Source organism: Pseudomonas sp. NA-150, assembly GCF_044336365.1.
Taxonomy (GTDB): Bacteria; Pseudomonadota; Gammaproteobacteria; order Pseudomonadales; family Pseudomonadaceae; genus Aquipseudomonas.
In genome coordinates this window covers 4739609-4796275 of the sequence record NZ_CP172305.1, presented here as the reverse complement: position 1 = coordinate 4796275, position 56667 = coordinate 4739609, and the positions used below count along the sequence as shown (strand labels likewise).

The 56667-nt window shown below is 59.3% G+C and carries 56 protein-coding genes and 2 pseudogenes (2 of these 58 only partly in view); 50 read left to right on the top strand and 8 right to left on the bottom strand.

Annotation, left to right across the window (positions count from 1 at the left end; genetic code table 11):
• From fliD to ACF0H7_RS22465, 39 genes are all read left to right on the top strand, one after another.
• Nucleotides 1-262, top strand: the 3' end of a protein-coding gene (gene fliD / locus ACF0H7_RS22655; protein WP_397449089.1) for a flagellar filament capping protein FliD. It extends 1166 nt beyond the left edge of the window; only the last 262 of its 1428 coding nucleotides appear in the window; its start codon lies off the left edge, out of view; it ends in the stop codon at nucleotides 260-262.
• Between the two features lie 129 nt (nucleotides 263-391).
• On the top strand, nucleotides 392-772 hold the full coding sequence (gene fliS, locus ACF0H7_RS22650; protein ID WP_397449088.1) for a flagellar export chaperone FliS: 381 nt from the start codon (nucleotides 392-394) through the stop codon (nucleotides 770-772).
• A 26-nt stretch (nucleotides 773-798) separates the two neighbouring features.
• Nucleotides 799-1095, top strand: a complete 297-nt coding sequence (locus tag ACF0H7_RS22645; RefSeq protein ID WP_397449087.1) for a flagellar protein FliT — start codon at nucleotides 799-801, stop codon at nucleotides 1093-1095.
• A gap of 169 nt (nucleotides 1096-1264) precedes the next feature.
• Entirely contained in the window at nucleotides 1265-2740 is a 1476-nt protein-coding gene (gene fleQ, locus ACF0H7_RS22640) for a transcriptional regulator FleQ (protein ID WP_397449086.1), read from the top strand.
• Between the two features lie 121 nt (nucleotides 2741-2861).
• The gene (locus tag ACF0H7_RS22635) at nucleotides 2862-4094 is read left to right on the top strand and encodes a sensor histidine kinase (protein ID WP_397449085.1); all 1233 of its coding nucleotides are present in this window, start codon (nucleotides 2862-2864) and stop codon (nucleotides 4092-4094) included.
• Nucleotides 4094-5515, top strand: a complete 1422-nt coding sequence (locus tag ACF0H7_RS22630) for a sigma-54-dependent transcriptional regulator (protein WP_397449084.1) — start codon at nucleotides 4094-4096, stop codon at nucleotides 5513-5515. The genes ACF0H7_RS22635 and ACF0H7_RS22630 overlap by 1 nt, the downstream gene beginning before the upstream one ends.
• Nucleotides 5516-5869: 354 nt before the next feature.
• A complete protein-coding gene (gene fliE / locus ACF0H7_RS22625) occupies nucleotides 5870-6199 on the top strand; it encodes a flagellar hook-basal body complex protein FliE (RefSeq protein ID WP_397449083.1) in 330 nt (109 codons plus the stop codon).
• Nucleotides 6200-6213: 14 nt separating this feature from the next.
• Entirely contained in the window at nucleotides 6214-7998 is a 1785-nt protein-coding gene (gene fliF / locus ACF0H7_RS22620; protein WP_397449082.1) for a flagellar basal-body MS-ring/collar protein FliF, read from the top strand.
• Nucleotides 7991-9010, top strand: a complete 1020-nt coding sequence (fliG, locus tag ACF0H7_RS22615) for a flagellar motor switch protein FliG (protein ID WP_397449081.1) — start codon at nucleotides 7991-7993, stop codon at nucleotides 9008-9010. The genes fliF and fliG overlap by 8 nt, the downstream gene beginning before the upstream one ends.
• Nucleotides 9011-9020: 10 nt before the next feature.
• The gene (fliH, locus tag ACF0H7_RS22610) at nucleotides 9021-9860 is read left to right on the top strand and encodes a flagellar assembly protein FliH (protein ID WP_397449080.1); all 840 of its coding nucleotides are present in this window, start codon (nucleotides 9021-9023) and stop codon (nucleotides 9858-9860) included.
• Nucleotides 9850-11211 carry a flagellar protein export ATPase FliI gene (gene fliI / locus ACF0H7_RS22605; RefSeq protein WP_397449079.1) on the top strand — a complete coding sequence of 454 codons (1362 nt, stop codon included), beginning with the start codon at nucleotides 9850-9852 and terminating at the stop codon, nucleotides 11209-11211. The genes fliH and fliI overlap by 11 nt, the downstream gene beginning before the upstream one ends.
• A 6-nt stretch (nucleotides 11212-11217) precedes the next feature.
• A complete protein-coding gene (gene fliJ, locus ACF0H7_RS22600; RefSeq protein WP_397449078.1) occupies nucleotides 11218-11667 on the top strand; it encodes a flagellar export protein FliJ in 450 nt (149 codons plus the stop codon).
• 214 nt (nucleotides 11668-11881) lie between these two features.
• Nucleotides 11882-12187 carry an STAS domain-containing protein gene (locus ACF0H7_RS22595; protein ID WP_397449077.1) on the top strand — a complete coding sequence of 102 codons (306 nt, stop codon included), beginning with the start codon at nucleotides 11882-11884 and terminating at the stop codon, nucleotides 12185-12187.
• Nucleotides 12188-12199: 12 nt separating this feature from the next.
• Nucleotides 12200-13897 (top strand): SpoIIE family protein phosphatase, encoded by a 1698-nt coding sequence (locus ACF0H7_RS22590; RefSeq protein ID WP_397449076.1) that lies wholly within the window; start codon nucleotides 12200-12202, stop codon nucleotides 13895-13897.
• A gap of 81 nt (nucleotides 13898-13978) precedes the next feature.
• The gene (locus tag ACF0H7_RS22585; RefSeq protein WP_397453987.1) at nucleotides 13979-14287 is read left to right on the top strand and encodes an Hpt domain-containing protein; all 309 of its coding nucleotides are present in this window, start codon (nucleotides 13979-13981) and stop codon (nucleotides 14285-14287) included.
• Between the two features lie 71 nt (nucleotides 14288-14358).
• On the top strand, nucleotides 14359-15804 hold the full coding sequence (locus ACF0H7_RS22580; protein ID WP_397449075.1) for a flagellar hook-length control protein FliK: 1446 nt from the start codon (nucleotides 14359-14361) through the stop codon (nucleotides 15802-15804).
• 215 nt (nucleotides 15805-16019) lie between these two features.
• Complete coding sequence (gene fliL / locus ACF0H7_RS22575; protein WP_397449074.1) at nucleotides 16020-16514, top strand: flagellar basal body-associated protein FliL; 495 nt, start codon at nucleotides 16020-16022, stop codon at nucleotides 16512-16514.
• A 9-nt stretch (nucleotides 16515-16523) separates the two neighbouring features.
• Nucleotides 16524-17492, top strand: a complete 969-nt coding sequence (gene fliM, locus ACF0H7_RS22570) for a flagellar motor switch protein FliM (protein WP_397449073.1) — start codon at nucleotides 16524-16526, stop codon at nucleotides 17490-17492.
• Between the two features lie 60 nt (nucleotides 17493-17552).
• A complete protein-coding gene (gene fliN, locus ACF0H7_RS22565; RefSeq protein WP_397449072.1) occupies nucleotides 17553-18017 on the top strand; it encodes a flagellar motor switch protein FliN in 465 nt (154 codons plus the stop codon).
• Nucleotides 18018-18479: a flagellar biosynthetic protein FliO gene (gene fliO, locus ACF0H7_RS22560; protein WP_397449071.1), complete on the top strand. Its 462-nt coding sequence runs from the start codon at nucleotides 18018-18020 to the stop codon at nucleotides 18477-18479.
• Nucleotides 18479-19237: a flagellar type III secretion system pore protein FliP gene (fliP, locus tag ACF0H7_RS22555; protein ID WP_397449070.1), complete on the top strand. Its 759-nt coding sequence runs from the start codon at nucleotides 18479-18481 to the stop codon at nucleotides 19235-19237. The genes fliO and fliP overlap by 1 nt, the downstream gene beginning before the upstream one ends.
• A 19-nt stretch (nucleotides 19238-19256) precedes the next feature.
• A complete protein-coding gene (fliQ, locus tag ACF0H7_RS22550) occupies nucleotides 19257-19526 on the top strand; it encodes a flagellar biosynthesis protein FliQ (RefSeq protein ID WP_397449069.1) in 270 nt (89 codons plus the stop codon).
• Between the two features lie 4 nt (nucleotides 19527-19530).
• A complete protein-coding gene (gene fliR, locus ACF0H7_RS22545) occupies nucleotides 19531-20316 on the top strand; it encodes a flagellar biosynthetic protein FliR (RefSeq protein WP_397449068.1) in 786 nt (261 codons plus the stop codon).
• A gap of 1 nt (nucleotide 20317) precedes the next feature.
• Nucleotides 20318-21457 (top strand): flagellar biosynthesis protein FlhB, encoded by a 1140-nt coding sequence (gene flhB / locus ACF0H7_RS22540; RefSeq protein WP_397449067.1) that lies wholly within the window; start codon nucleotides 20318-20320, stop codon nucleotides 21455-21457.
• 148 nt (nucleotides 21458-21605) lie between these two features.
• Nucleotides 21606-22865, top strand: a complete 1260-nt coding sequence (locus tag ACF0H7_RS22535; RefSeq protein ID WP_397449066.1) for an IS256 family transposase — start codon at nucleotides 21606-21608, stop codon at nucleotides 22863-22865.
• A gap of 637 nt (nucleotides 22866-23502) precedes the next feature.
• Nucleotides 23503-25632, top strand: a complete 2130-nt coding sequence (flhA, locus tag ACF0H7_RS22530) for a flagellar biosynthesis protein FlhA (RefSeq protein WP_397449065.1) — start codon at nucleotides 23503-23505, stop codon at nucleotides 25630-25632.
• A gap of 11 nt (nucleotides 25633-25643) precedes the next feature.
• Entirely contained in the window at nucleotides 25644-26975 is a 1332-nt protein-coding gene (flhF, locus tag ACF0H7_RS22525; RefSeq protein WP_397449064.1) for a flagellar biosynthesis protein FlhF, read from the top strand.
• A 115-nt stretch (nucleotides 26976-27090) separates the two neighbouring features.
• Nucleotides 27091-27924 (top strand): flagellar synthesis regulator FleN, encoded by an 834-nt coding sequence (gene fleN, locus ACF0H7_RS22520; RefSeq protein ID WP_397449063.1) that lies wholly within the window; start codon nucleotides 27091-27093, stop codon nucleotides 27922-27924.
• Nucleotides 27918-28661: an RNA polymerase sigma factor FliA gene (gene fliA, locus ACF0H7_RS22515; protein ID WP_397453985.1), complete on the top strand. Its 744-nt coding sequence runs from the start codon at nucleotides 27918-27920 to the stop codon at nucleotides 28659-28661. The genes fleN and fliA overlap by 7 nt, the downstream gene beginning before the upstream one ends.
• 256 nt (nucleotides 28662-28917) lie before the next feature.
• Entirely contained in the window at nucleotides 28918-29292 is a 375-nt protein-coding gene (locus ACF0H7_RS22510; protein WP_219060460.1) for a chemotaxis response regulator CheY, read from the top strand.
• A gap of 19 nt (nucleotides 29293-29311) precedes the next feature.
• On the top strand, nucleotides 29312-30100 hold the full coding sequence (locus tag ACF0H7_RS22505; protein ID WP_397449062.1) for a protein phosphatase CheZ: 789 nt from the start codon (nucleotides 29312-29314) through the stop codon (nucleotides 30098-30100).
• A gap of 29 nt (nucleotides 30101-30129) precedes the next feature.
• A complete protein-coding gene (locus ACF0H7_RS22500; RefSeq protein ID WP_397449061.1) occupies nucleotides 30130-32394 on the top strand; it encodes a chemotaxis protein CheA in 2265 nt (754 codons plus the stop codon).
• 51 nt (nucleotides 32395-32445) lie between these two features.
• Entirely contained in the window at nucleotides 32446-33588 is a 1143-nt protein-coding gene (locus ACF0H7_RS22495; RefSeq protein WP_397449060.1) for a chemotaxis response regulator protein-glutamate methylesterase, read from the top strand.
• A complete protein-coding gene (locus tag ACF0H7_RS22490; protein WP_397449059.1) occupies nucleotides 33588-34328 on the top strand; it encodes a flagellar motor protein in 741 nt (246 codons plus the stop codon). Before ACF0H7_RS22495 ends, ACF0H7_RS22490 begins: the two co-directional genes overlap by 1 nt.
• Before the next feature lie 10 nt (nucleotides 34329-34338).
• On the top strand, nucleotides 34339-35226 hold the full coding sequence (gene motD / locus ACF0H7_RS22485) for a flagellar motor protein MotD (protein WP_397449058.1): 888 nt from the start codon (nucleotides 34339-34341) through the stop codon (nucleotides 35224-35226).
• Nucleotides 35227-35271: 45 nt separating this feature from the next.
• Entirely contained in the window at nucleotides 35272-36060 is a 789-nt protein-coding gene (locus tag ACF0H7_RS22480) for a ParA family protein (RefSeq protein WP_397449057.1), read from the top strand.
• Between the two features lie 87 nt (nucleotides 36061-36147).
• Nucleotides 36148-37038 (top strand): CheW domain-containing protein, encoded by an 891-nt coding sequence (locus ACF0H7_RS22475; protein ID WP_397449056.1) that lies wholly within the window; start codon nucleotides 36148-36150, stop codon nucleotides 37036-37038.
• Between the two features lie 55 nt (nucleotides 37039-37093).
• On the top strand, nucleotides 37094-37573 hold the full coding sequence (locus ACF0H7_RS22470; protein WP_397449055.1) for a chemotaxis protein CheW: 480 nt from the start codon (nucleotides 37094-37096) through the stop codon (nucleotides 37571-37573).
• A 1-nt stretch (nucleotide 37574) separates the two neighbouring features.
• Nucleotides 37575-37976, top strand: a complete 402-nt coding sequence (locus ACF0H7_RS22465) for a DUF2802 domain-containing protein (RefSeq protein WP_397449054.1) — start codon at nucleotides 37575-37577, stop codon at nucleotides 37974-37976.
• A 574-nt stretch (nucleotides 37977-38550) separates the two neighbouring features.
• Here the strand turns inward: ACF0H7_RS22465 and ACF0H7_RS22460 are convergent.
• Nucleotides 38551-38871: an EscU/YscU/HrcU family type III secretion system export apparatus switch protein gene (locus tag ACF0H7_RS22460; RefSeq protein ID WP_397449053.1), complete on the bottom strand. Its 321-nt coding sequence runs from the start codon at nucleotides 38869-38871 to the stop codon at nucleotides 38551-38553.
• Nucleotides 38871-40444, bottom strand: a pseudogene (locus tag ACF0H7_RS22455) (flagellar hook-length control protein FliK). Before ACF0H7_RS22455 ends, ACF0H7_RS22460 begins: the two are co-directional and overlap by 1 nt.
• Nucleotides 40445-40608: 164 nt before the next feature.
• On the opposite strand from ACF0H7_RS22455, the gene ccmA reads away from it, so the two are divergent.
• The 11 genes from ccmA (at nucleotide 40609) to ACF0H7_RS22400 (ending at nucleotide 50558) form a co-directional block, all read left to right on the top strand.
• Nucleotides 40609-41244, top strand: a complete 636-nt coding sequence (ccmA, locus tag ACF0H7_RS22450; RefSeq protein WP_397449052.1) for a cytochrome c biogenesis heme-transporting ATPase CcmA — start codon at nucleotides 40609-40611, stop codon at nucleotides 41242-41244.
• Nucleotides 41241-41912 carry a heme exporter protein CcmB gene (ccmB, locus tag ACF0H7_RS22445; RefSeq protein WP_397449051.1) on the top strand — a complete coding sequence of 224 codons (672 nt, stop codon included), beginning with the start codon at nucleotides 41241-41243 and terminating at the stop codon, nucleotides 41910-41912. The genes ccmA and ccmB overlap by 4 nt, the downstream gene beginning before the upstream one ends.
• A 63-nt stretch (nucleotides 41913-41975) precedes the next feature.
• Entirely contained in the window at nucleotides 41976-42776 is an 801-nt protein-coding gene (locus ACF0H7_RS22440) for a heme ABC transporter permease (RefSeq protein WP_397449050.1), read from the top strand.
• The gene (ccmD, locus tag ACF0H7_RS22435; protein ID WP_397449049.1) at nucleotides 42773-42949 is read left to right on the top strand and encodes a heme exporter protein CcmD; all 177 of its coding nucleotides are present in this window, start codon (nucleotides 42773-42775) and stop codon (nucleotides 42947-42949) included. Before ACF0H7_RS22440 ends, ccmD begins: the two co-directional genes overlap by 4 nt.
• Nucleotides 42946-43422, top strand: a complete 477-nt coding sequence (gene ccmE / locus ACF0H7_RS22430) for a cytochrome c maturation protein CcmE (protein ID WP_397449048.1) — start codon at nucleotides 42946-42948, stop codon at nucleotides 43420-43422. Before ccmD ends, ccmE begins: the two co-directional genes overlap by 4 nt.
• Before the next feature lie 3 nt (nucleotides 43423-43425).
• Nucleotides 43426-45399 carry a heme lyase CcmF/NrfE family subunit gene (locus ACF0H7_RS22425; RefSeq protein ID WP_397449047.1) on the top strand — a complete coding sequence of 658 codons (1974 nt, stop codon included), beginning with the start codon at nucleotides 43426-43428 and terminating at the stop codon, nucleotides 45397-45399.
• Nucleotides 45396-45932: a DsbE family thiol:disulfide interchange protein gene (locus tag ACF0H7_RS22420; RefSeq protein WP_397449046.1), complete on the top strand. Its 537-nt coding sequence runs from the start codon at nucleotides 45396-45398 to the stop codon at nucleotides 45930-45932. The genes ACF0H7_RS22425 and ACF0H7_RS22420 overlap by 4 nt, the downstream gene beginning before the upstream one ends.
• Complete coding sequence (locus ACF0H7_RS22415) at nucleotides 45929-46399, top strand: cytochrome c-type biogenesis protein (RefSeq protein ID WP_397449045.1); 471 nt, start codon at nucleotides 45929-45931, stop codon at nucleotides 46397-46399. Before ACF0H7_RS22420 ends, ACF0H7_RS22415 begins: the two co-directional genes overlap by 4 nt.
• On the top strand, nucleotides 46396-47640 hold the full coding sequence (gene ccmI, locus ACF0H7_RS22410; RefSeq protein ID WP_397449044.1) for a c-type cytochrome biogenesis protein CcmI: 1245 nt from the start codon (nucleotides 46396-46398) through the stop codon (nucleotides 47638-47640). The genes ACF0H7_RS22415 and ccmI overlap by 4 nt, the downstream gene beginning before the upstream one ends.
• A 10-nt stretch (nucleotides 47641-47650) precedes the next feature.
• Nucleotides 47651-48049 carry a hypothetical protein gene (locus ACF0H7_RS22405; protein ID WP_397449043.1) on the top strand — a complete coding sequence of 133 codons (399 nt, stop codon included), beginning with the start codon at nucleotides 47651-47653 and terminating at the stop codon, nucleotides 48047-48049.
• 1003 nt (nucleotides 48050-49052) lie between these two features.
• Complete coding sequence (locus tag ACF0H7_RS22400) at nucleotides 49053-50558, top strand: hypothetical protein (RefSeq protein WP_397449042.1); 1506 nt, start codon at nucleotides 49053-49055, stop codon at nucleotides 50556-50558.
• A 123-nt stretch (nucleotides 50559-50681) separates the two neighbouring features.
• On the opposite strand, the gene ACF0H7_RS22395 is transcribed toward ACF0H7_RS22400, so the two are convergent.
• The 6 genes and pseudogenes from ACF0H7_RS22395 to gcl all read right to left on the bottom strand — a co-directional run.
• Nucleotides 50682-51683 carry a sulfate ABC transporter substrate-binding protein gene (locus ACF0H7_RS22395; protein ID WP_397449041.1) on the bottom strand — a complete coding sequence of 334 codons (1002 nt, stop codon included), beginning with the start codon at nucleotides 51681-51683 and terminating at the stop codon, nucleotides 50682-50684.
• Nucleotides 51684-51771: 88 nt separating this feature from the next.
• Complete coding sequence (locus ACF0H7_RS22390; RefSeq protein WP_397449040.1) at nucleotides 51772-52620, bottom strand: ion transporter; 849 nt, start codon at nucleotides 52618-52620, stop codon at nucleotides 51772-51774.
• A 3-nt stretch (nucleotides 52621-52623) separates the two neighbouring features.
• A pseudogene (locus tag ACF0H7_RS22385) lies at nucleotides 52624-53533 on the bottom strand (urea transporter).
• A gap of 139 nt (nucleotides 53534-53672) precedes the next feature.
• Nucleotides 53673-54563, bottom strand: a complete 891-nt coding sequence (locus ACF0H7_RS22380; protein ID WP_397449039.1) for a 2-hydroxy-3-oxopropionate reductase — start codon at nucleotides 54561-54563, stop codon at nucleotides 53673-53675.
• Nucleotides 54564-54718: 155 nt separating this feature from the next.
• Nucleotides 54719-55501, bottom strand: coding sequence for a hydroxypyruvate isomerase (gene hyi, locus ACF0H7_RS22375; RefSeq protein WP_397449038.1), 783 nt, complete (start codon nucleotides 55499-55501; stop codon nucleotides 54719-54721).
• A gap of 64 nt (nucleotides 55502-55565) precedes the next feature.
• Nucleotides 55566-56667: the 3' portion of a glyoxylate carboligase gene (gene gcl, locus ACF0H7_RS22370; protein ID WP_397449037.1), read on the bottom strand. Its footprint extends 674 nt past the window's final position; only the last 1102 of its 1776 coding nucleotides appear in the window; its start codon lies off the right edge, out of view — the gene reads right to left on this strand; its stop codon occupies nucleotides 55566-55568.

Here is a 56667-nt window from a genome sequence, read left to right as displayed (position 1 = left end):
TGGTTTGTTGGCACGCATGGGTGCAGTACTGACGCCTTACACCCAAACGGGCGGGATTCTGGCGACCCGGAGTTCCAGTCTGAACCAGCAGCAAAGCGACCTGAGCAATCAACAGGCCGACTTGACGCAACGCACCTCCGACTTGACGGCGCAGCTGACCGCCAAGTACAACGCCATGGACCTGGTGGTAGGGCAGCTGAAAGCGACAGCGAGCAGCATCACCTCGTTCTTCGCTTCGTTGAACGCTCAAAAAAGCGGCTGACCGATAGCTGAACGCCAAAAGCCCGGCTGCATTTCATTGCGTGCCGGGTTTTTGGCTTTTTGCTCTAAAGTTTTTGACCCCGGCGTCGATACCCTTTATACGAACTCTTCAGTTGTCATGAGGTAGAACATGAACCCGATGTTAGCGCTACGGCAGTATCAGAAGGTAGGCGCACAAGCCCAGACCTCTGAAGCCAGCCCGCACCGTTTGGTACAAATGCTGATGGAAGGCGGTCTGGATCGCATTGCTCAGGCCAAAGGCGCCATGGAACGTAAGGATATTCCCAACAAGGGCGTGTCGATCAGCAAAGCCATTGGCATCATTGGCGGCCTGCGCGAAGGTCTGGACATGGAGAAGCAGGGCGAGAGCCTGGCCCGTGTCGACAACCTGTACGTGTACATGATGAAGCGTCTGGCCGAAGCGAATATTCAGAATGACCCGAAAGTCCTCGACGAAGTCGCGGATTTGTTGCGCACGGTCAAGGAAGGATGGGATGCCGTCGCCGTTTAATTGCCTGCCGTTTTGAGGAGAGCACCATGAGTCTTGTACTGCGGCGTATCGAAGAAACCCGTGAAGCGTTGGTAGATGCACTGGCCGAGCGCAACTGGGAAGCCATCGGTCAGCTGGACCTGGCGTGTCGTGCCTGCGTGGACGATGTGATCAAGGAGGCTCCCCTCGACGAAACAGCGGTTCGCAGCAATCTGGAAGAGCTGCTGGGTGTCTATCGGCAGTTATTGGCAGTGGCTACGGGCGAGCGTCAGGCAATAGTCGATGAGATGACGCAGATCCAGCATGCCAAAAACGCGGCAAAGGTTTACCATCTGTTCGGTTAAAAGCTGGGTAGATCGAAAAGTGGTGCGCCATAAATTTGACTGTGTACGGTTTTTTGACTTAACTAGTGATGTTTACTATTTTCTGGCGTCGAAATAGCCGTACTGGCTGTAGATGCCAAGCTTGCCCCCCATTCATGGGCATTGAGTTGACTAGGGAAGTTGCTATTGCATGTGGCGTGAAATCAAGATTCTGCTGATCGATGACGATAGCCAGCGCCGCCGCGACATGGCGGTCATTCTAAATTTTCTTGGCGAAGAAAATTTATCCTGCTCAAGCCAGGACTGGCAGCAGGTGGTCACTTCTCTGGCGTCCACCCGAGAAGTGCTGTGCGTGCTGATTGGCACGGTCAGCGCCCCCGCGAGTCTTCAGGGGCTACTAAAGACCATCGCTGCATGGGATGAGTTCCTTCCGGTGATGCTGATGGGTGAAAATTCTCCCGCCGAGCTTCCTGACGACTTGCGCCGCCGTGTGCTGTCCACCCTCGAAATGCCGCCGAGCTACAGCAAGTTGCTCGACTCCCTGCACCGTGCCCAGGTCTATCGTGAAATGTACGATCAGGCCCGTGAGCGTGGTCGTCATCGCGAGCCGAACCTGTTCCGCAGCCTGGTAGGTACCAGTCGCGCGATTCAGCATGTGCGGCAGATGATGCAGCAGGTGGCCGACACTGACGCCAGCGTGCTGATTCTTGGCGAGTCCGGTACCGGCAAGGAAGTGGTCGCGCGCAACCTGCACTATCACTCCAAGCGTCGTGACGCGCCGTTCGTGCCAGTCAACTGCGGGGCCATTCCTGCCGAGTTGCTGGAAAGCGAGCTGTTCGGCCACGAGAAAGGCGCGTTCACCGGGGCGATCACCAGCCGGGCCGGGCGCTTCGAGCTGGCCAACGGCGGTACGCTGTTCCTCGACGAAATCGGCGACATGCCGCTGCCGATGCAGGTCAAGCTGCTGCGCGTGCTGCAAGAGCGCACCTTCGAGCGTGTCGGCAGCAACAAGACCCAAAGTGTGGACGTGCGGATCATCGCCGCGACACACAAAAACCTGGAAAGCATGATCGAGGTCGGCACTTTCCGTGAAGACCTGTACTACCGACTCAACGTATTCCCAATTGAAATGGCGCCGCTGCGTGAGCGTGTCGAAGACATTCCGTTGCTGATGAATGAACTGATCTCGCGCATGGAGCACGAGAAGCGCGGTTCGATTCGTTTCAACTCGGCGGCGATCATGTCGCTCTGCCGTCACGCCTGGCCGGGCAACGTCCGTGAGCTGGCGAACCTGGTCGAGCGCATGGCGATCATGCACCCCTATGGGGTGATCGGCGTGGCCGAACTGCCGAAGAAATTCCGCTACGTCGATGATGAAGACGAGCAGCTGGTCGACAGCCTGCGCAGTGATCTGGAAGAGCGTGTGGCAATCAACGGCGGTACGCCGGATTTCACTGCTAGCGCACTGTTGCCACCGGAAGGTCTGGACCTCAAGGACTACCTGGGCGGCCTCGAACAGGGTTTGATTCAACAGGCGCTGGACGACGCAAACGGTATCGTGGCTCGCGCCGCGGAACGCCTGCGGATTCGTCGCACCACGCTGGTGGAAAAGATGCGCAAATACGGCATGAGCCGTCGTGAAGGCGATGAACAGGCGGATGATTGACGCCTGGCTTTCAGCCCAAACACTAAACCCCTGAATCTTCAGGGGTTTTTTTTAGGCACGGGTATTGCTATGTCTCTCGCAACATACCGTTTAATGACGGTTCGCCATGCGAGAGATCACTATGTCCCAAGCTGCCCAGATGTCTTCTGCTCTTCCCGTCGAAGCGCAGCTGTCCCCCGAAGAAGCCAGTCGGGTAGGGCTTGAGCAGGCATTCTCGCTGTTCAATCAAATGTCGAACCAGTTGAGCGATTCCTACAGCTTGCTTGAGGCGCGCGTCACGGAGCTCAAGGGCGAGCTGGCAGTGGTCAGTGCCCAGCGCATGCAGGAACTGGCGGAAAAGGAGCTGTTGGCCAACCGTCTGCAAAACCTGCTGTCGCTGCTGCCCGGCGGCGTCATCGTCATTGACGGCCATGGTGTAGTGGGTGAAGCCAATCCGGCGGCCGTCGACCTGTTGGGTGAGCCTCTGGTGGGCATGCTGTGGCGGCACGTCATCACCCGCAGCTTTGCACCGCGTGAAGATGACGGCCATGAAGTGTCGCTCAAAGACGGTCGACGCCTGTCGATCGCCACCCGTTCGCTGGATGCTGAGCCGGGGCAGTTGGTGTTGTTGACCGACCTGACTGAAACCCGTCACCTGCAAGACCAATTGGCGCGTCATGAACGCTTGTCGTCGCTGGGGCGGATGGTGGCTTCGCTGGCGCATCAGATTCGCACGCCACTGTCTGCTGCCTTGATCTATGCCAGTCATTTGACCGAGCAGGAGCTGCCGCTGGCGACTCAGCAGCGTTTCGCCGGGCGTCTGAAAGAGCGTTTGCATGAGCTGGAGCATCAGGTGCGCGACATGCTGGTGTTCGCTCGTGGCGAGTTACCGCTGACGGATCGCCTGGCGCCGGAGTTGTTGTTCGAGGCCTTGAAGTCGGCGGCGCTCACTCATGTACAAGACATGCCGGTGCGTTGGCTGTGCAACGGTGTTGACGGTGAGTTGCTGTGCAACCGCGACACGCTGGTCGGTGCACTGCTCAACCTGATCGAGAACTCGGTACAGGCCAGTGCCGGCAAGGCACGGCTGAAGATTCATGTGTACAGCCGTGATAACAATTTGCGGGTGTGCATCAGTGACAGTGGAAGCGGGATCGACGCCGCAACGCTGGCGCGCATTGGCGAACCCTTCTTTACCACCAAGGCGACGGGCACGGGTCTTGGCCTGGCGGTGGTCAGCGCGGTGACCCGTGCGCATCAGGGTCAGTTGCAGTTTCGCTCGCGTCCTGGTCGGGGCACCTGCGCGATCGTCACCTTGCCGTTGGTGCCTGCCAGCAGTCACGGCGCCAGCCTCACTCATCAGAGTAACCACTGATGGCGATCAAGGTGTTGTTGGTCGAGGATGATCCCTCATTGCGCGAAGCGCTGGGTGAAACCCTGTCTTTGGCCGGCTACGAATATCGCGCGGTCGGTTCTGCCGAAGAAGCGCTGGAAGCGGCGGCGGAAGAAACCTTCGGGCTGGTGGTCAGCGACGTCAACATGCCAGGCATGGATGGCCACCAGTTGCTCAGTGCCTTGCGCAGCCGTCATATGCATTTGCCAGTGTTGCTGATGACAGCCCACGGTGCTGTCGAGCGGGCGGTGGATGCCATGCGCCAAGGCGCGGCGGATTATCTGGTCAAGCCCTTCGAACCGAAGGTGTTGATGGAGCTGGTGGCGCGTCATGCGCTGGGGCGTCCGGGGCCGACCGAGAGTGAAGGCCCGGTAGCCGTCGAGCCGGCCAGTGCGCAATTGCTGGACCTCGCCACGCGGGTGGCGCGCAGTGACTCCACGGTGTTGATTTCCGGTGAGTCGGGCACGGGCAAAGAGGTGTTGGCGCGTTTCATCCACCAGCAATCGACCCGCGCCGGCAAACCGTTCATTGCCATCAACTGCGCGGCGATCCCTGACAACATGCTCGAAGCGACCTTGTTCGGTCATGAGAAGGGTTCGTTCACCGGCGCTATCGCTGCACAGGCCGGCAAGTTCGAACAGGCCGATGGTGGCACTATTCTGCTCGACGAAATTTCGGAAATGCCCTTGGGTCTGCAAGCGAAATTGCTGCGGGTGTTGCAAGAGCGGGAAGTCGAACGCGTCGGCGGACGCAAGCCGATCACCCTGGATATCCGGGTACTGGCCACTACCAACCGTGACCTGGCTGGCGAAGTGGCGGCGGGGCGCTTCCGCGAAGATTTGTATTATCGGTTGTCGGTGTTTCCGCTGGCCTGGCGTCCATTGCGTGAGCGCACTGCCGACATTCTGCCGCTGGCCGAGCGTTTGCTGGTCAAACACGTCAATAAAATGAAGCACGCCGCCGTTCGTTTGTCGCCGGACGCTCAGCAATGCCTGATCAGCTATCCATGGCCGGGCAATGTGCGCGAACTGGACAACGCGATTCAGCGTGCGCTGATCCTGCAGCAGGGCGGCGTGATTCAGGCGCAGGATTTCTGTCTGGCGGGGCCGGTCTCTACGTCGCCACTGCCGGCGCTTGGCGTGCCGACCCAGCCGCACCTCATCACTTCGTCGCGCCCGGCGCCTGCCGACGCGGTGATCAGTGATGGCGAGTCTGGCGGCGCACTGGGCGATGACCTGCGTAGACGTGAGTTTCAGATGATCATCGATACCCTGCGTGCCGAGCGTGGCCGGCGCAAGGAAGCGGCCGAGCGTCTGGGTATCAGCCCACGTACATTGCGCTACAAACTGGCGCAGATGCGTGATGCGGGTATGGATGTCGAGGCGTATTTGTTCGCTACGTGATTTTTTCGACACATAAGATCCAAACCATCTGTTGGAGCCAAACAGGACCTGCGTCCGGCCTGCTGGGAACGGGGCGATAGGTGTGTTCCGTCAGTGGGATCTTGAAGATCAAAAACTCCGCAAAAATCGCGCGTTGCCCACATCCTGTAGGCGCTGTCGAAGGCTGCGATCAACCGGGAACCGGTCGCCGCGATTCAATGCCCATCGCTTGCCTGCAAAGGCGAAATGGCGAATGCCATCTACTTCAATCTAAAAGCAGGCTAAGTGCCACTATATGACTGGCACTCTTGTTGCTAATACATATGTAACCGCTTACGAGTGTCAAAAATCTGCGGCCCCTATGAGAGAGATGTCATGAGCCAAGGTGTTGAATTTAATCGCTTGATGTTGGACATGCGCTCGATGCAGATGGACGCCATGTCCATGCCGAAAGTCGCGGGCACTCCTGAAGTGGCCAGCACCAGCAGTTTCGCGGACATGCTGGGCCAGGCGGTCAACAAAGTTAACGACACCCAGCAGGCATCAGGCCAGTTGGCGAACGCATTCGAAGTCGGCAAAAGCGGCGTGGACCTCACCGACGTGATGATTTCGTCGCAGAAAGCCAGCGTGTCATTCCAGGCATTGACCCAGGTTCGCAACAAACTGGTTCAGGCTTACCAAGACATCATGCAGATGCCGGTTTAAGGACGATTTGAGTCATGGCTGAAGCAGTCGCCGATAACGTACCGGCCAAGACGGGTGCCGCTCCGGGCAAGCCGCCTTTGTTTGGTTTGTCCTTCCTGGAAAACCTTTCCGAAATGACCATGCTGCGCCAGGTCGGCCTGATGGTCGGTCTCGCGGCGAGCGTGGCGATTGGCTTTGCCGTGGTGCTCTGGTCCCAACAGCCAGACTACAAGCCGCTGTACCCGAGCCTTGCCGGTATGGATGCCAAACAGGTGATGGATACCCTGGCGTCGGCGGACATTCCCTACACCGTCGAGCCTAGCTCCGGTGCCTTGCTGGTCAAGTCCGACGATTTGCAGCGTGCTCGTATCAAACTGGCCGGCGCCGGCGTTGCGCCAGGCGACGGCAATGTCGGTTTCGAAATTCTCGACAAGGATCAGGGCCTGGGGACCAGCCAGTTCATGGAAGCCACGCGCTATCGTCGTGGTCTTGAAGGTGAACTGGCGCGGACCATTTCCAGCCTGAACAACGTCAAGGGCGCACGTGTGCACCTGGCGATTCCGAAAAGCTCGGTGTTCGTGCGCGACGAACGCAAGCCCAGTGCTTCGGTGCTGATTGAGTTGTACGCGGGTCGTTCGCTGGAGCCGGGTCAGGTCAACGCGATTGTCAATCTGGTGGCGACTGCCGTTCCGGAGCTGAGCAAGTCGCAAGTGACCGTGGTCGACCAGAAGGGCGCCTTGCTCACTGATCAGTCTGAAAATTCTGAATTGACCATGGCCGGCAAGCAGTTCGATTACACCCGCCGCATGGAAGGCATGCTCACCCAGCGCGTGCAAAGCATCCTGCAGCCGATCCTGGGCAATGATCGCTACAAGGCTGAAGTCACTGCCGACGTCGATTTCAGTGCCGTTGAATCCACCGCGGAAAACTTCAACCCGGACCAGCCGGCTCTGCGCAGCGAACAATCGGTCAACGAACAACGCTCTTCCAGCTCCGGTCCGTCGGGTGTTCCCGGCGCATTGAGCAACCAGCCGCCAGGTCCGGCCTCTGCGCCGCAGAAAACCGGTGCGGCCACTGCTGGCGCTGCCGAGGCGATTCAGCCAGGTCAGCCGCTGCTGGACGCAAACGGTCAGCAGATCATGGACCCGGCCACCGGCCAGCCAATGCTCGCACCGTACCCGGCGGACAAACGTCAGCAGTCGACCAAGAACTTTGAGCTGGACCGTTCCATCAGCCACACCAAACAACAGCAAGGCCGTGTGAATCGCCTGTCGGTTGCGGTGGTGGTGGATGATCGTGCCAAGGTCGACGCCAAGACAGGTGAAGTCAGCCACACGCCGTGGAGTGCCGACGAATTGACGCGCTTCACCCGTCTGGTGCAGGACGCCGTCGGCTTCAACGCCAGTCGTGGCGACAGCGTCAGCGTGATCAACGTGCCGTTCTCGGCGGATCGCGGCGAAGTGATTCCGGATATTGCGTTCTACTCCCAGCCGTGGTTCTGGGACATCGTCAAGCAAGTGCTGGGTGTGTTGTTCATCCTGCTGCTGGTGTTCGGCGTGCTGCGTCCGGTGCTCAACAACATCACCAATGGCAAGAGCCGCGCAGGTGGAGCCGACGGCGATGTCGAGCTCGGTGGCATGGTGGGTCTGGACGGCGAGTTGGCCAACGATCGAGTCAGTCTAGGTGGTCCGCAAAGCATTCTGTTGCCTAGCCCGTCCGAGGGTTATGACGCACAGCTGAATGCGATCAAAAGTCTGGTGGCTGAAGACCCGGGTCGTGTGGCCCAGGTCGTAAAAGAGTGGATTAACGCAGATGAGTGACAATCGGGCTCTTGCCACCAAAATGACCAAGGTCGAAAAGGCCGCCATCCTCCTGCTGTCCCTCGGTGAAACCGACGCAGCGCAGGTGCTGCGGCACATGGGCCCTAAAGAAGTTCAGCGCGTCGGCGTGGCCATGGCGCAGATGCGCAATGTGCACCGCGAAGAAGTCGAACAGGTGATGAGCGAGTTCGTCGAGATCGTCGGCGACCAGACCAGCCTGGGCGTCGGCTCCGATGGCTACATTCGCAAAATGCTGACCCAGGCACTGGGCGAAGACAAGGCCAACGGCCTGATCGACCGGATTCTGCTGGGTGGCAACACCAGCGGTCTCGACAGCCTGAAATGGATGGAGCCGCGCGCCGTCGCCGATGTGATCCGCTTCGAGCACCCGCAGATCCAGGCGATCGTGGTGGCGTATCTCGACCCGGACCAGGCTGGCGAAGTGCTGGGGCATTTCGACCACAAGGTGCGCCTGGACATCATCCTGCGCGTCTCCTCGCTGAACACCGTGCAACCGGCCGCGTTGAAAGAACTGAACCTGATTCTGGAGAAGCAGTTCTCAGGCAACTCCAACACCGCGCGCACCACCCTCGGTGGTATCAAGCGTGCCGCCGATATCATGAACTTCCTCGACAGCTCGGTCGAAGGCCAGTTGATGGACTCGATCCGCGAAGTCGATGGCGATTTGTCGACGCAGATCGAAGACCTGATGTTCGTCTTCAACAACCTGGCCGATGTCGACGACCGTGGTATCCAGGCCCTGTTGCGCGAAGTGTCCTCCGATGTGCTGGTATTGGCGCTCAAGGGCTCCGACGAAGCGATCAAGGAAAAGATCTTCAAGAACATGTCCAAGCGTGCTGCCGAATTGCTCCGCGACGATCTCGAGGCCAAAGGCCCGGTACGTGTCAGCGATGTGGAAACCGCGCAGAAAGAAATCCTCACTATTGCTCGCCGTATGGCCGAAGCCGGAGAAATCGTTCTCGGTGGCAAGGGCGGCGAAGAGATGATCTGAGGATCCAGTCATGTACAGCTCCAACAAAGAGCCGCCGAGCGAGCTGATTCGCGCCAAGGACGTTGGCGGCTTCGATGTCTGGTCATTGCCCAGCTTCGACCCGCGTCAGGAACTGCCGCCCGAACCGGAGCCGGAATCGGTGGAAGAGCCGGCCGAGATGGAAGAGGTGCCACTGGACGAGGTCCAGCCGCTGACCCTCGAAGAACTGGAGAGCATTCGTCAGGAGGCCTACAACGAAGGTTTCTCCACGGGCGAAAAAGAGGGCTTTCACAGCACTCAGCTCAAGGTTCGGCAAGAGGCGGAAGTGGCGCTGGCTGCCCGGCTCGGTAGCCTTGAGCAACTGATGGTCAACCTGTTCGACCCTATCGCCGAGCAAGACTCGCAGATTGAAAAGTCACTGGTCGAGCTGGTGGGGCACATTACGCGCCAGGTCATCCAGCGCGAGCTGAGTGTTGATTCAACCCTCATCGGTAGAGTCCTGCGCGATGCCCTGAAGCTGCTGCCCATGGGCGCGCAGAACGTCCGCATTTTCATTAATCCTCAGGATTTTGCCCAGGTCAAAGCCCTGCGCGAGCGTCATGAGGAGGACTGGCGCATTGTCGAAGATGACGCGTTGCAGCCCGGTGGCTGCCGAGTCGAAACCGAGCACAGCCGCATCGACGCGACCATCGAAACCCGCATCTCCCAGGCACTGGCGAAGATGTTCGACCAGTTGCACGACCAGGCCCTGCATCCGGCGCCGGCTGACGTGAGTGTCGATCTCGACCTCGCACCAAGTCTCGGCAAAGTCGTGCCGGTCGCTGCTGTTGCCGCCATCACGCCTGACGCAGAAGACCTCGATGCGCCTTGATCGCACCAGCTTCGGCAAGCGCCTGAGTTCCTACGCCGAAGCCGTTGAGCTGCCTGCGCAGCCGGTGGTGGAAGGACGGCTGTTGCGCATGGTCGGTCTGACCCTGGAGGCCGAGGGTCTGCGCGCCGCCATGGGCAGCCGCTGTGTGGTGATCAACGATCACGGCCACCATCCAGTGCAGGTCGAAGCGGAAGTCATGGGCTTTTCCGGGAGCAAGGTATTCCTGATGCCCGTCGGCAGCGTGGCCGGCATAGCCCCGGGTGCGCGCGTGGTGCCGCTGGCTGACGCCGGGCGCTTGCCGATGGGCATGAGCATGCTCGGGCGGGTGCTCGATGGTGCGGGCCGCGCGCTCGACGGCAAGGGCGGGATGAAAGCCGAAGACTGGGTGCCCCTCGACGGGCCGACCATCAACCCGCTCAAACGCGACCCGATCAGCCAACCGCTGGACGTGGGCATTCGCAGCATCAACGGGTTGTTGACGGTCGGTCGCGGTCAGCGGCTGGGCCTGTTCGCCGGTACCGGCGTCGGTAAGAGTGTGCTGCTGGGGATGATGACCCGCTTCACCGAAGCCGACATCATCGTCGTCGGCCTGATCGGCGAACGGGGCCGTGAGGTGAAGGAGTTCATCGAGCACATTCTCGGTGAGGAAGGCCTCAAGCGTTCGGTGGTGGTGGCGTCGCCTGCGGACGACGCGCCGCTGATGCGCATGCGCGCAGCCATGTACTGCACGCGTATCGCCGAATACTTCCGCGACAAGGGCAAGAATGTCCTGTTGCTCATGGACTCGTTGACCCGTTTTGCCCAGGCCCAGCGGGAAATCGCCCTGGCCATCGGCGAACCACCTGCCACCAAAGGTTATCCGCCGTCGGTGTTCGCCAAGCTGCCGAAGCTGGTGGAGCGTGCCGGCAATGCCGAGGCCGGTGGTGGCTCGATCACTGCGTTCTATACCGTGCTTTCCGAAGGCGATGACCAGCAGGACCCGATTGCGGACGCCGCGCGAGGCGTGCTCGACGGCCACATCGTGTTGTCCCGGCGCCTGGCGGAAGAAGGGCACTACCCGGCCATCGATATCGAAGCGTCCATCAGCCGGGTCATGCCGTCGGTGGTCACGCCTGAGCACATGGTCCAGGCACAGCATTTCAAACAGCTGTGGTCGCGTTACCAGCAGAGTCGCGATTTGATCAGTGTCGGCGCCTACGTGGCGGGCGGTGATCGCGAAACCGACATGGCGATTTCCTTGCAGCCATCGCTGGTGCGCTATCTGCGCCAGGGGCTCAACGACAACGAAAGTCTGCAAGCCAGCGGCGCGCAACTGACGTCGGTGTTCAACCCCGTCGCACCAGGCGGCTGATAGACCATGGCTCAGACACGCGCGGGCCGGCTCGCACCGGTGGTGGAAATGGCCGAAACCGCCGAGCGCGCAGCCGCTCAACGCCTCGGGCATTTTCAGGGGCAGGTGCGTCTGGCGGAAACCAAGCTCGCTGACCTTGAGCGCTTCCGCAACGATTACCAGATGCAATGGATCGAGAAGGGCGCCCATGGCGTTTCCGGGCAATGGCTGATGAACTACCAGAGCTTTCTCAATCAGCTGGAAACGGCAGTCAACCAGCAGCGGCAAAGTCTGACCTGGCACCAGGGCAACCTGAACAAGGCCCGTGGCGCCTGGCAGCAGTGCTATGCGCGGGTCGAAGGCCTGCGCAAACTGGTGCAGCGCTATATTGACGAGGCGCGGCAACTGGAAGACAAGCGCGAGCAGAAGTTGCTGGATGAACTGTCCCAACGTTTGCCGCGGCATGATTATTTCTGAAGCGCCGCACATTCCTGTAGGCGCTGCCACAGACTGCGAAAAGGTCCGCAGGACCTTCGGCGCGCCAGAAACCGATCGCAGCCTTCCGCAGCTCCTACAAAAGAGGCATAAAGCGCTGTCGAACCTGTCCAACTTATACCGGGTTTGCCGCCGCGCCCGTAGAATGCTAAACCTTGTTGCACTGTGATTGGCGTTAACCCAAGGAACCTCGCTTATGTCCGTAACATCCGAGCTGTCCCATGATGGGCAAGAGTTGACCATTTCCATCAAGGGGCGCTTTGACTTCGCTGCGCATCAGGATTTCCGCAGTGCCTACGAAGGCGCGGCCGGCACCCCTCAACGTTTTGTGGTTGATCTCAAGGGCACCAGCTACCTGGACAGTTCTGCGTTGGGCATGCTGTTGCTGCTGCGCGATCACGCGGGCGGCGAGAACGCGCACATCCGGCTGATCAACTGCAACAGCGACGTCCACACCATCCTCACCATCTCGAATTTTTCAAAACTGTTTCAGATCGGCTGACCGGTGACGGCCATGCCCGAAAGTCTGTGTGTGTTGATTGCTGACGACAACGCCAGCGATCGTTTGCTGCTGGCCACCATTGTCCGGCGTCAGGGCCATCGCGTGCTCAGCGCCAGCAATGGCGAGGAGGCGGTGGCGTTGTTTGCCCTGGAGCGTCCGCAGTTGGTGTTGATGGACGCCTTGATGCCAGTCATGGATGGATTCGAGGCCGCGCGTCGGATCAAGCAGATGGCCGGCGAATCCCTGGTGCCGATCATTTTCCTGACCTCGCTCAGCGAAAGCGAAGCGCTGGTTCGCTGCCTTGAAGCGGGTGGTGATGACTTCCTCGCCAAACCCTATAACCAGGTGATTCTTGCGGCGAAAATCAATGCCATGGATCGCCTGCGACGCCTGCAGGAAACCGTCCTCCAGCAACGCGACCAGATTGCCCGGCACCACGGCTACCTGCTCAATGAGCAGCGGGTGGCCAAGGCGGTCTTCGACCAGGTGGCGCATTCCGGTTGTTTGAGCGCGCCGAATATTCGTTACCTGCAATCACCCTATGCGTTATTCAACGGCGATCTGCTGCTCGCGGCGTATACGCCATCGGGCAACATGCATGTGTTGCTGGGCGACTTTACCGGTCATGGGTTGCCGGCCGCAGTGGGCGCGATGCCACTGGCGGAAGTGTTCTACGGCATGACCGGCAAGGGTTACGGACTGGCGCAAACCCTGCGCGAAATGAACGCCAAGCTCAAGCGCATCCTGCCGGTGGATATGTTTTGTTGTGCGACGCTGTTGAACGTCAATTTCAACCTGCGGCAGGTCGAAGTGTGGAACGGTGGTTTGCCTGACGGTTACCTGCATCATGTCGCCAGTGGCGAGCGCACGCCGCTGGTATCGCGTCACTTGCCGCTGGGTGTGCTCGATCCGGATCGTTTCGACGACAAGACCGAAATGCACCCGCTGGCCCAGGGTGACCGGATCTTTCTGCTGTCGGATGGGGTGCTCGATACCAGCGACGAGGAAGATCGACTGTTCGGCGTCGATCGCCTGCATGCGGTGTTTGCCGCCAACCGACAGCCCGATGCGCTGATCGATGAAATCCAGCTCGCGTTGAACGCGTTTCGTGGCCAGGCCCGGGATGACGTGAGCATGGTGGAGGTGACCCTGGTCGAGCCGGCGCAGCTTGGCGGGGCAGCGGTAACCTTCTCCGACAGTGGTAAATCCAGCCCGTTGGACTGGTCATCGACCTTCGAATATCGCGCCGGCACGCTCAAGCGCTTCAATCCATTGCCTTATCTGTTGCAATTGCTGCTCGAAGTGCACGGCCTGCGCAGCCAGAGTGGGGCGCTGTACAGCGTGCTCGCCGAACTGTATACCAACGCACTGGAGCATGGCGTGCTGGGCCTCGATTCAAGCCTCAAGCGTGATGCGCCAGGTTTTGCGCAGTACTATAGGGAGCGTAGTGCGCGCCTGGCGGCGCTGGAAACCGGTTATGTTCGCCTGCATTTGCAGATCATCCCCAGCCGCGAGGGCGGTCGTTTGACCATCCGGGTCGAAGACAGCGGTGCCGGCTTTGACGTCGGGCGGGTGTTGGAGTCGCCGAAGGCCGGTCACGAACTGTCTGGCCGAGGCCTGGAGCTGGTGCGCAGGTTGAGCCATAGCTGCCAATGGTCCGACGGTGGCCGCACGGCGTCCGTGGAATTTTCCTGGGGGGCTCAGGCATAATCCCGCGATTCTTGATCAAGGAGCGAGCAAGTGTCAGTAACTCATGTGGACTACGAAGTGTTGAGTGCCCTGCAGGATGTCATGGAGGGCGAATACCCGGTGTTGCTCGATACCTTTCTCAACGACTCCGAACAACGTGTGCAGCAGTTGCAGCACGCGCTGGCCGAGCAGGCGGCAGGCTTGCCAGCGTTGGGGCTGGCCGCCCATAGCTTCAAGGGCAGCAGCGGCAATCTGGGGGCGGTGCACCTCGCGGAGTTGTGTCGACAACTGGAAGAGCGTGCCCAGCAAAATCTATTGGCCGGCGCTGCCGAGCTGGTGCGGAAAATCGAAATCGAGTTTGTCACGGTTCGTCGCTTGTTCAGCGCTGAGCGCCAACGTTTCTGCGAATAAATGCCGGTTGTTTTGAAGCTGGCCCGCCCTTTGCTATAGGTCTTCGTACTTGTGCCCGTACGGAGTCTGACATGTCCCTTGCCACCAACCCGCTTCTGCAGCCTACCCCGGCCGCCAAGTCGCAGCCAGTTGCCGCCAGTAATGCGGTAAAACCAGCTGAGACCGGCAAGGACAGCACTTCCAGCTTCAGTCAGGTGTTTGCCAAACAGGTCGATCCCAAGCCAGCGGTGAGCGTCGAGCCCCGCACGAAAGCCCCTAAAAACAGCGCTGACGTCGCCAGCAACAAGCCCAAGGCCGATTCAAAGTCTGCCGCCGACAAGACGACGGTTGCCGATAACGGCAAATCCTTGCCTGCCAACAAAGCTGACAAGACCGGGAAAAAGACCGTTGCCGACGGCAGCGACAAGAAGGACGATGACAAGAACGCGGCTGCGGACGACAAGGCGACGACGCCGGTCGTCGCGGATGCAGCGCCGGTCGACCCGACGCTCGCCCCGGCGCTCGATCCGTCGTTGACCCAAGTCCAGCCGACTCAGCCGGCAACCGACCCGACGCCGCCAGTAGCGACGGTGCCGCTGCCGCCGGTTGATGTGCCGCCGACGGTTCTGGCGGCCGTGACGCCTCCACCGGTAGCGACTCCGGTATCCGATAACAAAGCGTTCGATCCGGCGTCCGACGATCCACTGGCAGGTTTGTCCGCGGTGCAAGTCGCGCTTGAACAGAATGGCAAGAGCGGCAAGTCCGACGCTCCGGCTCAGGCATCGACCTCGACCTCGACCACCACCAGTAAAGCATCGGCCGCGACCGCCGCCGGGCCTGCGCAGGCGGCTGTCAATAACCTGCCAGTTGCGCTCGACCCGCAGACCACCGACAGCAGCAATGCCGGCGCTGGCGATAAAGCCTTCAAAAACCTGATCGACGATGGCCTGAAGGATTCCACGGTCGCAGCGTCCGACACCAAGGTCGACGACTTCGCCAGCCGCATCGCAGCGCTCAGCCAGGCAGTGCAACCCAAGGCGCCCGTAGCGCCGGCGGTTTCGCCATTGGCGCAGCCGCTGGCCATGCACCAAAGCGGCTGGAGCGAAGGCGTGGTGGACCGGGTCATGTACCTGTCCAGCCAAAACCTCAAGTCCGCCGACATCCAGTTGGAACCGGCTGAGCTGGGACGCCTGGACATTCGCGTCAACATGGCGCCGGACCAGCAGACTCAGGTGACCTTCATGAGCTCGCATCCCGCGGTGCGTGAAGCGCTGGAAGGGCAGATGAACAAGCTGCGTGACTCCTTTACGCAGCAAGGTCTGGGTCAGGTTGATGTCAACGTGTCTGACCAGTCGCGCGGCTGGAACGGCCAGGGGCAGAACCAGCAACAGGCCAATCAGAGCCAGCGCAGCGGTGGGGGCTCGGGCGTGGGTTCCGGTTCAGGTGATGGTCTCGATGACCATGCGATCGCCGACGTGGCGCCGGTCTCTCAGCCGATGCACATCATCGGCACCAGCCAGGTCGATTACTACGCTTGACGCTTTCCTTGTAGGAGCGGGCTTGCCCGCGATCAGCTTGATGCGGTGGGTCCGCCATGACGCTATCGCGGGCAAGCCCGCTCCTACAGGGTTTGAATGCCAGGCATGGCATTTAGCTATTCCCCCTTCCGAAAATTTCTCCCACATCTGGCATAACACTTGCTCTTGCTCTGTCACGCATTGATGAACTCCCCGAATAGTGACGGATTATTGGCATGGCGAAGAGTGACGCAGTAAAAGACCCCGCCGGGAAAGGCAAACTCAAGCTGATTCTATTAATGGTGTTGGGCCTGTTGCTGGCGGTGGGTATCTCGGTGGGCGCCACCTGGTTCTTCCTGCACAAAGCGCAAAGCAAGCCCGAGGATGCGGCGGTCGCCAGCAACGTCAAGGCACCGGCCATTTTCGAGCCGATGGCACCGGCATTCGTCGTCAACTTCAACCAGAACGGCCGCCAGCGCTACATGCAGGTCAGCATAACCATGCTGGGTCGCAATCAGGCGGATCTGGATGCGCTGAAAGTTCACATGCCGGTTATCCGCAACAACCTGGTTATGCTCTTCTCCGGACAGACTTTCGACTCGTTGGCCACGCCAATCGGTCAGGAAATGCTGCGCCAGAAAGCATTCGCCAGCGTGCAGGAAGTGGCACAGAAAGAGGTCGGCAAAGTGGTAGTCGAACAATTGCTTTTCACTAATTTCGTATTGCAGTAGGACTTCGACATGGCCGTGCAAGACCTGCTGTCCCAGGATGAAATCGACGCGCTCTTGCACGGCGTCGATGATGGTCTGGTGCAGACCGAAAGCGCCTCCGAACCCGGCAGCGTCAAAAGTTATGACCTGACCAGTCAGGATCGCATCGTCCGTGGACGGATGCCGACCCTGGAAATGATCAACGAGCGTTTCGCCCGTTACACCCGCATCAGCATGTTCAACATGCTGCGTCGCTCCGCCGACGTGGCCGTTGGCGGCGTGCAGGTGATGAAGTTCGGCGAGTACGTGCATTCGCTGTACGTGCCGACCAGTCTCAACCTGGTGAAGATCAAACCGCTGCGCGGCACCGCGTTGTTCATCCTCGACGCCAAACTGGTGTTCAAGCTGGTGGATAACTTTTTCGGTGGCGACGGCCGTCACGCCAAGATCGAAGGCCGCGAATTCACGCCGACCGAGTTGCGTGTGGTGCGCATGGTGCTGGAACAGGCCTTCGTCGACTTGAAAGAAGCCTGGCAGGCGATCATGCAAGTGAGCTTCGAGTACATTAACTCGGAAGTGAACCCGGCCATGGCCAACATCGTCGGCCCGAGCGAAGCGGTGGTGGTGTCTACCTTCCACATCGAACTCGATGGCGGTGGCGGCGATCTGCACGTGACCATGCCGTACTCGATGATCGAACCCGTGCGCGAGATGCTCGACGCCGGCTTCCAGTCGGATCTGGACGACCAGGACGAACGTTGGGTCAACGCCCTGCGCGAAGACGTTCTGGACGTCGCGGTGCCCTTGAGTGCTGTGGTCGCCCGTCGTCAATTGAAACTGCGCGACATTTTGCACATGCAGCCGGGTGATGTGATCCCGGTCGAGCTGCCTGAATCGATGGTCATGCGCGCCAACGGCGTGCCGTCGTTCAAGGTCAAGCTCGGTTCGCATAAGGGGCTGCTGGCCCTGCAAGTGATTGAACCGATCGAACGCCGCTGACCTCAGGGTCAACGGACAATTTTGTGTTAGTTAACGAATCAAAGCTCGCCGAGGACAACGATGGCTGATGAAAACGAAATAACGTCTGCTGAAGATCAGGCATTGGCTGATGAATGGGCGGCTGCACTGGGTGAATCCGGTGAGGGCGGTCAAGACGATATCGACGCCTTGCTGGCGGCGGATACCGGCCATTCGGCGTCGAGCCGCTTGCCGATGGAAGAATTCGGCAGCGTGCCGAAGAACAACGCTCCGGTGTCGCTCGATGGCCCGAACCTGGATGTGATCCTCGACATTCCAGTGTCGATCTCCATGGAAGTGGGCAGCACCGACATCAACATTCGCAACTTGCTGCAACTGAACCAGGGCTCGGTGATCGAGCTGGATCGTCTGGCCGGCGAGCCGCTGGACGTGCTGGTCAACGGCACCCTGATTGCCCACGGCGAAGTGGTGGTGGTCAACGAAAAGTTCGGCATCCGCCTGACTGACGTGATCAGCCCGAGCGAACGCATCAAGAAGTTGCGCTGAGTGAACAAGCTAGTCGGTGTGATCCTGGCTTTGCCCCTGAGCCTGTTGGCTGCGGGGGTGATGGCCGCCGAGCCGCTGGCTCAGGCCAGCGCGGTGCCGGTCACAGGCGCACTGAACGCCGGTGTCACGGCCCAGTTGACCCAGTTGGTACTCGGTTTGCTGCTGGTGATCGGCCTGATCTTCGGTCTGGCCTGGTTGCTGCGGCGGGTGCAGAGTGCAGGGCCACGAAACGGCCAGGTCATCGAGCTGATCGGTTCGCGTGCCTTGGGCGCGCGTGACCGGCTGCTGCTGGTGCAGGTGGGTAGCGAGCAGATTCTGCTCGGGATCACCCCGGGGCGCATCACACCGCTGCATGTGCTCAAAGAGCCGGTGCCAGTCCCGGCCGCCGCGCAATCTGCTACGCCAGAGTTCGCCCAGCGCCTGATGGAGCTGTTGGGCAAGGACCATAAGGATAAGAAGTGATGGGCGCGTGGCGCATTGTAGTGACGCTGTTGCTGGTACTGGCAGCGCCGTTGGCGTTCGCGGCCGATCCGCTGTCGATTCCGGCGATCAGCTTGTCCACCGGGGCTAACGGGCAGCAGGAATATTCGGTCAGCCTGCAAATCCTGCTGATCATGACGGCGCTGAGTTTCATCCCGGCGTTTGTCATGCTGATGACCAGTTTTACCCGGATCATCATCGTTTTCTCTATTCTGCGTCAGGCCCTTGGCCTGCAGCAGACGCCGTCGAACCAGATTCTTACCGGCATGGCGTTGTTCCTGACCCTGTTCATCATGGCGCCGGTGTTCGACAAGGTGAATCACGATGCCTTGCAGCCCTACCTCGCGGAAAAAATGACCGCGCAGGATGCGGTGATCAAGGCTGAAGGGCCGATCAAGGACTTCATGCTGGCGCAAACCCGCCAGAGCGACCTGGAGCTGTTCATGCGCCTGTCCAAGCGCACCGACATCGCCAGCCCGGATCAGGCACCGCTGACCATCGTGGTCCCGGCGTTTGTCACTTCCGAGCTGAAGACTGCGTTTCAGATTGGCTTCATGATCTTCATCCCGTTCCTGATCATCGACCTGGTGGTGGCCAGCGTGCTGATGGCCATGGGTATGATGATGCTCTCGCCGCTGATCATTTCGCTGCCGTTCAAGATCATGTTGTTTGTGCTGGTGGATGGCTGGGCCTTGATTATCGGCACGCTGGCCAGCAGTTTCGGTGGGGTATCGCCATGACCCACGGGGAGCGCGCGCAATGACGCCAGAAGTTGCGGTTGACCTGTTTCGCGAAGCCTTGTGGCTGACCACCATGATGGTCACCGTGCTGGTGGTGCCGAGCCTGATCGTCGGCCTGTTGGTGGCGATGTTCCAGGCCGCGACCCAGATCAACGAACAAACCTTGAGCTTCCTGCCGCGCCTGCTGGTGATGCTGATCACCTTGATCGTTGCCGGCCCTTGGCTGGTACGGGTGTTCATGGAATACATCCAGTCGCTGTACGGCAGCATTCCGACGGTGATCGGTTAGCCCGATGCCCACCGTCCTTGCTTTGACCGACGCACAGATCAGCACTTGGGTGGCGAGTTTCATGCTGCCGCTGTTTCGCGTGGCGGCGGTGCTGATGACCATGCCGATCTTCGGCACCACGCTGGTCTCGACGCGCATCCGTTTGTATTTCTCCCTGGCGATTACCGTGGTCATTGCGCCCAGCCTGCCGCCGATGCCGGAAGTGCATGCGCTGGACCTCAGTGCGCTCCTGCTGATCGCTGAGCAGATCATCATCGGCGCCATGCTCGGCTTGTCGCTGCAGCTGTTTTTCCAGTCCTTCGTGGTCGCCGGGCAAATCCTCTCGATCCAGATGGGCATGGGCTTCGCGTCCATGGTCGACCCTACCAACGGCGTTTCGGTGGCGGTGATCGGGCAGTTCTTCACCATGCTGGTGACGCTCCTGTTCCTCGCCATGAACGGGCATTTGGTGGTGTTCGAGGTGCTGGTGGAAAGCTTCACCACATTGCCGGTAGGCAGCGGGATTGACCCCGGACAGTTGTGGGAAGTGGTCGGGCGAGTCGGTTGGCTGCTGGGCGCCGGGCTGTTGCTGGTCCTGCCGGCGATTACCGCTTTGTTGGTAGTCAGCGTGGCCTTCGGGGTCATGACTCGGGCGGCGCCGCAGCTCAACATGTTTTCCATCGGCATTCCGCTGACCCTGGTGCTGGGCATGGTGATCATGTGGATCACCCTCGGCGACATTCTCAATCAGTTCCAGCCGCTGGCGGTCAACGCCTTGCAGCTGTTGCGCAGTCTGGTGAAGGCGCCCTGATATGGCCGAGAACGAGAATGGTCAGGACAAAACAGAAGACCCCACGGACAAACGGGTCAGGGAGTCTCGCGAAAAAGGCGAGACAGCCCGCTCCAAGGAACTCAACACGCTGGTTGTGACGATGGCCGGGGCTGGCGCGCTGCTGGTCTTCGGCGGACAGATGGCACAGATGATGATGGACCTGATGCGTGTCAACTTTTCGCTGTCGCGGGAAGTGATCATGGATCAGAACTACATGGGCGTGTATTTCCTCAATGCCGGCAAGGCCGCGCTGGTGGCGGTTCAGCCGTTGATGCTGGTGATGGTACTGGCGGCGGTGATCGGCCCGATTTCGCTGGGTGGCTGGCTGTTTTCTGCGGGGACCATGGCGCCCAAATTCAGTCGAATGAACCCGGCAGCCGGGCTCAAGCGCATGGTCTCCACTCATGCGCTGGTTGAATTGCTGAAGTCGATTGCGAAGTTTTGCATCACGCTGATGGTGGCCTTGTTCGTGTTGTCCAAGGACAAGAACGACCTGATCGCCATTGCCCATGAGCCTCTGGAACTGGCGATTATCCACAGCATTCAGGTGGTGGGCTGGAGTGCGTTGTGGATGGCGTGCGGTTTGATCATCATCGCCGCGGTGGATGTGCCGTATCAGCTTTATGAGTCGCACAAAAAGCTGATGATGACCAAGCAGGAAGTCCGCGACGAGCACAAGGACAACGACGGTCGTCCCGAGGTCAAGCAACGGATTCGTCAGTTGCAGCGCGAGATGTCGCAGCGGCGCATGCTGTCGTCGATTCCCAAGGCCGATGTCATCATCACCAACCCGACCCACTTTGCCGTGGCGCTGCAATACGATCCGGAGCAGGGCGGGGCGCCGATGTTGCTGGCCAAGGGGACAGACTTCCTGGCGTTGAAAATCCGCGAGATCGGGGTTGAGCACAATATTCTGCTACTGGAGTCGCCGGCGCTGGCGCGTTCCATCTATTACTCGACGGAGTTGGATCAGGAAATCCCGGCGGGGCTGTACCTGGCTGTGGCGCAGGTGTTGGCTTATGTTTATCAGATTCGTCAGTACCATGCGGGTCGGGGTAAGCGTCCGGATCCGTTGAGTGAGGACCTGCCGATTCCGAGTGACCTGAAGCGTGATTCTTAAATATCCGTTGATTACTGGGGCGGGTGCGTACATATCCGTTGTCGGTGTTTAGCTGGTGTTACGGTTACGCTCTTACAGCGTGTCACTTTTTCAAAGAGACTGTCAGAAATTTTGTGTTCGGGCATAACATGTCACCAGAGGTGCATTTATGCCGACCAAAAAGAAGTCCGCCAGTGCAACACCGAGGGAATTGCCCTCGATACCCAAAGAGCTGATTGATCAGTTCGTCCAAGGCCCGATGAGCGCCGCAGCCATTCAGGACGCCTCTATGGCGTTCAAAAAGGCGCTGATCGAGCGTGCGCTAGGCGCCGAACTGGGTCACCACCTTGGCTATCCTCAGGGCGCGGAGCGCCCTGAGGATTCAACCAACCAGCGCAATGGTAAAAGCGGTAAAACGGTACTGACCGATGACGGGCCACTTCGCCTGGATATCCCCAGAGACCGCGATGGCAGCTTCGCGCCGATCCTCATTCCCAAGCATGAGCGCCGATTTACAGGCTTTGATGACAAGATCATTGCCATGTACGCCCGAGGGATGACGGTGCGTGAGATACGCGCTTTCCTGTCCGAGCAGTATGGAACCGATGTGTCGCATGACTTCATCAGTTCAGTGACCGATGCTGTGCTGGAAGAGGTTGGCGCTTGGCAGCAACGCCCTTTAGAGCCTATGTACCCAGTCATCTTTTTTGATGCGCTGCGGGTCAAAATTCGCGACGAAGGCTTGGTGCGTAACAAGGCGGTGTACTTGGCACTGGGCGTGTTACCCGATGGCACACGAGATATTTTGGGCATCTGGATCGAAAGCACCGAGGGTGCCAAGTTCTGGATGAAGGTGTTCAACGACCTGAAGACTCGTGGTGTTGAAGATGTGCTGATCGCCGTCACAGACGGCCTTAAAGGGATACCAGAGGCCCTAGGGGCGGTGTTTCCTGCTACCACACTGCAAACCTGCATCGTGCATCTGATCCGCAACAGCCTGGACTATGCGGCTTGGGATAAACGTCGAGCACTGGCCAAGGCGCTCAAGCCGATTTATCAAGCCATTAACGCCGATATCGCTGAGCAGGAACTGAACGCCTTTGAGGCGGGGCCTTGGGGCAAGCAGTATCCGACTGTAGTTGCTGCTTGGCGTAGAGCCTGGGATCGAGTCATCCCGTTTTTTGTCTTCCCGGCAGGCATCCGAAAGGTGGTCTACACAACCAACGCCATCGAAAGCATCAACGCTCAGCTACGAAAGATCATCAAGACCCGAGGGCACTTCCCCACTGACGATGCAGCGACGAAGCTGATATGGCTGGGATTACGCAACATCACCGCTAACTGGGGTAACGCAGCGCATGATTGGAAGGTGGCGATGAATCAATTTGCGATTCTCTATGGAGATCGATTTACCAGGCCGAGCTGGTAAAACAAAGGCCTGCCTGACGGCAGGCCACAACCAGCCCGAACACAAAAAATCTGACACTCCCTTTTCAAACGCCGGTGTGCCGGCCCAGCAAAAACTAACCAAAACGCTCGCGCCATCATACGGCCCCTCGCTTAGGCTCGGGGTACCTTCACTCCGGCGCTGTTTCGGGGGCACGCGAAGACCCGCCATCCCTGGCGGGGGTCGTGGCTCGCTCGGCATCCATGCCTCGCGTCCCCTGGAATACCGCCTGCGTTCAGCCTCCTGAAAACGGGGCCTCTCCCGACTTCGGGATTCAATTCGCTCAGATTTATTTGTGAACACGGTCTTTGTAGGAGCTGCCGAAGACTGCGATAAGGTCCGAAGGACCTTCAAAAATGTCCCATCCCCGCGACCGGTTCCCGGTCGATCGCAGCCTTCGGCAGCTCCTACAGAAATCGTAACCAGCTTTTGATCTTGATCTTCGCGATTCAATTGACGAAACCTACTATCGCCCCGTTCCCAGAAGGACTCCTACAGTCCCATGACACCCACCCCCTTCTTTTTAAACACCACCCCATAGTTGGAAAGCTTCTTGCAATACCCCTGTCACGTCGCTTATGGCGTCAAAAGTTTGATTTAGCGTGCAGGTAAAAAATCGGTGGATCGCTCTCAATTAATCAACGCAGCACGCAGCAACGCCGCCAGTCTCGGTCGTGGCAATCTGGGCGTGCCTTTGCTGTTGTTGGTCATGCTGGCAATGATGATGTTGCCCATGCCACCGTTCCTGCTCGACGTGTTCTTCACCTTTAACATCGCGCTGTCGATCGTGGTCCTGCTGGTGTGCGTATACGCCCTGCGGCCGCTGGACTTTTCGGTATTCCCCACCATCCTGCTGGTCGCGACGCTGCTGCGCCTGGCGCTGAACGTAGCGTCGACCCGTGTAGTAATGCTCCACGGCCAGGACGGCCACGCCGCTGCCGGTAAGGTGATCCAGGCCTTCGGTGAGGTGGTGATCGGCGGTAACTACGTGGTCGGTATCGTGGTCTTCGCGATTTTGATGATCATCAACTTTGTCGTGGTAACCAAGGGTGCCGGGCGGATTTCCGAGGTGAGCGCGCGTTTCACCCTCGACGCGATGCCCGGCAAACAAATGGCCATCGACGCCGACCTCAACGCCGGCCTGATCGATCAGCCTCAAGCCAAGCACCGTCGTCTGGAAGTCGCCCAGGAAGCCGAGTTCTACGGCTCCATGGACGGTGCCAGCAAATTCGTGCGCGGTGACGCCATTGCCGGTCTATTGATTCTGTTCATCAACCTGATCGGCGGCATGGCGGTGGGTATCTTCCAGCACAACATGAACTTCGCCGACGCAGGCAAGGTTTACGCGCTGCTGACCATTGGTGACGGTTTGGTGGCGCAATTGCCATCACTGTTGTTATCCACAGCTGCGGCGATCATGGTGACCCGTGCTTCCGGTTCGGAAGAAATGGGCAAGCTGATCAATCGGCAGATGTTCACTTCGTCCAAGGCGCTGTTCGTAGCGGCGGGCTTGATGGTGGTCATGGGGCTCGTGCCTGGTATGCCGCACTTTTCCTTTATCAGCTTGGGTGCAATGGCTGCCGGGTTCGCGTACATGGTCTGGAAGAAGCAGAACGTGATCAAGGTTCAAGCGCTGCAGGAGGTCAAGCGTCAGCAGGAGCTGCTGCCTTCTCCATCGCGGGCGCAGGATTCCAAAGAGCTGGGCTGGGATGACGTGTCCGCCATCGACATGATCGGCCTGGAAGTGGGTTATCGCCTGATTCCGCTGGTGGACCGTAACCAGGGTGGTCAACTGCTGGCGCGGATCAAGGGCGTGCGCAAGAAGCTTTCGCAAGAGCTGGGCTTCCTGATGCCCACGGTGCATATCCGCGACAACCTCGATCTGGCGCCCAGTGCTTATCGTCTGACGCTGATGGGCGTGACCCTCGCCGAAGCCGAGATCTACCCGGACCGCGAATTGGCGATCAACCCGGGTCAGGTGTTCGGTACGCTCAACGGTATCAGCGCCAAAGACCCTGCCTTCGGCCTCGAGGCGGTGTGGATCGAAATCAGCCAGCGCAGTCAGGCGCAGTCCCTTGGCTATACCGTGGTCGACGCCAGTACCGTGGTGGCAACCCACCTTAACCAGATTCTGTACAAGCACTCCCATGAGCTGATCGGCCATGAGGAAGTGCAACACCTGATGCAGATGCTGGCCAAAAGTTCGCCCAAGCTGGCTGAGGAGTTGGTGCCGGGTGTGCTCTCCCTGTCGGCATTGCTCAAGGTATTGCAGGCGTTGCTCTCGGAGCAGGTTCCCGTCAGGGATATCCGCAGCATCGCCGAGGCGATCGCAAATGCCGCCCCTCGGAGTCAAGATACCGCCGCTTTGGTGGCCGCCGTACGTATCGGATTGTGTCGTGCCATCGTCCAAAGCATTGTGGGGATTGAGCCGCAGCTGCCTGTTATCACCCTGGAGCCAAGGTTGGAACAAATATTGCTCAATAGTCTGCAGAAGGCTGGTCAGGGTCAGGAAGAGGGCGTTCTTCTTGAGCCAAGCATGGCTGAAAAGCTCCAGCGCTCTCTGATTGATGCTGCCCAGCGCCAGGAAATGCAGGGTCAGCCAGTTATTTTGTTGGTCGCAGGACCGGTTCGCGCCATGTTGTCGAGGTTTGGGCGTCTGGCTGTACCGAATATGCACGTTCTGGCGTATCAAGAAATTCCCGACACCAAACAAGTCACGATCGTCGCGACTGTCGGGCCTAACGGCTGAGGTAGTGAGTCATGCAAGTTAAGCGTTTTTTCGCCGCCGATATGCGCCAAGCCATGAAACTGGTTCGCGATGAGTTGGGCGCCGATGCAGCCATCATTGGAAACCGGCGGATTGCCGGCGGCGTAGAGCTGACTGCTGCCCTGGATTACAAGCTTTCCGCGCTGGCGCCACGTGTGCCGAACATCGAGCTGGAAGACGAGCTGCGCAAGACTCAGTCGCGCATCGTCTCCGCACAAGCCGAATTGGGTACGCGTGGTGAAGGCGAGTCACTGATCAATCGTCAACTGTTCTCCGGCGCGTCGCTGAGCGCGGCCGATAACCATATCGAGCCGACCTTCGACGAACCGGCACGTCCAGCGCCTCAGGCGTCGTACACGGCCCCAGTTGAACCGACCATCGGCCTGCGTGCCTATGAGTCGATGCGCTCCGAATTGAACGGCCTGCGCGAATTGCTCGAAGTGCAGCTAGGCTCGCTGGCGTGGAACCAGTTGCAGGGCAGCCGGCCGCAACAAGCCAACCTATGGCGTCGTTTGCAACGCATTGGCCTGTCCGGTCCGCTGTCGCGCGATCTGCTGGCTATGATTGCTGATATTGAAGAGCCCCGTCAGGCGTGGCGCATGTTGTTGGCGCACCTGGCGCGGATGATCGTGACCCCTGACGTCGAGCCGCTGGAAGAAGGTGGCGTGATCGCCATGGTCGGTCCGGCGGGCATGGGCAAGACCACTACGCTGGCGAAGCTGGCCGCGCGGTATGTCTTGAAATACGGTCCGCAGAACATTGCACTGGTGAGCATGGACAGCTACCGCATCGGTGCTCAGGAGCAACTGAAAACCCTGGGCCGGATTCTCAATGTGTCAGTGACCCATATCGATCCGGGTCAATCATTGGGACAGGCGTTGGAACCCTTGTTGCGCAAGCGGGTGGTCTTGATCGACACCGCAGGCCTGCAAGCGAGCGACCCGGCACTGCGCATGCAGTTGGAAAGTCTTGCCGGGCGTGGGATCAAGGCGCGTAATTACCTGGTGCTGGCAACGACTAGCCAGAAGCAGGTTCTAACCGCCGCCTACCACAGCTATAAACGTTGTGGTCTGGCCGGCTGCATTCTTACCAAGCTGGATGAAACCGCCAGTCTGGGGGAAGTATTAAGTTTGGCCATAAGCCATGAATTACCGGTGGCTTACCTCACGGACGGGCCGCGAATTCCGGATGATTTGCACTTGCCGCGACGGCACCAACTGGTCAGTCGCGCGGTCAGTGTGCAAATGCAGGAAGAGCCTAGCGAGGAAGCTATGGCAGACATGTTCGCGGATCTTTATCACAACCCTAACAAGCGGGTTGGGTAAGGCATGACATTGGAATGTACCTACATCACGAACTGTGGGGCGCTGTTCACACAACCAGCACCCCTGCATTCAGTAATGTGGCCTCGGTCTAAGCAACACAAGGTAAAGAAATAACATGGGCAGCATGCATCCCGTACAGGTTATCGCAGTGACTGGCGGCAAAGGTGGCGTCGGTAAGACTAACGTGTCAGTGAACCTCTCGCTGGCACTGGCTGAGCTCGGCCGGCGCGTCATGTTGCTGGATGCCGATCTGGGTCTGGCAAATGTCGATGTCCTGCTGGGACTGACCCCGAAACGCACCCTGGCAGACGTCATCGAAGGGCGTTGCGAGCTGCGTGACGTCTTGCTTCAGGGGCCAGGCGGCATTCGTATCGTACCGGCGGCCTCGGGCACGCAGAGCATGGTTCACCTGACACCGGCGCAACACGCCGGGCTGATTCAGGCGTTCAGTGACATCGGCGACAACCTCGACGTACTGGTGATCGACACCGCTGCAGGTATTGGTGACTCGGTAGTCAGTTTTGTCCGCGCCGCCCAGGAAGTGCTGCTGGTGGTCTGCGACGAACCGACCTCGATCACCGATGCCTACGCCCTGATCAAATTGCTCAACCGCGATTACGGCATGAACCGCTTCCGCGTGCTCGCCAACATGGCGCAGAGCCCGCAGGAAGGCCGCAACCTGTTCGCCAAGCTGACCAAGGTCACCGACCGCTTCCTCGACGTCGCCCTGCAATACGTGGGTGCTGTGCCGTACGACGAATGCGTGCGCAAGGCCGTACAGAAACAACGTGCGGTGTATGAAGCGTTTCCGCGCTCCAAGTGCGCCCTTGCGTTCAAGGCCATTGCGCAGAAAGTCGACACCTGGCCGTTGCCGGCGAACCCGCGTGGGCACCTGGAATTTTTCGTAGAGCGACTCGTACATCAGACGAGTGCAGGACCCGTATCATGACCGCCAGCGGCTACCGCATGTACAGCAAGTCATCCAAAGACTCCCAGTACGAGCTGATCGAGCGCTATGCGCCGCTGGTCAAACGCATTGCCTATCACTTGCTGGCGCGTTTGCCGGCGAGCGTACAGGTCGAGGATCTGATCCAGGCCGGCATGATCGGCTTGCTCGAGGTATCGACCAAATACGACGCCACCAAAGGCGCCAGTTTTGAGACCTACGCCGGGATTCGTATCCGTGGCGCCATGCTCGATGAAGTGCGCAAGGGCGATTGGGCCCCGCGTTCGGTGCATCGAAATACGCGCATGGTGAGCGACGCGATTCGGGCAATTGAATCTAAAACGGGTCGTGACGCTAAAGATCACGAAGTTGCGGCCGAACTCCAGTTAAGTCTCGATGATTATTACGGGATTTTGAACGACACCTTGGGCAGTCGCTTATTCAGTTTTGACGACCTGTTGCAGGACGGCGAACACGAAGGGCTGCATGAGGATGGCGCAAGCGCTCAGCTTGAGCCGTCGCGGGACCTTGAAGATGAACGCTTCCAGGCCGCGTTAGCCGATGCGATAGCCAATTTGCCAGAGCGTGAGCGACTGGTGTTGGCGCTGTACTACGACGAAGAGCTGAACCTCAAGGAAATCGGTGAAGTATTGGGGGTCAGCGAGTCTCGGGTCAGCCAGTTACACAGCCAGTGCGCAGCTCGTTTGCGAGGGCGTTTGGGGGAGTGGCGAGCGCGTTGACAGGCCATGTGTGACCCTTGGTGGTCGCAGGTTGTCTGTAAGCCGGCTGTGCAAAGCGTTACGAGCGAAGAACAAGACTAGGCAGGAGCCGGTCAGTCAGGGCCTTGTGGCCTGCTGTGCCTGTTTTCCGATCTGTTGATTACCAAGCCCGTCATCGTTTCGTGCAGCCATTGCGTGCTGTGCCCGTTTTGATTGAACAGCGTATTCAGGTGCTGGATACGTTAAAGACTGCTTGGAGGTCGAATTGGACAAGAACATGAAAATCCTCATCGTTGATGACTTCTCAACGATGCGGCGGATCATTAAAAACCTGTTGCGTGACCTGGGGTTCACCAACACCGCGGAAGCAGATGACGGGACAACCGCGCTGCCGATGCTGCAAAGCGGCAGCTTCGACTTTCTGGTGACCGACTGGAACATGCCTGGCATGTCCGGCATCGACTTGCTGCGCCACGTGCGTGCCGATGAGCGCCTCAAGCACCTGCCGGTGTTGATGGTGACGGCCGAAGCCAAGCGTGATCAGATCATTGAGGCCGCTCAGGCCGGTGTGAACGGTTACGTGGTCAAGCCCTTCACAGCCCAAGTGCTGAAAGAAAAGATCGAAAAGATCTTCGAGCGCGTCAATAGCTGATGTTTGCCGCGAGGGCTCTATGGAGCAGAACGAATCGTCAATGGGCGACTTTGAGTCGACCCTGAAAAAACACGCACAGGAATTGGTCCAGAGCCTTGAAAAAGGCAGGTTTGGCGATGCTGTGCAACTCATCCATGAGCTGAATCAGACTCGTGACCGTGGCCTGTATCAGGAAGTCGGCAAATTGACCCGCGAGTTGCACAGCGCGATCGTCAATTTCCAGATCGACCCGAACATGCCACAGGCCGAGGAAGTCTCGCAGATCACCGACGCCACCGAACGCCTGTCATACGTGGTCAGGCTGACCGAGAATGCGGCCAACCGGACCATGGATCTGGTTGAGCAAAGCACGCCCTTGGTCACGGGGCTCAACACTGACGCTGCTGCCTTGAGTGCCGATTGGGGACGCTTCATGCGTCGCGAAGTCGGTGCCGAAGAGTTCCGCGAGCTGGCGCGCCGTGTCGAAGGTTTCCTGGCGCGCAGCGAAACGGAAACCAAGCTGGTGTCGACCAATCTCAACGATATTCTGTTGGCGCAGGATTACCAGGACCTCACCGGTCAGGTGATCAAGCGCGTGACCAAAATGGTCGCGGAAGTGGAGTCAAACCTGCTCAAACTGGTGCTGATGGCCAGCCAGGTCGATCGCTTTGCCGGGATCGAGCATGACCATCAATCGATCCGCACAGAACAAGATCAAGAAAAAAATCTGGCACAGGGTGAAGGTCCGCAGATTCATGCCGATAAGCGTGAAGACGTCGTATCCGGACAGGATGATGTTGACGATCTGTTATCCAGCCTGGGCTTCTAGGTCGATTTGAAATTTTAGGGAGCACCCCAATGAGCTTCGGCGCCGATGAAGAAATCCTTCAGGATTTCCTGGTAGAGGCCGGCGAGATTCTCGAGCAATTGTCCGAGCAGCTGGTCGAGCTGGAAAGCCGACCTGATGACGCGGACTTGCTCAATGCAATTTTTCGCGGTTTTCACACTGTAAAAGGGGGCGCCGGCTTCCTCCAGCTGCATGAGCTGGTGGAGTGCTGCCACATCGCCGAGAACGTGTTCGACATCCTGCGCAAGGGTGAACGTCGCGTTGACTCGGAGCTGATGGACGTGGTTCTCGAAGCGCTGGATGCGGTCAACGGCATGTTCACTGAAGTGCGCGAGCGCACCAGCGTGACCCCGGCCACCCCGGAGCTGCTTGCAGCCCTGGCACGCCTGGCCGAGCCAGCCTCTGCCGACGAGATTGCCGCCGCAGCACCTGTTGCTGTCGCGTCGCCAATGGTCGAAGAATCCGAAGACATTACCGACAGTGAGTTCGAGCAACTGCTGGACTCGCTTAACGCGGTCAAGGCTCAGGCAGCGGCTGGCGTGGTGGCACTGAGCGTTGCAGAGCCCGCCTCGATCTACGCCGGTGGCGCAACGGGTGCTGACCCGACGAGCGACGACATCTCCGACGCCGAGTTCGAGTCACTGCTTGATCAACTGCACGGCAAAGGCCAGTTCGCCGCCGATGCAGCGCCGGTTGCGCCAGTGGTTAGCGCCGCTGCGCCTGCCAGCAATGAAATCACCGACGACGAATTCGAAGCACTGCTTGATCAGTTGCATGGCAAAGGCAGTTTTGTCGCCGATGCCCTGGAGTCGACCACAGCTGTTGCCGTCGCCGCTCCGGTAGCGCCGCAGGCAGTGGCAGTCGCCGCCAGCGGTGACCAGATCACCGATAACGAATTTGAAGCGCTGCTCGATGAGCTGCACGGCAAAGGCAAGTTCGAACCTGAAGTGGTCGCCGCTGCGCCGGTTGCAGCAGCAGTTGCCGCCGCGCCGGTGGCCGCCAAGCCCGTCGTAGCTGCGGTCGCCAAAGCGCCTGAGCCAGCGAAAGCCGTTGCCGCGCCAGCACCTGCCAGAGCGCCTGTTGCGGAAAAGCCAGCTGCCTCCGAAGCCGAAACCACGGTACGGGTCGACACCGCGCGCCTCGACGAAATCATGAACATGGTCGGCGAGTTGGTGCTGGTGCGTAACCGTCTGGTGCGCCTGGGTCTCAACAGTGGTGATGAAGCCATGTCCAAGGCCGTGTCGAACCTCGACGTGGTCACGGCAGACCTGCAGACCGCGGTGATGAAAACCCGCATGCAGCCGATCAAGAAAGTCTTCGGTCGCTTCCCGCGACTGGTTCGCGACCTTGCCCGGCAGTTGAAGAAAGAAATCAACCTGGAGCTGGTCGGCGAAGAAACCGACCTCGATAAAAACCTGGTCGAGGCACTCGCCGATCCGCTGGTCCACTTGGTGCGTAACGCGGTGGACCACGGAATCGAATCGCCGGAAGAGCGCGAAGCGTCGGGCAAGTCCCGTGGCGGCCGCGTGATCCTTTCGGCGGAGCAGGAAGGCGACCATATCCTGCTGTCGATTTCCGATGACGGCAAAGGCATGGACCCTAACGTCCTGCGCTCCATCGCGGTCAAGCGTGGCGTGATGGACAAGGATGCGGCCGATCGTCTGAGCGATACCGACTGCTACAACCTGATCTTCGCCCCGGGGTTCTCGACCAAGACCGAGATTTCCGATGTGTCCGGGCGTGGCGTGGGCATGGACGTGGTGAAAACCAAAATCGCCCAGCTCAACGGCTCGATCAACATCTACTCGACCAAGGGCCAAGGCTCGAAGATCGTCATCAAGGTGCCGTTGACCCTGGCGATCATGCCGACCCTGATGGTGATGCTGGGCAACCAGGCCTTCGCTTTCCCATTGGTCAACGTCAACGAAATCTTCCACCTCGACCTGTCGCGGACCAACGTCGTCGACGGCCAGGAAGTGGTGATCGTGCGCGACAAGGCCTTGCCGCTGTTCTACCTCAAGCGTTGGCTGGTTTCGTCGGCCGCCCATGAGGAACAACGTGAAGGGCATGTGGTGATTCTCTCGGTTGGCACCCAGCGCATCGGCTTCGTCGTCGATCAACTGGTGGGTCAGGAAGAGGTGGTCATCAAGCCGCTGGGCAAAATGCTGCAGGGAACGCCAGGTATGTCGGGCGCCACCATTACCGGTGACGGTCGTATTGCCTTGATTCTCGATGTTCCGAGCATGCTCAAGCGTTACGCCGCGCGGCGTATTTGATTTCGGTGCTGCGGGTCGCACGAAGCGCCCGCAGCACCTATTGGAGTGTTTATGGCAGTCAAGGTCCTGGTGGTGGACGATTCAGGTTTCTTCCGCCGCCGCGTCTCGGAAATTCTTTCTGCGGACCCGAATATCCAGGTAGTCGGCACGGCGACTAATGGCAAGGAAGCGATCGAACAAGCGCTGGCCCTCAAGCCTGACGTGATTACCATGGACTACGAGATGCCGATGATGGACGGCATCACGGCGGTGCGGCATATCATGCAACGCATCCCGACCCCGGTCTTGATGTTCTCCTCGCTGACCCACGAAGGTGCCCGCGTTACGCTGGACGCACTGGATGCCGGGGCAGTGGATTTCCTGCCGAAAAACTTCGAAGACATCTCGCGCAATCCAGAGAAGGTCAAACAACTGCTGTGCGAAAAGATTCAGAACATCGCTCGCAGTAATCGTCGTTTCAGTGGTTTCAGCGCACCGGCGGCCCACGCAGCTCCCGCGCCGAGCACTTCGGCAGCGCCCACCAGCAGCAGTTTCAACACCAGCACATCGACCGCGCGTCCATTGCCGACGCGTGCCGCCGTCCCGGCCGCCCACACTACCTCGTCGCATCACTCGCCAGCGCCCAAGCGCAAAGCCTACAAGCTGGTGGCGATTGGTACGTCGACCGGTGGCCCGGTGGCTTTGCAGCGGGTCCTGACCCAACTGCCAGCCAACTTCCCGGCACCGATCGTACTGATTCAACACATGCCGGCGGCCTTCACCAAGGCCTTCGCCGAACGTCTGGACAAGCTGTGCCGGATCAGCGTCAAGGAAGCCGAGGATGGCGACATCCTGCGTCCGGGCCTGGCACTGCTGGCCCCCGGCGGCAAACAAATGATGGTCGACGGTCGCGGCGCGGTGAAAATCCTGCCGGGCGACGAGCGCCTGAATTACAAGCCGTGCGTGGACATCACTTTCGGTTCCGCCGCCAAGTCCTACGGTGACAAGGTTTTGGCGGTGGTGTTGACCGGCATGGGTGCAGACGGTCGCGAAGGTGCGCGCCTGCTCAAGCAGGGCGGCAGCCATATCTGGGCGCAGGACGAGGCGAGCTGTGTGATCTACGGCATGCCCATGGCCATCGTCAAAGCTGACCTCGCGGATGCGGTGTACGGTCTGGACGATATTGGCAAGCATTTGGTCGAGGCTTGTATCTGATGGACGTATTAAGCCTTATCGGGATCATCCTGGCGTTTGTCGCGATCATCGGCGGCAACTTCCTCGAAGGCGGGCACCTGGGTGCATTGCTCAATGGTCCGGCGGCCTTGATCGTGTTGGGTGGCACCCTGGCGGCGTCACTGCTGCAAGCCCCAATCAGCGCCTTCATGCGCGCGATGCAGATCGTGCGCTGGATCATTTTTCCACCCCGCATCGACCTGTCTGGCGGCATAGATCGCGTGGTCAACTGGAGCCTGACCGCCCGCAAGGAAGGCCTGCTGGGTCTGGAAAGCGTTGCCGATGCCGAGGCGGACACCTACGCGCGCAAAGGTTTGCAGTTGCTGGTCGATGGTGCCGAGCCGGAAGCAATTCGCAGCATTCTGGAAGTGGATTTCATCACCCAGGAAACCCGCGATATCCAGGCTGCCAAAGTCTTCGAAGCCATGGGCGGTTACGCACCGACCATCGGCATCATTGGTGCGGTCATGGGCTTGATCCATGTGATGGGCAACCTCGCGGACCCGAGCCAGTTGGGTAACGGTATCGCCGTCGCGTTCGTCGCTACCATCTACGGTGTCGCATCGGCCAACCTGATTCTGCTGCCGATTGCCAACAAGCTCAAAGCCGTTGCCATGCGCCAGTCGCGTTATCGGGAAATGCTGCTCGAAGGCATTCTGTCCATCGCCGAGGGTGAAAACCCGCGTTCGATCGAGTTGAAGCTGCAAGGCTTCATGGAGTGAGGCTCTAGTCATGGCTCGTCGTCGTCCGCCTGAAGAACACGAAAATCACGAACGCTGGCTGGTGTCCTACGCGGACTTCATTACCTTGCTGTTCGCGTTTTTCGTGGTCATGTACTCCATCTCGTCGATCAACGAGGGCAAGTACAAAGTGCTGTCCCAGGCACTGATCGGCGCCTTCAATGAAACCGACCGCAGCCTCAAGCCGATCCCCATCGGTGATGAACGTCCGTTGACGGTCAAGCCGGCCGAGCCCTTGATCAAGGACAGCGAAGAGGTCGACGCCGGCCTCGCGCAAACCTCGGTCACGCCGTTGCAGGCGATTGCCAACGACGTGCGTGACGCCTTTGGCGACCTGATCAAATCCAACCAATTGACCGTGCGTGGCAACGAGTTGTGGATCGAGATCGAACTCAACTCCAGCCTGTTGTTCGGCAGCGGTGATGCCATGCCAAGCGATGTGGCGTTCAACATCATCGAGAAGGTCGCGAAGATTCTGCATCCGTTCGACAACCCGGTGCACGTCGAAGGCTTCACCGACGACCAGCCGATCCGTACCGCGCAGTACCCGACCAACTGGGAACTGTCCTCGGCGCGGGCGGCGAGCATCGTGCGCATGTTGGCCATCGACGGCATCAACCCGTCACGGATGGCTTCGGTAGGCTATGGCGAGTTTCAACCGGTAGCCACCAACGCCACGGTCGAGGGCCGCGCGCACAACCGCCGGGTAGTGCTGGTGATCTCGCGCAACCTCGAAGTACGCCGCAGCCTCACGGGTTCGGGCAGTGCCAATGCAAAACCGGATGCCGCGTTATCCAGGGCTGGCACACAAACTGCACCGACCAAGGTCACACAGCCGGTTCGCGGGAACGCCGTCAATTCTCCGTCACCGGCCTTATAGTCAGTTCTCGGTAGCGCCAACGCATTGCCGGGAGGAAAACGCACAATGAGAGTCTGGGCAGTAGCCAATCAAAAAGGTGGCGTCGGTAAGACCACTTCTTCCATCGCTTTAGCCGGTCTGCTGGCACAGGCGGGCAAGCGCGTGGTCGTTGTCGATCTGGACCCCCATGGCTCCATGACCAGTTACTTCGGCCACAACCCCGACACCCTGGAACACAGCAGCTACGACCTGTTCCAACACAAGGGACTGGTACCGGATGGCTTGCCCGGGCAACTGCTGTTGCCCACCAGCGATGAACGTATTTCCCTGCTGCCGTCGAGCACGGCGCTGGCGGTACTGGAGCGTCAGTCGCCCGGACAGGGCGGCCTCGGCCTGGTGATAGCCAAAAGCCTGGCGCAGTTGTGGCAGGACTTCGATTATGCGGTCATCGACAGCCCGCCGTTGCTCGGCGTGTTGATGGTCAATGCGTTGGCGGCCAGCCAGCAGTTGGTGATCCCGGTGCAGACCGAGTTCCTTGCCGTCAAAGGTCTGGAACGGATGGTCAGTACCCTGGCGATGATCAACCGCTCGCGTAAGGTCGCGCTGCCGTACACCATTGTCCCGACCTTGTTCGACCGCCGCACCCAGGCCTCGATGGGCACGCTGAAAACCTTGCGCGATAACTTCCCGGAGCACATCTGGAACGCCTACATCCCGGTGGACACGCGCCTGCGTGATGCCAGCCGGGCAGGGGTCACGCCTTCGCAGTTCGATAACAAAAGCCGCGGTGTATTGGCCTATCGGGCGCTGCTCAAAGACCTGCTGACCCAGCAGCTCGTTGCGCAGGTGGCCTGACGTGTTGTGCTTTCCATCACCGACGGATTCAAGTCGGACGCCGGCACAGCCGATAACCCGTAAAGGCCATTATGTAGGGGCACCCTTATGAGCCGCCCTGTCGATATCGCTACACGGCCGCAAGTTGCATTGCAGTCATACCTGGACGCCTTGCTCCAGGACGCCACTGAAGAGCTGACGGTCGAGGCGGCGCTGGATGAGTTTCAGGCTGCGGTCCTCGAAGAGCAGGCCCGTGATGCCGTCGTCAACGCAGCACTGGCCGCGGTGTCGGTGAAAGCGCCGTCGCCCGTTGTGGTGGCCGTTGCCGCGCCGGTTCCGGTGATTGCCGAAATCATTGCTCCCATTGCGGCAGCGCCGGCCCCCGTGGCCCTGGCGCCGCGCGTGGTGGTCGAGCCCGTTGCAGCTGAACCGATTGTAGACACACCGAGTGTGGCCTTTGTCGAACCGGTGGTGGAGGTGCATCGTCCAGCCGGTGGTGGCGCGCTGCCGCCCGCGAGCGAAGACGGTCGTCCGGCGTGGGCTGCAGAGCCGTTTGAATGCCTGCTGTTCGACGTCGCTGGCCTCACGCTGGCGGTGCCACTGGTCTGCCTGGGCTCGATCTACTCCCTGGCGGGCCTGGAACTGACACCTTTGTTTGGTCAACCGGACTGGTTCCTGGGCATTCTGCCGAGCCAGAGCGGCAACCTGAAAGTCCTCGACACCGCACGTTGGATCATGCCCGACCGCTACCGCGATGACTTCCGTCAGGGCTTGCAATACGTGATCTCGGTTCAGGGCTATGAATGGGGGCTGGCGGTGCATCAAGTCAGCCGCTCGTTGCGCCTGGATCCAAACGAAATCAAATGGCGCACCCACCGCGGCCAGCGTCCCTGGCTGGCGGGCACAGTGATCGAACACATGTGCGCGCTGCTGGATGTATCCGAATTGGCCGAGCTGATAGCCAGCGGCGCGGTCAAGCAAATGGGCAAAATCAAATAATCATAAGGCGGCACTCAATGCCGTCTGTACAGCACACACTTGAGGGGTTTGGGGTATGAATAAGTCGTCTGCACAAGGTTCCGAAGATCCTATCCTGCAGTGGGTGACCTTCCGCCTGGATAACGAGACCTACGGCATCAACGTGATGCAGGTCCAGGAAGTGCTGCGCTACAGCGAAATCGCCCCGGTTCCGGGTGCGCCAAGCTATGTGCTGGGCATCATCAACCTGCGCGGTAACGTCGTCACCGTAATCGACACCCGTCAGCGCTTCGGCCTGGCACCGGTGGAAGTCAGCGACAACACCCGTGTGGTGATTATCGAAGCCGACAAGCAAGTGGTCGGGATTCTGGTCGACAGCGTTGCCGAAGTGGTCTACCTGCGTCAGTCTGAAGTCGAAACCGCGCCTAACGTGGGTAACGAAGAATCGGCCAAGTTCATTCAGGGCGTCTGCAACAAGAACGGCGAACTGCTGATTCTGGTTGAGCTGGACAAGATGATGTCTGAAGAAGAGTGGTCGGACCTGGAGAACATCTGAGTTGATTTTTGAGGCCGCGGTTATTTTTCTGGGCATCCTTTGGGTGCTCTCGCTGACGCTGTTTTTGTCGTACAGCAAGCGTCAGCGGCTGCTGGTTGCCGAACTTGCCGAAGGCAATGGATTGCGCGACCTGCGGCTCAAGGAGTTGGCAAAGCGTCTGGATAACTACCAAAGCGGTACGATTCGCATGGGTGAGGATCTGCACGAACTGCGTGCGGTGATCGGGCCGTTGCCGGATAAACTGGCGCAGCTTGAACAGCGTGATCCTACTTCTCTGTCCTTTGCCCAGGCCGCGCGTCTGGTGGGGATGGGCGCGAGCGTGGATGAGTTGACTGTTTCTTGTGGGTTGACTCAGGCTGAGGCGCAGTTGATGAGCAAGTTGCATCGGCATTCGGCTGAGTGATTTTTTTGGTTTTTTTGGGCGTGTGAATATCCTGCATCTGCGTGTGCTGTTGTTACGGTTCCGCTCTTACAGCGGGTCACTTTTGGCAAACGCCCCAAAAGTAACCAAAAAGTCTTGCCCCATCATCCGGCCCCTCGCTTAGGCTCGGGGTCCCTTCACTCCGGCGCTGTTCCGGGGGCACGCCACGACCCACCATCCCTGGCGGGGGTCGTGGCTCGCTCGACATCCATGTCGAGCGTCCCCCGGAACATCACCTGCGTTCAGCCTCCTGAAAACGGGGCCTCTTTCCGACCTCGGGATTCAATACGCTTAGTACTTCTGCGGACTCGATTTTTTGTAGGAGCCAACTTGTTAGCGAGCAGCTTGACGCGGTGTATCAGACACAACACCGACCCCCTGTAGGAGCTGCCGAAGGCTGCGAATGGCATTGAATCGCGGCGACCGGTTCCCGGTCGATCGCAGCCTGCGGCAGCTCCTACAGAAGTCGTTTCTGATTTTGATCTTGGCGATCTAACTGACGAAACCCACTATCGCCCCGTTCCCAGCCGTATGGTAATAACGGGTATGTACCCAATCAAACAGGCGTTATATCCCGCTCCACCGGTCCAACATCCGGATCCTGCCCCACCGGAAACTTCCCCTTCAAATGCCACGCAAACGCAATACTCTCCGCAATCGTCAAATACAGCGCCTGCGGAATACTGTCGCCCAACTCCATCCGCGCCAGCAGTTTCACCAACTCGGCATTCTCATAAATCGGCACCTCATATTCCCGGGCAATCGCCAGAATTGCTTCGGCCAATTGATCGTCGCCCTTGGCGGTCAAAGTCGGTGCCTGCTGGCCATCGTACGTCAGCGCAATCGCCTGACGCGGGGTGTTGTCGGTTGCAGTCATCAGGCAGTCTCGTCAACCCAGCGTTGTTCAAGGGCCGTACGCTGACCCTGCGGCGGCGTACCCCGGTGGCATTCCAATTCATTGACGTTGATGCCCGACGCGATCAAGCGTTCACGCAGATGCCCCAATTGGCTCGCAATCAGCTCGGCACTGTGCGGGCGCTCAGCCCACAGTTGGCTGGACAGGCTGCCGTGAATCAACTGCGCCTGAACCTGCAACGGCCCCAGCGGCTCCAGATCGAATGCCAGCTCGACCCGCCACAGCTTCTCTTTCGGCGGCCTGACGCCGTTCTCGTCCTTTTCCTCCGACGAATCCTTATCCGGCGGGTCCTCGCGCTGCACCTTGACCTGCAACGGCACGATGTCTTGCAGGTTGCGCATGGGGATCTCCAGTTGCCAGGTGGTCAATTGCGTACCATCGGCGGTGGTGCGGGTTTGTTCCAGGCCGGAGAGTTGGTGGCTTTGCAAACGTGACACCGCCGCAGCGGCAAGTTTAAGCAGGGTTTCCAGGTCCTCGGCATTGCCAGGATTCAGATTGCGCGAGGTCAGCGGGAAGCTGCTGGGCTGCGTCTTGTCACTGACCAGGCCGAGAGTGCCTAGGGCGTTGCGGATCACGCTGGGCATGAGCCGCGCCATGGTGTTGGCGGCGGCTGCGGCGTCGTAGCTGCCTCCCGGCAGGTTAGGCAGAATTTGCGCAATGACCCGTAACAGGTTCGCTTTCAAGTCCGGCGTCAGCAAAGGGTCTTGGCCACTCAGCAGCTTGGCTTCGAGGAACGGACCGCTGGCGATGAGCGCCTGGGCCACGGTTTTCGGATCGGACATTTGCTGAATGTCCGGCAAGTCAGCCAAGAGTTGATCGATGCTGGCACGCAGCGCCGGTGGCAGGCTTTGATCCTGTTGGACGTTTTGCAGCAGGGTGAGCAAGCCCTGTAGCGAACCCTGGCGGCTTTGCTGGGTGGTCAGTTGCTGGGTGACGGCCAGTTGGTCGAGGCGGCTGCTTAACTGCACGAAGTTCAGCGACTGCGAGCCTTGCACCTGAGCGCTCAACAGGCTGCCGACGTTCAGCGGCTGCGGACTGTCCACGCTCAGGCGCGTGCCGGCCAATACGGTGTTGAGCAGGGTGATTATGTTGCGGTACATCGCCGGTTGCCCGGCAGCTTGCGGCAACAGCAGGCTACTCTGCACGGTGCCTTGCAGCAGCGTGCCGACCGGCAGTTGTTTGGTGTCGATGCTCAGCAGGCTGGCGATGGCCGAGGCCTGGCTCTGCTGCACGGTAATGGCAAGGCTGCTGGCACTGGGTTGCGAAACCAGCAGGTTGGTGCCCACCGGCAGCGACTGCTGACTGCTGGCTTGCACCAGTGGGCGCTCGCCGTTGTTCAGATTAAGGCGTAGCAGCAACTCAAACGACTGGTCCGTCTGTTTTTGCCCGACCACCTGAGCAGAGGCGGTCTCGCCGTTGCCCAGCAAGCCCTGTGACGGTTGCAGCAATTTAAGAACATCGCCCGGAATCACACCGGCCTTGACCAGGACGGCGGCGGAGGAGAGGGGGGCAGGCTGCTGATGTCGCCAGTCATGTAGGGTTACAACCTATCGAAATTGCCCTCTTTTTAGTAGGACATGGCATGTATAATGCCGCCCCGTCTAAGATGGCGCGATATTTATTAAAGTTCATCAGTATAACGGCTGCCGTTTAGCCGACTTGAACCGCCGACCTCTCGATAAAAACCAAAGGCCAGCCATGTCCAGCCCCCTTCTTGAAGCCGTGGCGCTTGCTTGCGAGCGTGATTGGCGGATGCTGTTCGAAAACCTCGAACTGCGTCTGGCTGCCGGTGACATGCTTCAAATCAGTGGCCCGAACGGCAGCGGCAAGACCAGCCTCCTGCGTTTGCTGGCCGGGTTGATGCAGCCGACGGCGGGTGAAGTGCGGCTCAATGGCCTGCCACTGGCACAGCAGCGGGTCGAGTTGACCCATAATCTACTGTGGATTGGCCATGCGGCGGGGATCAAGGATTTGCTGACCGCCGAAGAAAACCTCGCCTGGCTGTGCGCCTTGCACCGTCCCGCGGAACCGGCACAGATCCGCCAGGCGCTGGAGGCGGTGGGGTTGCGTGGTTTCGAGGATGTGCCGTGCCACACCTTGTCGGCGGGTCAGCAACGGCGGGTGGCGCTGGCGCGGTTGTACTTGGACAGTCCGCCGCTATGGATTCTCGACGAACCGTACACCGCCCTCGATAAACAGGGCGTGGCGCAACTGGAGCAACATCTGGCTGAGCATTGCGAACGCGGTGGAATGGTGGTCTTGACCACTCACCACACGCTGACTCGCCTGCCGGCCGGTTATCGGGATCTTGATCTGGGGCAGTGGGCCGTATGAGTCATGTGTTTACCCTGTTGGTCGCCCGTGAAGCGCGTCTGTTGTTTCGCCGCCCGGCCGAGTTGGCCAACCCGCTGGTGTTCTTTGCCATCGTGATTGCCCTGTTTCCGTTGGCCGTCGGTCCGGAGACTCAGTTGTTACAAACCTTGTCGCCGGGATTGGTCTGGGTCGCGGCGCTATTGTCAGTCCTGCTCTCGCTTGACGGCCTGTTTCGCAGTGATTTCGAAGACGGTTCGCTGGAGCAGTGGGTCCTTTCGTCGCACCCCTTGGCTCTTCTTGTTTTGGCCAAGGTGCTGGCACACTGGGCGTTTTCCGGGCTGGCATTGGTGTTGTTGGCACCGCTGCTCGCCTTGATGCTGGGCTTGCCCGGCGAATGCCTGCCGGTGCTGTTGATTTCATTGCTGCTGGGCACGCCTGTCCTGAGCTTGCTCGGCGCGGTGGGGGCGGCATTGACCGTGGGTTTGAAGCGGGGCGGATTGTTACTGGCGTTGTTGATCCTGCCTTTGTACATTCCGGTATTGATCCTCGGCAGCGGCGCGTTGCAAGCCGCGCTTCAGGGCATGCCGGCGACCGGTTATCTGCTCTGGCTTGGCAGCCTGACCGCCCTTGCGGTAACCCTGACACCGTTTGCAATAGCCGCTGGCCTGAAGATCAGTGTCGGCGAATAATTGAGGTCTGATAACACCCGCGTGACAGGGCGGGCGGTCAGCAAAGACCCGGGATGTACCGTGATGAAAGGCACCGTAGTAAAAGGCGGCATCAGTTGGGCCTGGTTCCATAAACTGGGTTCGCCGAAATGGTTTTATGGCATCAGCGGGCGCCTGCTGCCCTGGCTGAGCGTGGCTGCCGTGTTGCTGATTGGCATTGGTCTGGTCTGGGGCCTGGCGTTCGCACCGCCCGATTACCAGCAAGGCAACAGTTTCCGCATCATCTATATCCACGTGCCGGCGGCGATGCTGGCGCAGTCCTGCTACGTGATGCTGGCCGTGTGCGGCGTGGTCGGACTGGTGTGGAAGATGAAGATCGCTGACGTGGCGTTGCAGTCCGGAGCGCGTATTGGTGCCTGGATGACCGCCGTGGCGCTGGTCACCGGCGCGATCTGGGGCAAGCCGACCTGGGGCTCGTGGTGGGTCTGGGATGCGCGTCTGACCTCAATGCTGATCCTGTTGTTCCTGTATTTCGGCCTGATTGCCCTCGGCAGCGCCATCACTAACCGCGATAGCGCGGCGAAAGCCTGTGCGGTATTGGCCATCGTCGGTGTGATTAACATTCCAATCATCAAGTACTCGGTAGAGTGGTGGAGCACCTTGCACCAGGGCGCCACCTTCAGCCTTACGGAAAAGCCGGCAATGCCTGCCGAAATGTGGCTGCCGCTGCTGTTCATGGTCCTTGGGTTCTACTGTTTCTTCGGTGCGGTGCTGTTGATGCGCATGCGCCTGGAAGTGCTCAAGCGTGAAGCGCGCAGCGCCTGGGCCAAGGATGAAATTCTGAAAAGCCTGGGCCAGGCCCCGGTAAAAGGAGCGACGTTGTGAGTTTTGCCTCCTTCAGTGAGTTTCTGGCCATGGGACATCATGGCTTGTACGTCTGGACCGCCTACGGCATCTGCCTGACGGTGCTGGTCCTCAACGTGGTCGCACCGGTAGTGGCGCGACGACGTTATCTGCAACAAGAGGCGCGACGTCTGCGCTGGGAGAATCAAAAGTGAACCCGCTGCGCAAGAAGCGACTGTTAATCATCGTCGGCATCCTGGCTGGCGTCGGTATTGCCGTGACCCTGGCCTTGAACGCCTTGAAAGAGAACATCAACCTGTTCTACACCCCGAGCCAGATCGCCAATGGCGAAGCGCCCCATGACACCCGTATTCGGGCTGGCGGCATGGTCGAAAAAGGCTCGCTGCAACGCTCCGGCGACTCGTTGGACGTCAAATTCGTGGTCACCGACTTCAACAAATCGGTGACCATCACCTATCGCGGCATTCTTCCGGACCTGTTCCGCGAAGGGCAGGGGATTGTCGCCTTGGGCAAAATCAACGCCGATGGCGTGGTAGTGGCTGATGAAGTGCTGGCCAAGCACGACGAAAAATACATGCCGCCCGAAGTCACCAAAGCGCTGAAAGACAGCGGCCAGAGCGCGCCGGTATCGTCGTCGGCATCCTCCACACCAGCAAAGCAGGGGTAAACCATGATTCCCGAACTCGGCCATCTGGCCATGATTCTGGCGCTGTGCTTTGCCCTGGTGCAGGCCAGCGTGCCGCTGATCGGCGCCTGGCGCGGTGATCGCCTGTGGATGAGCCTGGCGCAGCCGGCGGCCTGGGGGCAATTCGCGTTCCTGGTCTTCGCCTTCGGCACCTTGACCTACTCGTTCATGACCGACGACTTCTCGGTCGGTTACGTGGCCAACAACTCCAACAGCTCCCTGCCGTGGTATTACAAATTTAGCGCAGTGTGGGGCGCGCACGAAGGTTCGCTGCTGCTCTGGGCGCTGATACTCGGCGGCTGGACCTTTGCCGTGTCGATCTTCTCCAGACAGTTGCCGCAAGTGATGCTGGCCCGGGTGCTGGCAGTGATGGGCATGATCAGCGTCGGCTTCCTGCTGTTCCTGATCCTGACTTCGAACCCGTTCTCTCGGGTGTTGCCGCAAATTCCGGCCGACGGTCACGACCTCAATCCCTTGCTGCAAGACATCGGCCTGATCGTGCATCCGCCGATGCTGTACATGGGCTATGTCGGCTTCTCCGTGGCCTTCGCCTTTGCCATCGCGGCCTTGCTCGGCGGGCGTCTCGACGCCGCCTGGGCACGCTGGTCGCGGCCGTGGACCATTGTCGCCTGGGCCTTCCTCGGTGTCGGTATCACCCTCGGTTCGTGGTGGGCGTATTACGAGCTCGGCTGGGGCGGCTGGTGGTTCTGGGACCCGGTGGAAAACGCCTCGTTCATGCCGTGGTTGGTGGGTACTGCGCTGATTCACTCGCTGGCGGTCACCGAAAAACGTGGCGTATTCAAGAGCTGGACCGTGTTGCTGGCCATCGCCGCGTTCTCGCTGAGCCTGCTGGGTACTTTCCTGGTGCGTTCCGGCGTGCTGACCTCGGTCCATGCGTTCGCCTCTGACCCGGCGCGCGGCGTGTTCATCCTGATCTTCCTGCTGGTGGTGGTCGGTGGTTCGCTGACCCTGTTCGCCTTCCGTGCGCCGGTGGTGAAAAGTCAGGTCGGTTTTGGTTTGTGGTCCCGCGAAACCCTGTTGCTGGGCAATAACCTGGTGCTGGTGGTCGCTGCGTCGATGATTCTGCTGGGCACCCTGTATCCGCTGGTTGTGGATGCCCTGAGCGGGGACAAGATGTCGGTGGGCCCGCCGTACTTCAATGCGCTGTTCGTGCCGCTGATGGCGCTGCTGATGGTGGTGATGGCGGTTGGCGTTTTGGTGCGCTGGAAAGACACGCCGGTCAAGTGGCTGGCCGGCATGCTGGCTCCAGTGTTGGTGGGCAGTGCGGTGCTGGCCGGTCTGGCGGCGCTGGTGTTGCGTGACACCCAGTGGGGTTCGCTGGCGACCTTCATGCTGGCGGGCTGGGTGCTGTTGGCCTGCGTGCGCGATGTGCTGGACAAGACCCGCCACAAAGGCCTGATCAAAGGCGTGCGCGGTTTGGCGCGCAGCTATTGGGGCATGCACGTCGCCCATATCGGCATCGCCGTGTGCGCGCTGGGCGTGGTGTTGTCGAGTCAGAACAGCGCCGAGCGTGACCTGCGCATGGCCCCGGGGGATTCCGTGCACCTGGGCGGGTACGAGTTTAATTTTGAAGGCACCAAGCACTTTCAAGGCCCGAACTTCACCTCGGACAAGGGCACTATTCGCGTCCTCGAAGGCGGCAAGGAAGTGGCTGTGCTGCACCCGGAGAAACGTTTGTTTACCGTGCAGCAATCGATGATGACCGAAGCCGGTATCGATCCTGGTTTCCGTCGCGACCTTTACGTGGCGCTGGGTGAACCGCTGGAAAACGGCGCCTGGGCTGTGCGCCTGCACGTCAAACCTTTCGTGCGCTGGATCTGGTTTGGCGGCCTGCTGACCGGTCTCGGCGGCGTGTTGGCGGCCACCGACCGACGTTATCGGGTCAAGGTCAAAAGCAAGGTGCGTGACGCGCTGGGTCTCACAGGAGTGGCGGTATGAAGCGTTGGATTTTATTGATTCCGCTGGCGTTGTTCTTGGGCATGGCAGCGTTTCTCTATCGCGGCCTGTACCTGGATCCGGCGGAACTGCCGTCGGCGATGATCGGCAAACCGTTCCCGGCGTTTTCCCTGCCGGACGTGCAGAACGGCAAGCTCATCACCCAGGCGGACCTGCTGGGTAAACCGGCGCTGGTCAACGTCTGGGGCACCTGGTGCATTTCCTGCCGGGTCGAGCATCCAGTGCTGAACAAACTCGCGCAGCAAGGCGTGGTGATCTACGGCATCAACTACAAGGACGTGAACGCTGACGCGGTGAAATGGCTGACGGAGTTTCACAACCCGTACCAGATGAACATCAGCGATGCTGCCGGCAACCTTGGTTTGAACCTGGGTGTGTACGGCGCGCCGGAAACCTTCCTGATCGACCGCAAAGGCGTGATTCGCTACAAGCATGTGGGCGTGATCGACGAAACCGTCTGGCACGAGCAACTGGCCAGTCGGTACCAAGGGTTGGTTGACGAGGCCAAGCCATGACGCGTTGGTTCACCGCCGCGGTATTGAGCCTGGGCCTGACCGGCGTCGCCCATGCCGCCATCGACGCCTACGAGTTCAAGGACGAAGCCGAACGTGCCCGTTACGGCCAGTTGACCACTGAACTGCGCTGCCCGAAATGCCAGAACCAGGACATCGCCGACTCCAATGCGCCAATTGCCGCCGACCTGCGCAAAGAGATCTACCGCATGCTCGGCGAAGGGCAGAGCAACCAGCAGATCATCGACTTTATGGTCGACCGCTACGGCGATTTCGTGCGCTACAAGCCCGCACTCAATGCCCGCACCTGGCTGCTCTGGTTCGGCCCGGCTGGCCTGTTGCTGGGCGGTGTGCTGGTGATCGCGACGATCATCGTCCGCCGGCGCGGCAAGCGTAGCCCGGATGCTAACGATCTCTCCGACGAGGAGCGTCAGCGCCTCGCCCACCTGTTGGATAAAAACCACGAATGATTGATTTCTGGCTAGCGACCGGCCTGTTGTTGCTGGTGGCCCTGAGTTTCTTGTTGATCCCTGTCCTGCGTGGCCGTCGCGCCCAATCCGAAGAGGATCGTACTGCGCTCAACGTTGCCCTGTATCAGGAGCGTCTGACTGAGCTGCAAGGTCAGCAGGAACAAGGCCTGCTGTCGTCCGCGCAACTGGACGCCGGGCGTGCCGAGGCCGCGCGTGAGCTGCTGGCTGACACCGAAGGCGCCGATGTGCAGCGTACTTCGCGTCTGGGCAAGCCATTGCCACTGCTGGCGGCCCTGCTGGTGCCGCTGTTGGCACTGGGGCTGTACCTGCATTATGGCGCCAGCGACAAGGTTGAACTGAGCCGCGAATTCGCCCAGCCACCGACGTCAGTGGAAGAAATGACCAGCCGCCTGGAGCGCGCCGTCAAAGCGCAGCCGGATTCTGCCGAGAGTATGTACTTCCTCGCCCGCACCTACATGTCCCAGGATCGCCCGGTGGATGCGGCGCAGATGTTCGAACGCGCCGTGGGCCTGGCCGGGCGTCAGCCTGAATTGCTCGGGCAATGGGCACAGGCGTTGTACTTCGCCGCCGACAAGAAATTCACCCCGCAAGTGCAGGCCTTGACCAGCGAAGCACTGAAATCCGATCCGAGCGAAGTCACCAGCCTGGGCCTGCTGGGCATCGCCGCGTTCGAGAGCGAGCGTTATCAACAGGCCGTGGATTACTGGAAGCGCCTGTTGGCGGTGCTGCCCGCGGATGATCCGTCGCGTCCGGCGCTGGAAGGCGGTATCGCCCGTGCCAGCGAACGACTGGTGGCCAGCGGTGGCAAGCTGGCCGAAGCGCCAGTGGTCGCCCAGCAAGCCGCAGCGGCTGCCGTCGGCGACAGCGACAACAAAGTGGCGGCCTTGCTCAAGGTGCGTGTCGATCTGGCTGCGGCGCTCAAAGACAGCGTCAAACCGGGGGACAGTGTGTTCATCTTCGCGCGCGCTACCTCAGGCCCACCGATGCCGCTGGCGGTCAAACGCCTGACCGTCGCCGACCTGCCGGCCGAGGTCGAACTGGCCGATGCCGACGCAATGATGCCGCAACTGAAACTGTCGAACTTTCCTGAAGTCCAACTGGTTGCACGGGTCTCCCGTGCCGGCCAACCGACCACAGGCGAATGGGTAGGCCGCAGCCAGCCGCTGGCCAGCAGCACCACTGCGCAGCAGGCATTGACCATCGACAGTCCAGACCACTAGAGAACACAGCATGAACACCGTCGCACGCTTCACCCTGTTGAGTCTGGTCCTGGGATTGAGTGCGTGTGCGGTGCACCACCCGTCCCCGCAAAGCAGCGAACCGATACCGACGCTGCCCAGCACGCCGCAACCGAATACGCCGCACGTCACCCCGGCCAACCCGCAACGTCCGGCCCCGGCCAAACCACAGACCTCCGCCCACTTCGCACCGCCACCGGGTGGCAACTGCCACTGGGACGCCAAACTCGGCGTCTACGCCCTGGACGACCAAACCAACACCTTCTACCGCCAGCGCACCTACTACCGCTGGAACAACGGCTGGAGTTGGTCTACCGGGCGCACCGGTCCGTGGCAGGACACCGATGTCACGGGTGTGCCGCCGGGGTTGAGTAAGCAGTTCGGGAATTAACCTGAATTCGCATTTTCTGTGGGGTTGCCAAAGGCTGAGATAAGGTCGAAGCGTTCTTTCCTGTTACGCAGGCGGTGTGCATGACGCCTGCGCGTGAAGCTATTCGCCAACAAGTTGGCTTCCACAGAGTCCCCGGCTGACCACAGATTCTGCGTCAGGCTCAAATTTGTGTGGGAGCCAACTTGTTGGCGAAGGCAGGGTGACAGGCGCTAGAGACTTCTCAGACAACCTAGAATCATCCTGCAGATGATCGCGTAGACCTTGTGCGAGCAGGCTTGCCTGCGAATGCTGCGTATTGGGCAACGCCAATATCAGAACTCACTATTGGATTAATTCGCAATAAAAGACTTGACGCCTATCTCCAACTAATATTGGTTGTTTCTTGCGTTTTGTTGTTATCTATCATGGCGCGATTGTGTTGTGAACAGAGCTCTCACATGAATTAACTCTGCTGACAGGGAAGTTGTAACTTTAGGGTAAGTCGTGCGCGAAAATGGATTGAAAGTTTATCGTGTGCAGAGTTTGGCTGTGGATGATGGCGGTCGAAACATAGACGGAAGTCGAACTGATGTTCAGGGTTCAGGTTGGTCAAATTTCGGGCTAGGAGGGTATGCTTCCCAAGGCTCACGCCGCGAGGGCAATTTGATCCGGAGTTTGGTCTGGACAGCACAGCCTATTACTCGGCCTTTGATCCCAAGGTCATGGCGATTCAACAGAAGGTAAAATACTCGCCTGCACAGTGAACGGAATTCCCAATGTGGGAGGCATCGCTCGGGTTCTTGGGGATTTAGTGCCATCGGGAGAAAGCCAAGCATGACAGGGGTTCATCTGCAGCTGAATCAGAGAATATTTATATTTAAGGTGAGTTGCTATTGTATCGGTGTTTTTGCGTAAATCAAAAACGGCGATCCTAGGGATGCTGTTCCGATTTTTTGTCGGGCTAAGGTCGCATAAGCAACAAGGGAAGTGCCCATTCACATCGACGTGAAATATGGAGATTGTCATGGATATTAGGGATTACACGGATTACACGGATTTTAAAAGTTTCCGAGACTTCAGGGATTTTGCTAATTTCAAGGAATTCAATGACTACAAGGAGTTTTGCGCCTTTAAAGCCTACAAAGAGAAAAGGGGCGCGCCGTTTGCTTTGAAGTTAGAGCGCGCAGAGGGCGCGCTGGATCCCACATTTGGCGGCGGTTCTGGAGTCGTAAAACTCAGGGATCCGCGCGACGGTGATAATATTGATGCTCGCATCATCGAGCCTTTAGTTATAGTCACCAGCAATGATCAAAAAATTTATATTGCGGGCATCACGAATGAGCAGCAAAAAAATAGTTGTTTTGTTTTTCGCCTGTTCGAAGACGGTCAGCTTGACCGTAGTTTCAATCCAGATTTCTATGGTGGAGGGTCCCTGCTTATACCGTTGGGCGACGTTTCTGTGATAGATAAGTTTGAACCCCGCTCTGTCATCAGCTTAAACCAAGAGGCAGGGACGATAACTTTTTTAGGTCAGGCTACTTTAGGTCAAAGTACTCCAGAACAGCGCAGGGTTCCCGTGCTCTGGCGCGTGACGTTCGATGGTAAGATGGATGACACATTTGGAGATGGCGGTGTCCGAATCTATACGGATCTACTAGAAGTTGGTGCGGTTCGCGGCCAGAGAATGGATAGCTCAAGTCGGAAAAGGAATCAAGAGAGTGGGAGCATACTATTTCTTGCTCCAGTGCGGCATGCGGGAATTTTATATTCCGATGTTTATCTTGTGAAGGTCGAGTATGACGGAAGTTTGGATGCGTTGTTTGGGGGTGGCATGGGCTATATAAAGCTGGCTAATCAGGAAAGCTCGTTGTTTGGCCAGTCCGCCTATTCTGTTGATGACCAAAAGCGAATCGTTATCCTTGTCAGGGATCCCGACAATAACCGAAATGTCATAGTTGAGAGGTATGACCAGCAAGGTAATATTGATCAAAGCTTCGGTGAGACAGGAAAAGTAGTACTTACCGAGCCGCAGCCGTCACTCATTAGCTATCCGGTTGCTGTGAAAACTCTAAATGGTGGGAAGATACTTGTGCTGAGTGGTTCGTTCGCAGCGGGTAACGTTGCATATGGAGTGGTGACGCAGCTTGTATTTTTTGGAGCCCTCGATCCAGAGTTTAATGAAGGGCGGCCCGTAAAAATAAATGATAATAATTTGGGCGAGTACATTCCTCGGAGTCTGGCAGTGGATGACGGTGGTCGAATTATAGTCGGAAGTAGAGGGCTGATAATTTATCCCGGTGAAGCTGGTTATTCGGGGACGCTTACCAGACTTACACGACTGGGGGCGTTTGACCCGAGTTTTGGCCTGGAAGGCACAGCTGACTATTCAGGCTTCGATCCAGAAACTATAGAGGCTCAATATGAAAAAATACTTGCTACCGGAGTAATTGGATTTACCACTTATGGGGTCGGTGGGATCGCTCGGGTTCTCGGGGATTTAGTACCATCGCATGAAAATCCAGCATTGTGAGGATTCGTCTGTCGCTGAATTAGAGGGTGTTCCTGTTTTAGGTGACTTGCTGGCTGAATCGAAACTCTTGCGTAAAACAAAAACGGCGGCCCTGAGGTCGCCATCTTGTTTATCGGGCAGCGCTTACTTCACCTGATAAATCTGATCAAACACCCCACCATCACCAAAATGCGTCTTCTGCACCGTACGCCAATCCCCAAACGTCTTCTCCACCGACAGGAATTCAACCTTCGGGAAGCGATCGGTGTATTTCGCCAAAACAGCCGGGTCACGCGGGCGCAGGTAGTTGGCAGCAGCGATTTCCTGGCCTTCTGGTGACCACAGGTATTTCAGGTACTCCTCGGCCAGGGCGCGGGAGTTTTTCTTGTCGACCACTTTATCCACAACGCTCACCGGCGGTTCGGCTTCGGCGGAGACGCTTGGGTAGACCACTTCGAACTGATCACGGCCAAATTCGCGGGCGATCATTTCGGCTTCGTTTTCGAAGGTCACCAGTACGTCGCCGATCTGGTTGGTCATGAAGGTGGTGGTGGCGCCACGGCCGCCGGTGTCGAGCACCGGGACATTGGCGAACAGTTGGCCGACGAATTTCTTCGCGGCGGCTTCATCACCCCCGTTTTTCAGCGTGTAACCCCAGGCCGAAAGGTAGGTGTAGCGGCCGTTGCCCGAGGTTTTCGGGTTGGGCACGATGACTTGTACGCCGTCCTTGATCAGGTCGTTCCAGTCTTTCAGCCCTTTCGGATTGCCCTTGCGCACGATGAATACGGTGGCCGAAGTGAAGGGCGCGCTGTGGTTGGGCAGGCGAGTGACCCAATTGTCCGGCACCAGTTTGCCGTTATCCGCCAAAGCGTTGATGTCAGTAGCCATGTTCATGGTGATCACGTCAGCCGGGAGGCCGTCGATCACTGAGCGCGCTTGTTTGCTCGAACCGCCGAAGGACATCTGTACCGTCACGTTTTCCCCGTTGTGTTCGGCTTGCCAGTGTTTCTGGAACGCGGCGTTGTAGTCTTTGTAGAAATCGCGCATCACGTCGTAGGACACGTTGAGTAGGGTCGGTGCCGCCTGGGCGACGCTGCCGAAGGCCAGGCCCATGGCAAGTAGTGAGGCGCCAAAGAGTTTGTTCACTGCGCATTCCTTGTTCGAGTTAGTTGAAACTTAGCCAGCGACTATAGCGGGATGGCCATAGTCGTTTAAATAACTAAAACTGCTTTGCTTATACCTTTGTCTCTGTAACAGGGCTCCCGAGCTTGGGGAACAACGCATTGCCGCAACGCGAGCAGAACGACGCTTCGTGCTCGTGCTGAGCCTTGGTGCACACCGGGCACGGGTGATCGATGTGTTCGCCGCGCATCACGTTGGCCAATTCGGCAGTAAAAATCCCGGTGGGCACGGCGATGATCGAGTAACCGGTGATCATCACCAGCGCCGAAAGAATCTGCCCCAGCGGCGTGCGCGGCACGATGTCGCCGTAGCCCACGGTGGTCAGCGTCACAATGGCCCAGTAGATGCCCTTGGGGATGCTGGTGAAGCCATGTTCCGGGCCTTCGATCACGTACATCAAGGCGCCGAACACAATCACCAGCGTCGAGACACTGGCGAGGAATACGATGATTTTCTGTTTACTGCCGCGCAATGCCGAGAGCAGGTAGTTGGCCTGCTTGAGGTAAGGACTGAGCTTGAGTACCCGAAAAATCCGCAGCATCCGGATGATCCGAATGACCAGCAGGTACTGGGCGTCGGAGTAATACAGGGCGAGGACCCCGGGCACGATCGCCAGCAGGTCCACCAGCCCGTAGAAGCTGAAGGCATAACGCAGTGGGCGCGGTGAGCAGTACAGGCGTAAGACGTACTCAATGACGAACACCAGGGTGAAGCCCCATTCGAGGGCCGCCAGTATGTCGATGTAGTCGCGGTGGATGCTTTCGATGCTGTCGATGATCACCACGAACAGGCTGCTGAGAATGATCAGCAGCAGTGCTTTGTCAAAGCGCCGGCCGGCGACGGTGTCGGTCTGGAAGATGATGATACGCAGCTGTTCCCGCCAGCTTGTGGTGCTGTCCATGGGCTATTTCCGAATAGAAGATTCGGCAAGCCTAGGAGGTTTCCAGTCAGCCGCGCAACCGCTGATCGTACGCGGACTGCTGCCACAGTCGGGTACTGGCGTGGACCAGCCAACAGGCGAGGATAAAGGGGGCGGTCAGCGTCGGCAGCCCCAGTTCGGAAAACCCTGGTTGCAGGACGATCGACAGCGCGATGGCGCTGAGTCCACGCCAGGGTTTGCTACGTTGTTGGCTGAAGGCCAGACCCGCCAGCAGCGGGTTGTAACTGGCCAGTCCGAGCAGCGCGGTGGCGGGTTCGTGTTGCAGCAACGCGGCGGCGATGCCACTGGCGCTACCGAGTAACGCCCAGGCTGCGGCACGGGGATTGGCAATCAGCAGCCCGCTGCCGATCAGCACGCCGGCCAGCGGATGCTCAAGGAAAAATACCTGACCCAACCCTTGGGGCAGAGCGTGCAGCAAAGTGTTGCCAGTGGTGTCGTGGGCGCCGCCGGGCGGGGTAGCCATCGACAGCAGCAACCAACTGAACAGCACAAAAGGCGCGGTGTATGCGTGCAGGCTGTGGCGTTCGCGGGTACGTGTCAGCCACAGGTGCATCAACATCGCGCTGAGGCCACCGCAGGCGATGATCAGCAGTGGCAGCAGTGGTGACCAAGGGAAATGCGTGCACAACAGCAACCCCAGCAACACGCCGTTGTAGCTGTAGAGCCCGGCTTGCCGCTCGGTTTTGTTGTAGCCGCGGCGTTGGGCGGTGAGCAAGCCGGCCAGCGCCCCTAACAGTGCGCCGCCTAGAAGAAGGGGGGCAGTCAGGAGGATCGCCAACAGGCACAGCAGACCGCAGAGCGGATTGCGTTGCAGCAGGACCTGGCTGAAGCCGTTGAGCAAGGCTTCGGCCCAGTCGGGGCAGTTGGGGTGCATCGTGAGGTTCTCGGTGTGGCGTGCTGCTCAATCGTTGCAGGAGCTAACTTGTTATCGAGCCGTTTGACGCGGTCTTTCAGGTATACCGCCTCGCGAACAAGTTCGCTCCTACAGGGAAAGCGTCGTTACGCGGTTCTGATTACTTATCGCGAATCGAGAAATTCGCCATGTGTTCGAGGCCTTTGATCAGCGCCGAGTGGTCCCAGTTGCTGCCACCGATGGCCGCGCAGGTGCTGAACACTTGCTGGGCGTTGGCGGTGTTGGGCAAGTTGATCCCCAGTTCCCGCGCGCCGGCCAGGGCCAGGTTGAGGTCCTTCTGGTGCAGGCTGATGCGGAAGCCCGGATCGAAGGTGCCTTTGATCATCCGGTCGCCATGCACTTCGAGGATCTTCGACGAGGCAAAGCCGCCCATCAACGCTTCACGCACCTTGGCCGGATCAGCGCCATTCTTCGCCGCGAACAGCAGCGCTTCGGCCACTGCCTGAATGTTCAGGGCAACGATGATCTGGTTGGCCACTTTCGCGGTCTGACCGTCGCCATTGCCACCGACCAGGGTGATGTTCTTGCCCATGCTCTGGAACAGCGGCAGTGCGCGCTGGAAGGTCGCTTCTTCGCCGCCGACCATGATGCTCAAACTGGCCGCCTTGGCCCCGACTTCGCCGCCGGACACCGGCGCATCGAGGTACTGCGCGCCGGTCGCATTGACCTTGGCCGCGAAGGCCTTGGTGGCGGTCGGCGAGATCGAACTCATGTCGATCACCACCTTGTTTGGCCCCAGACCTGCTGCGACGCCGTCGGCGCGAAACAGCACGTCATCGACCTGCGGGGTATCGGGCACCATGACGATGATGAACTCAGCTTCCTGCGCCACTTCTTTCGGGTTGGCCAGGGCGATGGCGCCAGCGGCCAGCAAATCAGCCGGAGCCGGGTCGTGATGCGCCGACAGGAACAGGCTGTGACCGGCTTTTTGCAGGTTTTGCGCCATTGGCAGGCCCATGATGCCGGTGCCGATAAATCCGATTTTAGCCATGAAGAACATCCTCTTTTGATATTTCTGTAGGAGCGGGCTTGTCAGCGATAAGGGCCGAAGGACCTTCAATCACGTACAAATTGGCTAGCATTGCGAGCGCTGCGCACTCGATCGCGAACAAGTTCGCTCCTACAGGGGAGTGCGAAATCTGGGAGTTAGATCAGGTTATGGGTCTTCAACCAGCCGAGGCCGGCTTCAGTGGTGGTCAGCGGCTTGTATTCGCAGCCGATCCAACCCTGATAGCCGATGCGGTCCAGGTGATCGAACAGGAAGCGATAATTGATCTCGCCAGTACCCGGCTCGTTGCGCCCTGGGTTGTCCGCCAACTGAATATGGTTGATCACCGGCAGGTGGCTGCTCATGGTGCGGGCCAGGTCACCCTCCATGATTTGCATGTGGTAGATGTCGTATTGCAGGAACAGGTTGCTGCTGCCGACCTTGTCGCGAATCGCCAGCGCCTGGGCGGTGGTGTTCAGGTAGAAGCCAGGAATGTCGCGGGTGTTGATCATTTCCATGACCAGCTTGATCCCGGCGGCCTTCAACTGGGCGGCGGCATATTTCAGGTTCTCGACAAAGGTTGTTTCGATGGTTGCGTCGTCAAACCCCTGCGGACGAATCCCTGCCAGGCAGTTGATCTGGGTATTGCCCAGCACTTTTGCGTAAGCGATGGCCAGATTGACCCCGGCACGGAAGTCTTCGACCCGATCAGGATGGCAGGCAATCCCGCGTTCACCGGCGGCCCAGTCACCGGCCGGCAGGTTGAACAACACTTGGGTCAGGCCATTGACCTCGAGTTGCGCTTTGATCTCGGCAGAGCTGAAATCGTAGGGGAACAGGTATTCGACACCGGCAAAACCGGCATCGGCCGCGGCTTTGAAGCGCGAGAGAAAGTCCTGTTCGGTGAACAGCATCGACAGGTTGGCGGCTAAACGCGGCATGGTGGTCTCCAGTAATAAGGGCGTGAGGCCTCGGGACGCAGGGCCTCCCGAGGCGCAGTCAGCATCAATCGAGCAGCGATATCGCGGTCGGCGCGTCGTTGCCGACCAGGGCCAGGTCTTCGAATTCGTTGACCGCATTGATCTCGGTACCCATGGAAATGTTGGTCACGCGCTCAAGGATGATCTCGACGATCACTGGCACTTTGAACTCCACCAGCATCTTCTCGGCCTGACGCAGGGCTTCTTCGATCTTGCCCGGCTCGAACACACGCAATGCCTTACAGCCCAGGCCTTCGGCGACCGCCACGTGATCCACGCCATAGCCTTTGAGCTCAGGCGCGTTGATGTTTTCGAACGCCAGTTGTACGCAGTAATCCATTTCGAAACCGCGCTGAGACTGGCGGATCAAGCCGAGGTACGAGTTGTTCACTACCACATGGATGTACGGCAGGTTGAACTGCGCACCGACCGCCAACTCCTCGATCATGAACTGGAAGTCATAGTCGCCGGACAGCGCGACGACCTTGCGGCTCGGATCGGCCTTGACCACCCCCAGCGCTGCCGGAATGGTCCAACCCAACGGGCCGGCCTGACCGCAGTTGATCCAGTGCCGTGGTTTGTAGACGTGCAGGAATTGCGCACCGGCAATCTGCGACAGGCCGATGGTGCTGACGTAGCAGGTGTCTTTGCCGAACACCTTGTTCATCTCTTCGTACACGCGCTGCGGCTTGACCGGCACGTTGTCGAAGTGGGTCTTGCGCTGCAGCGTGCGCTTGCGTTCCTGGCAGTCGGCGAGCCAGGCGCTGCGGTCCTTGAGCTTGCCGGCGGCTTTCCATTCGCGGGCGACTTCGATGAACACCTTCAGCGCTGAACCAGCGTCGGAGACGATGCCCAGATCCGGCGTGAACACGCGGCCGATCTGGGTCGGTTCGATGTCGACGTGGATAAAGCGCCGACCCTTGGTGTAGACGTCCACCGAACCGGTGTGGCGGTTGGCCCAGCGGTTGCCGACACCCAGTACCACGTCGGATTCCAGCATGGTCGCGTTGCCGTAACGGTGCGAAGTCTGCAAGCCCACCATGCCCACCATCAGCGGGTGGTCGTCAGGGATGATGCCCCAGCCCATCAGGGTCGGCACAACTGGAATACCGGTCAGCTCGGCGAAC

What these genes read in the sequence shown, in the direction of transcription:
- fliS (WP_397449088.1), top strand. Translation starts at nt 392, where the DNA reads ATGAACCCGATGTTAGCGCTACGGCAGTATCAGAAGGTAGGCGCACAA.
- ACF0H7_RS22645 (WP_397449087.1), top strand. Translation starts at nt 799, where the DNA reads ATGAGTCTTGTACTGCGGCGTATCGAAGAAACCCGTGAAGCGTTGGTA.
- fleQ (WP_397449086.1), top strand. Translation starts at nt 1,265, where the DNA reads ATGTGGCGTGAAATCAAGATTCTGCTGATCGATGACGATAGCCAGCGC.
- ACF0H7_RS22635 (WP_397449085.1), top strand. Translation starts at nt 2,862, where the DNA reads ATGTCCCAAGCTGCCCAGATGTCTTCTGCTCTTCCCGTCGAAGCGCAG.
- ACF0H7_RS22630 (WP_397449084.1), top strand. Translation starts at nt 4,094, where the DNA reads ATGGCGATCAAGGTGTTGTTGGTCGAGGATGATCCCTCATTGCGCGAA.
- fliE (WP_397449083.1), top strand. Translation starts at nt 5,870, where the DNA reads ATGAGCCAAGGTGTTGAATTTAATCGCTTGATGTTGGACATGCGCTCG.
- fliF (WP_397449082.1), top strand. Translation starts at nt 6,214, where the DNA reads ATGGCTGAAGCAGTCGCCGATAACGTACCGGCCAAGACGGGTGCCGCT.
- fliG (WP_397449081.1), top strand. Translation starts at nt 7,991, where the DNA reads ATGAGTGACAATCGGGCTCTTGCCACCAAAATGACCAAGGTCGAAAAG.
- fliH (WP_397449080.1), top strand. Translation starts at nt 9,021, where the DNA reads ATGTACAGCTCCAACAAAGAGCCGCCGAGCGAGCTGATTCGCGCCAAG.
- fliI (WP_397449079.1), top strand. Translation starts at nt 9,850, where the DNA reads ATGCGCCTTGATCGCACCAGCTTCGGCAAGCGCCTGAGTTCCTACGCC.
- fliJ (WP_397449078.1), top strand. Translation starts at nt 11,218, where the DNA reads ATGGCTCAGACACGCGCGGGCCGGCTCGCACCGGTGGTGGAAATGGCC.
- ACF0H7_RS22595 (WP_397449077.1), top strand. Translation starts at nt 11,882, where the DNA reads ATGTCCGTAACATCCGAGCTGTCCCATGATGGGCAAGAGTTGACCATT.
- ACF0H7_RS22590 (WP_397449076.1), top strand. Translation starts at nt 12,200, where the DNA reads ATGCCCGAAAGTCTGTGTGTGTTGATTGCTGACGACAACGCCAGCGAT.
- ACF0H7_RS22585 (WP_397453987.1), top strand. Translation starts at nt 13,979, where the DNA reads ATGGAGGGCGAATACCCGGTGTTGCTCGATACCTTTCTCAACGACTCC.
- ACF0H7_RS22580 (WP_397449075.1), top strand. Translation starts at nt 14,359, where the DNA reads ATGTCCCTTGCCACCAACCCGCTTCTGCAGCCTACCCCGGCCGCCAAG.
- fliL (WP_397449074.1), top strand. Translation starts at nt 16,020, where the DNA reads ATGGCGAAGAGTGACGCAGTAAAAGACCCCGCCGGGAAAGGCAAACTC.
- fliM (WP_397449073.1), top strand. Translation starts at nt 16,524, where the DNA reads ATGGCCGTGCAAGACCTGCTGTCCCAGGATGAAATCGACGCGCTCTTG.
- fliN (WP_397449072.1), top strand. Translation starts at nt 17,553, where the DNA reads ATGGCTGATGAAAACGAAATAACGTCTGCTGAAGATCAGGCATTGGCT.
- fliP (WP_397449070.1), top strand. Translation starts at nt 18,479, where the DNA reads ATGGGCGCGTGGCGCATTGTAGTGACGCTGTTGCTGGTACTGGCAGCG.
- fliQ (WP_397449069.1), top strand. Translation starts at nt 19,257, where the DNA reads ATGACGCCAGAAGTTGCGGTTGACCTGTTTCGCGAAGCCTTGTGGCTG.
- fliR (WP_397449068.1), top strand. Translation starts at nt 19,531, where the DNA reads ATGCCCACCGTCCTTGCTTTGACCGACGCACAGATCAGCACTTGGGTG.
- flhB (WP_397449067.1), top strand. Translation starts at nt 20,318, where the DNA reads ATGGCCGAGAACGAGAATGGTCAGGACAAAACAGAAGACCCCACGGAC.
- ACF0H7_RS22535 (WP_397449066.1), top strand. Translation starts at nt 21,606, where the DNA reads ATGCCGACCAAAAAGAAGTCCGCCAGTGCAACACCGAGGGAATTGCCC.
- flhF (WP_397449064.1), top strand. Translation starts at nt 25,644, where the DNA reads ATGCAAGTTAAGCGTTTTTTCGCCGCCGATATGCGCCAAGCCATGAAA.
- fleN (WP_397449063.1), top strand. Translation starts at nt 27,091, where the DNA reads ATGGGCAGCATGCATCCCGTACAGGTTATCGCAGTGACTGGCGGCAAA.
- ACF0H7_RS22510 (WP_219060460.1), top strand. Translation starts at nt 28,918, where the DNA reads ATGAAAATCCTCATCGTTGATGACTTCTCAACGATGCGGCGGATCATT.
- ACF0H7_RS22505 (WP_397449062.1), top strand. Translation starts at nt 29,312, where the DNA reads ATGGAGCAGAACGAATCGTCAATGGGCGACTTTGAGTCGACCCTGAAA.
- ACF0H7_RS22500 (WP_397449061.1), top strand. Translation starts at nt 30,130, where the DNA reads ATGAGCTTCGGCGCCGATGAAGAAATCCTTCAGGATTTCCTGGTAGAG.
- ACF0H7_RS22495 (WP_397449060.1), top strand. Translation starts at nt 32,446, where the DNA reads ATGGCAGTCAAGGTCCTGGTGGTGGACGATTCAGGTTTCTTCCGCCGC.
- ACF0H7_RS22490 (WP_397449059.1), top strand. Translation starts at nt 33,588, where the DNA reads ATGGACGTATTAAGCCTTATCGGGATCATCCTGGCGTTTGTCGCGATC.
- motD (WP_397449058.1), top strand. Translation starts at nt 34,339, where the DNA reads ATGGCTCGTCGTCGTCCGCCTGAAGAACACGAAAATCACGAACGCTGG.
- ACF0H7_RS22480 (WP_397449057.1), top strand. Translation starts at nt 35,272, where the DNA reads ATGAGAGTCTGGGCAGTAGCCAATCAAAAAGGTGGCGTCGGTAAGACC.
- ACF0H7_RS22475 (WP_397449056.1), top strand. Translation starts at nt 36,148, where the DNA reads ATGAGCCGCCCTGTCGATATCGCTACACGGCCGCAAGTTGCATTGCAG.
- ACF0H7_RS22470 (WP_397449055.1), top strand. Translation starts at nt 37,094, where the DNA reads ATGAATAAGTCGTCTGCACAAGGTTCCGAAGATCCTATCCTGCAGTGG.
- ACF0H7_RS22460 (WP_397449053.1), bottom strand. Translation starts at nt 38,871, where the DNA reads ATGACTGCAACCGACAACACCCCGCGTCAGGCGATTGCGCTGACGTAC.
- ccmA (WP_397449052.1), top strand. Translation starts at nt 40,609, where the DNA reads ATGTCCAGCCCCCTTCTTGAAGCCGTGGCGCTTGCTTGCGAGCGTGAT.
- ccmB (WP_397449051.1), top strand. Translation starts at nt 41,241, where the DNA reads ATGAGTCATGTGTTTACCCTGTTGGTCGCCCGTGAAGCGCGTCTGTTG.
- ACF0H7_RS22440 (WP_397449050.1), top strand. Translation starts at nt 41,976, where the DNA reads ATGAAAGGCACCGTAGTAAAAGGCGGCATCAGTTGGGCCTGGTTCCAT.
- ACF0H7_RS22425 (WP_397449047.1), top strand. Translation starts at nt 43,426, where the DNA reads ATGATTCCCGAACTCGGCCATCTGGCCATGATTCTGGCGCTGTGCTTT.
- ACF0H7_RS22420 (WP_397449046.1), top strand. Translation starts at nt 45,396, where the DNA reads ATGAAGCGTTGGATTTTATTGATTCCGCTGGCGTTGTTCTTGGGCATG.
- ACF0H7_RS22415 (WP_397449045.1), top strand. Translation starts at nt 45,929, where the DNA reads ATGACGCGTTGGTTCACCGCCGCGGTATTGAGCCTGGGCCTGACCGGC.
- ccmI (WP_397449044.1), top strand. Translation starts at nt 46,396, where the DNA reads ATGATTGATTTCTGGCTAGCGACCGGCCTGTTGTTGCTGGTGGCCCTG.
- ACF0H7_RS22405 (WP_397449043.1), top strand. Translation starts at nt 47,651, where the DNA reads ATGAACACCGTCGCACGCTTCACCCTGTTGAGTCTGGTCCTGGGATTG.
- ACF0H7_RS22400 (WP_397449042.1), top strand. Translation starts at nt 49,053, where the DNA reads ATGGATATTAGGGATTACACGGATTACACGGATTTTAAAAGTTTCCGA.
- ACF0H7_RS22390 (WP_397449040.1), bottom strand. Translation starts at nt 52,620, where the DNA reads ATGGACAGCACCACAAGCTGGCGGGAACAGCTGCGTATCATCATCTTC.
- ACF0H7_RS22380 (WP_397449039.1), bottom strand. Translation starts at nt 54,563, where the DNA reads ATGGCTAAAATCGGATTTATCGGCACCGGCATCATGGGCCTGCCAATG.
- hyi (WP_397449038.1), bottom strand. Translation starts at nt 55,501, where the DNA reads ATGCCGCGTTTAGCCGCCAACCTGTCGATGCTGTTCACCGAACAGGAC.